Below are 55,050 nucleotides of genomic sequence, written 5' to 3'. Positions count from 1 at the left end.
AACCCACGTGCTTGCGCCCGCCCAGGTAGGCGCCGGTGAGCGTGTCGGCGTTGCGCAAATCGGCCGTGGTGCCGTCAAACACAATCTGCCCGCCCAGGCGGCCGGGGCCAGGGCCCATGTCGATCATGCGGTCGGCCGCGAGCATCACGGCCGGGTCGTGCTCCACCACCACCAGCGTGTTGCCGGCGTCGCGCAGGCGCAGCATGGCCTCGGTGATGCGGTGCATATCGCGCGGGTGCAGGCCGATGCTGGGCTCGTCGAGCACGAACAAGGTGTTGACCAGGCTGGTGCCCAAAGCGGTGGTGAGGTTGATGCGCTGCACCTCGCCGCCGGAGAGCGTGCGGCTTTGCCGGTCGAGCGTGAGGTAGCCAATGCCCACATCGCACAGGTATCTGAGGCGCGTGGTGATTTCCTCGTGCAGCAGTTTCAGCGCCTGCGCATCACCGCCCTTGGCGTCGTCTCCCACGGGCAGTTGCATGCGCGCAAAGAACTGGCGCAGGCGGTCGATGGGCAGCAGCATCAGGTCGTGTAGGCACAGGCCAGGTAGCGCTTCGAGTTGCTCGCGTGACCATTGCACGCCTTCGGGCATAAACCGCTTGCCGGGCTCCAGCACCGCGTCCGCATCCTCGTTGCGGCCAATGCGCCACAGCAGGCTTTCGGTCTTGAGTCGCGCACCCGCGCAGGTGGGGCACGGCGTGTAGCTGCGGTACTTGGACAAGAGCACGCGGATGTGCATCTTGTAGGCCTTGCTCTCCAGGTATTCAAAGAACCGCTTGATGCCGTACCACTGCTTGCTCCACTGCCCGTCCTTGTAGCCCGGCGCGCCGCCGATGACCCACTTCTTCTGGTCCTCCGTCAGCTTGTACCAGGGCGTGTCGCGCGGGATGCCGGCGGTTTCGGCGTGGCGCATGAGGTCGTCCTGCGCCTCTTTCCACGCGGGGGTCTGGATGGTCTTGATGGCGCCCGCGCGCAGCGTGAGCTTGTCGTTGGGGATGACCAGGCCGTAGTCCACCCCGATCACGCGGCCAAAGCCCCGGCAGCTGTCGCACGCACCCATGGCAGAGTTGAACGAGAAGGCGGATGGAATGGGATCGCTGTAGCGCAGGTCGCTGTCGGGGCAGTGCAGGCCGGTGGAGAAGCGCCACAGCTCTGGCTCGCCCTCGTCAACAAGACGATAGACATTCAAGCGCCCCGTGCCGCGCTTGAGCGCGACCTCGATGGCTTCGATCACACGCACTTTCTCGGCATTGCCCAGACGGAACCGGTCGGCCACCACATCCAGCACCTTGCGCGGACCCGTGGGCGTGCCCACTTCGCGCTCGGCCTGCACCTTGGTGAAGCCGCTGGCGGACAGCCATTGCTCGACCTGCTCGGCCGATGTATTGGCGGGGAGTTCGACCGGGAAGGTCAGCACGATGCGTGGATCACTGGCGGCAGCGCAGCGCGCGGCCAGCTCGGCGTAGATGGTCTCGGGCGAGTCATGGCGCACTGGCTGCGCCGTCTGCTTGTCGAACAACTGGCCTGCGCGCGCGAACAGCAGCTTCAGGTGGTCGTTCAGCTCCGTCATCGTGCCCACGGTGGAGCGGCTAGAGCGCACGGGGTTGGTCTGGTCGATGGCAATGGCCGGCGGCACGCCCTCGACCTTGTCCACGGCAGGCTTGTCCATGCGGTCGAGGAACTGGCGGGCGTAGGCGCTGAAGGTCTCCACGTAGCGGCGCTGGCCCTCGGCATAGAGCGTGTCAAACACCAGGCTGGATTTGCCCGAGCCGCTGGGCCCCGTGACCACCGTGAGTTCGCCGGTGCGGATGTCCAGATCCAGGTTCTTGAGGTTGTGCTGGCGTGCGCCGCGGATACGGATCAGTCCCTGGGTCATGGAGGCAGTCTTTTTCGAGGGTGAGGCGGAACATTCTAGGCACCGCAGTGGCGCCCGTCCGGCCTTGCCGCAATACCCTTTGATTGCGGGTCTGCTGACAAGTCCTGTCACCACATCGGGTTATGCCGGTTCGCAAACAGAGCATATTTGTCTAGAGTAGCCCGACAATCCAAGGAGACGACCATGTACAAATGGACAAAATGGGGAGCCGCAGTCGCCCTGGCCGCCGCGCTGTGCGGCGCTGGCCATGCCCAGATCCTGATCGGGCAAACCGCCGGCTTCTCCGGGCAGGTGGCGGCAGGCGTGAAAGAAACCACCGATGGCGCCCTGCTCTATATCGATGCGGTCAACGCCAAGGGCGGCGTCAACGGCCAGAAGATCGAACTGACCTCGCTGGACGACAAGTTCGACCCCAAGCTGGCCGCAGAAAACGCGCGCAAGCTGATCGAGGAAAACAATGTGTCGGCGCTGTTCCTCACACGCGGCACGCCCCACACCGAGGCCATCGTTCCCCTGCTGGAAAAGCACGGCGTGGCACTGGTCGGCCCTTCCACGGGCGCCATGGTGCTGCACCAGCCCGTGCGCAAATACATCTTCAACGTGCGCGCCACCTACCAGCGCGAGGCAGAAAAGGCCATGACCCACCTGGCCTCCATGGGCATTACCCGCATTGCCGTGGTGTATGCCGACGACAGCTTTGGCGCCGATGGCGTGGCGGGGGCGCAAAAGGGCCTGGCGGCGGCCAAGCTCACACCCGTGGTGCTGGAGAAGTTTGACCGTGCCAAGCCTGATTTCGCCCCAGTTGCGGCCAAAGTGGCCAAGGCAGACACCCAGGCCGTGCTGATGATCGCCTCCGGCTCTGCCGTGGTCGATGGCAGCAATGCGCTGCGCGCCGCAGGCTCTGCCGCACAGATCGTGACGCTGTCCAACAATGCCTCGGGCGGCTTCATCAAGAGCCTGGGCAACAACGCGCGCGGCGTGATCGTGACCCAGGTGTACCCCAATGAGCGCGCGGTGACCTACGCCATGGTCAAGGAGGCCCAGGAACTGGCCAAGGCCAAGGGCCTGACGGAAATCAGCCCCGCCATGCTGGAGGGTTTTGCCGCCGCCAAGGTCCTGGTGGAAGGGCTCAAGCGCGCCGGCCCCAAACCCAGCCGCGACAAGATCCACGCGGCCCTGGAAGGCATCAAGAAATTCGACCTGGGCGGGCTGGAGGTGAGCTACGGCCCAGACGACCACACGGGCCTGGACTTTGCCGACCTCTCCATCATCGGTACGGACGGCAGGTTCCGCCGCTAAGAGCCTTCCACCCGATGGCCATAGGTTGCGCAGGCCCGGCTCCGTCCGGGCCTACGTATTTCTACAGTTTATTTGTCACCGTTTGTATCTATATTGACGCCTCCAACAAACAGGCATCTTGGGACAAACATGAGATTGACACACTGGCTTCGCGGGGGCGCTACCCTGGCCGCCATCTTCGCAATAGTGGGCGCAGCCCACGGACAGATTCTCATTGGACAGACGGTGGGCATCACGGGCTCGGCAGCGGCCACGGTGGCCGAATCCATGCAGGGCGCGGCGCTCTACATTGATCACGTTAACGCCCGGGGCGGTATCGCGGGGCAGAAGGTGGAGGTCATATCCCTGGACGACAAATTCGACCCCAAGCTGACCCTCGAAAACACCCGCACTCTCATTGAGGAAAAAGGCGTGATCGGGCTGTTCATGACACGGGGCACGCCCCACACCCAGGGCATCATGCCGCTGCTGGAGCAGCACGGCGTGCCGCTGGTCGGCCCCTCCACCGGCGCCATGGTGCTCCACCAGCCGGTGCACAAGTTCATCTTCAACGTGCGCGCGCCCTACCAGCGCGAGGTAGAAAAGGCCATCACCCACCTTAACACCCTGGGCATCAAGCGCATTGGCGTGGTGCATGTGGACGACACCTTTGGCGCAGATGGCCTGGCAGGTGCACAGCTGGGCTTCAAGGCCAACCAGCTGGAAGCCCTCTTTGTCGAGAAGTTTGATCGTGCAAAGCCCGACTACAGCGCGATTGCACCGCGTGTGGCGCAAAAGCAGCCCCAGGCCGTGGTCTTCATCGGCACGGGCGCGGGGGTGGTGGACGGCATCAAGGCGCTGCGCGCTGCAGGGGTCACGGGGCAGATCGTGACACTGTCCAACAATGCCTCGGGCGGCTTTGTCAAACTGCTGGGCGACCAGGCCCGGGGGGTTGTGGTCACGCAGGTCTTTCCCTCCGAGCGGTCGGTGAACTAGCCGGTGGTCAAGGAAGCCATGGAGCTGGCCCGCGCCAAGAACATTTCTGATCTCACTCCCGCGATGGTGGAGGGCTTCGTCAGCGCCAAGGTGCTGCTGGAAGGTATCAAACGCGCGGGCCCCAAGCCGGACCGCGCCAAACTGCACGCAGGCCTGGAGAGCATCAAGAAGTGGGACCTGGGTGGCGTGGAGCTGAGCTACAGCCCCACGGACCACAGCGGTCTGGTGTTCGCCGACCTTTCCATCATCGGGAGTGACGGGCGCTTCAAGCGATGACACCCTAAGAAACTGAGGCGCCGTGCGGGCTCTTGCCCTGCGCCGCGCCAGAAGCGGTAGGGGCGTGGAGTGTGCGGCCCACCGTGACAGCCCCGCACAAAACAAAAGCCTGCGGCCTTTCGGCTGCAGGCTTTTTTTGATGACTTGGGATGGGGCCCGGCGGCTTATTGCGCGCTGGCCGCAGATGCAGGTGCCGACGCAGGCGCCGCTGCGGGTGCACTGGCAGCGGGTTCGGGCGCATGCACGGCATCTGCACCGTGTTTTTCACCACCCATGTCGGCCTTGTCGCCCGCCGTGATGATCACGTACATCGACAACGCAGCAAACAAGACGAAGCCAACAACAATCTTCCACATATCAATATCTCCTGGGATGGGTTTGTTCAATCAAGGGGCCTGGCTAGGGATGCTGTGCACGATTCGTCGCGCCGTGTGCATCTGCGGTCTCGGGCGGTCTGCCGCGTTGCAAAACCTCGCAATAGCTACGGCTATTGCTGCGTTTTGCGCCTTGCAGCCCATCCCGATCCGCAGCGCACACTTACCGCTCGAATCATGCACAGCATCCCCAGGGTTATGGGTTGTACTGGTGCGCGGACAAGCCCCTTGATGGAACACAGGGCCCGACCCTTGCGGGGCGGGCCCTGTTCACCGGTCAGAACCGATCAGTCGTTGGCGTAGATGTCCACGTCCTTGGTTTCCTTGATGAACAAGCCACCGATCACCACCGTGGCACCGGCAATGATGATGGGGTACCACAGGCCGTTGTACATGTTGCCGGTCTGGGCCACGATGGCGAACGCCGTGGTGGGCAGCAGACCGCCGAACCAGCCGTTACCGATGTGGTACGGCAGGGACATCGACGTGTAGCGGATGCGGGTGGGGAACATTTCGACCAGCATGGCGGCAATAGGGCCGTACACCATGGTCACCAGCAGCACCAGGTAGGTCAGGATCACGGTGACCATGACCTTGTCGATGCGGGCAGGATCTGCCTTGGTGGGGTAGCCCGCAGCCTTCAGTGCATCGGCCACAGCCTTCTTGAACTCGCCATCTTTCTTCTTGGCTTCGTCAGCGGGCAGGCCCTTGCTGGTGTACGAGGCGATGACCGTGTCACCGATCTTGATCGTGGCGGGCGTACCAGCCGCAGCGACGGCGTTGTCATAGCTCACCGAAGCGCCAGCCAGCACCTGCTTGGCGATGTCGCACGAGCTGGTGAACTTGGAAGTGCCGGTGGGGTTGAACTGGAACGAGCATTCCTTGGGGTCTGCCGTCACGATCACCTGGTTCTTGGCCTGGGCTTCAGCCAGGGCAGGGTTGGCCGCCTTGGTCAGTGCGCCGAACACAGGGAAGTACGTCAGCGCGGCCAGCAGACAGCCTGCCAGGATGATGGGCTTGCGGCCAATCTTGTCCGACAGCGAACCGAACACGATGAAGAACGGCGTGCCGATCAGCAGCGAGACGGCCACAAAGATGTTGGCGGTGGCGCCATCAACCTTCAGGGCTTGTGTCAGGAAGAACAGCGCATAGAACTGGCCCGAGTACCACACCACGGCCTGACCGGCGGTCAAGCCTACCAGTGCCAGGATCACGATCTTCAGGTTCTTCCACTGGCCGAAAGACTCGGTCAATGGAGCCTTGGAGGTCTTGCCCTCGGCCTTCATCTTCTGGAAGGCAGGCGATTCATTCATCGACAGACGGATCCAGACCGAGATGGCCAGCAGCAGGATCGACACGATGAACGGAACACGCCAGCCCCAGTCCGCAAAGGCTTCTTCGCCCAGCATGGTACGGGTGCCCAGAATCACCATCAGCGACAGAAACAGACCCAGCGTGGCCGTGGTCTGGATCCAGGCGGTGTAGGCGCCGCGTTTGCCGTGCGGAGCATGCTCGGCCACATAGGTGGCTGCGCCGCCGTACTCACCACCCAGCGCCAGGCCTTGCAGCAGGCGCAGGATGATCAGGATGACGGGGGCCGCCACACCGATGGAGGCATAGGTCGGCAAGATACCCACGATGAAGGTGGACAGACCCATGATCAGGATGGTGACCAGGAACGTGTACTTGCGACCGATCATGTCGCCCAGGCGGCCGAAGAAAATCGCGCCGAACGGACGGACGATGAAGCCCGCTGCGAAGGCCAGCAGCGCGAAGATGAACGCCGATCCGGCATCCAGCCCGCTGAAAAACTGCTTGGCGATGATGGCTGCGAGCGAGCCGTACAGGTAAAAGTCGTACCACTCGAAAACGGTGCCGAGCGACGATGCGAAGATGACCTTGCGCTCTTCGGGCGACATCGGCCGCGGTGCGGGATGGATGGTTGCCATGGTGTCTATGTCTCCTGGTGATTTTTAAGACCGCACAGTGGCGGGCAAGGTCATTCTTCGGGAAGGCACTGACTCTGCTCTGACGCCAAACCAACAGAGGCTTGCGTTAAACTGAACCGATACTTACAAAGTGCCTGCCGTCCTTATGAGCGGGCTTTCAAGCGCACTGGAGCGACTGGACCTTGGGCAGGGAAAACCCCGATTAGGGCCTGTGCGCCCATGCAGTCCACCGGACTCCGTGCACACCAAGCGCCTAAGCGTGCGCTGCCAGCCCGCTTGTGGAGACAACCGTCAACTTTTGCAGGGGCCCCATGCACGCGCACACCGTCCTAAAAAAGACAGATCAAGGGATCGAGGCGATCAAGCACCGCGACCGGGCACTCCCTCCCCGTGAACGTACCACCCTGATCCTGGTGGACGGCAGCAAACGGCTGCAGGACCTGGCCCAGGCCTGTGGCAGCCTCGATGAGGCCTTGCGCATTGGCCAGGCGCTGGTCGACCTGGGGCTGGCATCGGTGGTTTCCGGGGCTGTGGCGCCTCCCTCGCCCACGCACGCCACAACGGGCAACACCCCGGCCACCGCGGCCGCACCGGTTCAGGATCTGCGCACCAGCGCCCGGCGCGCCACCAAGGTCCTTGAAGACCTGCTGGGCCCGGCATGCGAGCCTCTGGCGCTGCAGCTCGAAAAATGCAAATCGGCGGCCGAATTGGAGGCCAAGATCCAGGAGTTGCGCCCCGTGGTGGCCTCCATGCGCTCAGAGAAAAAGGCCGAGGAATTCGTGGCCGCAGCGCTGGGCCGCTGAACCCCAACAACACGCAAAGACCGGCCGATAAAAAAACCCCGCCACGGCCTGGCGGGGTTTTTTATGAACGCTCAGGGCGCCCTCAGGCGCCCGTCCCGTCAGTGTGCAGCACTCGCTGCCGAGGTCTTGCCATCCAGGCTGGGGTAGCGCACATGCTCCACCAGTTCCTGGATTTCCTTGCCCGGGGCCTTGGTGAGCAGCGAGACGATGATGATCACCGCAAAGCCCAGCGGCACACCGAACAGACCTGCCGAGATGGGCGCGATATCCCACCAAGTGTTGGCTTTGACGATTTCCGGCGTGATCGCCGTTCCGTGCGTGAGCTTGTACAGCCAGGGCTGGGTGGTCACCATGTAATAGAAGGTGATGCCCAGACCGGCCAACATCCCCAGCGACGCCCCCCACTTGTTGGCACGTTTCCAGAAGATGCCCAGCGTCAGCGCCGGGAAGAACGCCGCCGCCGCAAACGAGAAGGCCGCCGACACCAGGAACAGGATGTCCGCTGGTTTCTGCGCCGCCACGTAGGCTGCTGCCAGGGCCACCAGCAGGAGCAGCAGCTTCGACACCATCACGCGGCGTGCCGTGGAGGCATTGGGGTCCAGCACCTTGTAGTACAGGTCATGCGACAGCGCGTTGGCGATGGTCAGCAGCAGGCCGTCTGCGGTAGACAGCGCCGCTGCCAGCCCCCCCGCCGCCACCATGCCCGACACCACGTACGGCAGGCCAGCAATTTCAGGCGTGGCCAGCACGATGATGTCGCCACCGATGGAGATCTCCGCCAGCTGCAGGATGCCGTCGTTGTTGATGTCCACCACCGACAGCAGCGATTTGTCGACCGCCGACCAGCGCGCGATCCACTCCGGAAGGCTGGCGAACGGTGTGTTCACCAGCACGGTGTAGACCTCGTACTTGGCCAGCACTGCCAGCGCAGGCGCCGTGAAGTACAGCAGGAAGATAAAGAACAGCGACCAGCTCACCGATTCCCGCGCCTCGCGCACCGAGGGCACGGTGTAGTAGCGCATGAGGATGTGCGGCAGCGCGGCCGTGCCGATCATCAGGCAGAACACCAGCGCGAGGAAGTTCTTGCGTGCAACGTTCTGCGCGGCCTCATCCTTGCCGGGGAACGGCTCGGCATGGCGGATGGGCGGCGCCGACTTGGCTGCATTCGAGGTGCGCGCCGCCGTGTACGCAGTGCGGGCGTCTGCTTCGTTCTTGGGCACTGCGGCAAGCGCGGCGGCAGCGGCGGCGATGTCGGGAGCGGGCGCATTGGCAGCCTTCAGGTCATCCAGCTTCTTCTGCGCTGCCGCCCGGTCGGCCGCCAGCGAAGCATTCACGTCCTTGAGCTTTTCCACGGCCGCATCCGAGCGTGCCTTGTAGATGCCACGCACCTCCATTTCTTTGGGGTCCTTGATCAGCTCGGCCTCTTTGGCGGTCACCTTTTCCAGGGTGTAGCCATACACCGCCTGCGGCACAGGCACGCCCGTGTGTTTGACCGACAGCCACACCACGGGCAGCATGTACGCAATGATCAGGATGATGTACTGCGCCACCTGCGTCCAGGTCACGGCACGCATGCCACCGAGGAACGAGCAGACCAGGATGCCGGCAAGCCCGGCAAAAATACCGATCTCGAAAGCCAGGCCCGTAAGGCGCGAAGTGATCAGGCCCACACCATAGATCTGTGCCACCACATAGGTGAACGAGCACAGGATGGCGGCCCCCACCCCGATCAGCCGGGGAAGGTTGCCCTCAAACCGCGCCCCCAGAAAGTCGGGAATGGTGAACTGGCCGAACTTGCGCAGGTAAGGGGCGAGGAACAGCGCCACAAGGCAGTAACCGCCCGTCCACCCCAGGATGAACGCCAACCCCCCATAACCTGACAGGTACAAGGTGCCCGCCATGCCGATGAAGGAGGCCGCCGACATCCAGTCCGCCCCTGTGGCCATGCCGTTGTAGATGGCCGGCACGCGGCGCCCGGCCACGTAATACTCCGCCGCGTCGTTGGTGCGGCTCATGATGCCGATACCGGCATACAGCAACACGGTGGCCGCCAGAAAAAGGTAGCCGATCCAGTTTTTGGGCAGGCCCATCTGTTCGAGTACCGCCAGCACCAACACAAAGCCGATGAAGCCACCGGTGTACCAGGTGTAGACCTTGTTCAGGCCCTTTTTGAAGTCGCCTTGCGACTGTCCGTCTCCGCCGAAGAGTCCCATCATTCTTCTCCTTCGGCAACGCCGTATTCGATGTCGAGCTTGTTCATGTGGCGGGCGTAGTACCAGATGATCAGGCAGTACACCACCAGGGCGCCTTGGGCAGCCACCCAGAACGAGAACGGCCAGCCGAAGAAGCTGAACGTGAGGTCGCGGGCGAAAAACACCACGACAAAAGTGACAAAGAACCATATGCCCAATAAAAGGGCCGTTATTTGCAGATTTTTGCGCCAGTATTCCTGGTGCTTGGCCGTCAGTTTCATTGCTTGCTCCTCCATGTCGTTAAAAGAACACTCACTCGGACTTCAGCGCTAAAAATCTGTACGCAAACCGGTCTCCCGCTCCAGTTGCGCGGCCACCTTGGGCTCGAATCCTTTCAAATGCCGTATTACGGCGCGTGCCTCCTCGGGCTGGTGCAGATCGACGTGCACACGCGCCATCTGATACCAGCCAAAGGGGCTCATTGGCTGCAGGCCGGTGTTGCGATCCAGGGCCTGCAAGGCCTCCTGAAGCCGCCCCTGCCGCACCAGCACCAGACCCAGGCCATACCAAGCCCGGTCCATTTTTTCGTCGATCTGCAGGGCCGCCCGGAACCCCTCTTCGGCCAGTGCCAGCTGGTCCAGCTGCTCGGCCACATAGGCATGATTGAAGTGGGCATTGCACACCTGGGGCTGCAAGGCCAATGCCTGGGCGTAGTACTGCAGAGCCTGTGTCTTGTGGTCGCTGAGCAGCGCGTCGTAGGCGAGGCTGTTGATCGCCAAAACGTCCTGGGGCCAGCGCTCCAGAATCCGCTCAAACACGGCCTTGGCCGCAGCCTTACGGCCCACAAACAGCAAGGCTTTGGCACGCCAGACCAGCGCCTGACGCTCCAGCCGCTGCGACCAGCGGACGGGGGGAAGGGGAAGGCTCTGGGTCACTGGCATGCCTGTGCTCCCAGCTCCAGACAGAGGTCGATCTTGAGCTTGACGACCAGCACCCAGGCCATGACCAGCCAGCTTGCTGCGGCCAGTGGGATGTGCTGGTCCAGCACCAAGCGCGGGCTTACCTTGCGCGTCAGCCACAGGCAGGGCTTGGCGGCCACGTCCAGCATCTGCCAGAACACATTGGTGTGCCGCTTGGCCCCGGCCAGCAACCCCAACAAAAACCGTCCCACGATGAACATCAGGGACAACTCGATCAGGCTTTTCAGAATGACAACGGTCAGGAGCATGGTGAACTCGATGCCTCGCTGTAAGGAAAAGGAAAGGTGGACGCACTCTGCGCAGGGTGTCTGACCGCTGGCTGACACAGGGCTTATCGCTAACTTACAAATCCCGCAAAAACCCTGCATCTTTTTTTTGCGATGCGATAAATCGGTGGAATCTGAGACGCTCTTGCGGGAAAACACCAAGGGCTCCAAAACCCTTGATCGAGGTCAAGGCGAGGCACATGGAAGGACTTCCCGCGTCGCCGGGCCGGGCATAGACTGCCGCCATGGAAAAGCCGCCCAGTCCGCCACCAGCTGCCAGCGCACAGGCGCCGCTACAGCCATCGCACCACCTGCTGGCCAACTTCCGCCAGGACCTCCGGCAGCACGCCCCTTTTGCCCAGATGCAGGATGCCGAGGTGGATGATTTCCTGTCGCATTGCGAGCAGCAGTATTTCGCCCCCGGCGAGCTGGTGATTGGCCCGGAGAGCGGAACGGTGCAGTCGCTGTATTACGTGCGCCAGGGCGCCGTCACGGGCACCCGGGGGCTGGCCGAGGCGGTGGGCGCTTTCGAGTACGAGGCGGGCGACCTGTTCCCCGTCAGCGCCGCCTGGGCAGGCCGTGCTGTTACGGCCACGTACCGCGCCAACACCGACACCTTTGTGCTGGTGCTGGCCGTAGCCCACATGCACCGGCTGGCCAGCCGCAGCACGGCGTTTGCGCAGTACCTGGGCCAGCGCACGGTGCAGTTCCTCGCGCTTTCGCGCCAGGCACTGCAAGCCGCCTATGCCACCCACGCCGCGGCCGAGCAGTCGCTCGAAACCCCCTTGGGCACACTCATCGGCAAGAAGCTGGTGACCTGCGATGCCAGCACACCGCTGCACACCGCGCTGCAGACCATGCACCAGCAGCGCCTGGGCTCGATGCTGGTGGTGGATGGGGCCCAGCACCCTGTGGGCATCCTCACGCGGTATGACGTGCTGGGCCGCGTGGCGCTGGCCCAGCTGCCGCTGCACACGCCCATTGCGGAGGTCATGGTGCGGCCGGTGCGCACGCTCACCAGTGAACACTCGGCGCAAGACGCAGCCCTGCTGATGTCGCGCCACGGCATCCGCCACGTGCCGATCACCCGCGATGAAGTGGCGATTGGCATGGTGTCAGAACGCGACCTGTTCGCCATGCAGCGGCAAAGCCTCAAAAGCGTGAGCACCGCGCTGCGCTCGGCCACCGACGTAGAGGCATTGCAGGCCTCGGCCCAGGACATCCGCCGCCTGGCACGCAGCCTGCTCGCGCAGGGCGTGCATGCGCGGCAGCTCACATCGATGATCAGCCACCTCAACGATGTGCTGACCGAACGACTGGTGCAGCTCAAGGCCGAAGAATTTGGCATCGATCTGAAATGGCTGTGCTGGCTGTGCCTGGGCTCCGAGGGGCGGGCGGAGCAGACCATTGCCACCGACCAGGACAACGCGATCATTCTGAACAACGACGTGTCCGACGAGTCGCGCGAAGCGATTCGGCACTTTGCGCATGCCGTCAACCTGGCGCTGGACGCCTGCGGCTACCCGCTGTGCCGGGGCGGCATCATGGCGGGCGAAAGCGCCTGCTGCCTCAAGCTCGACGAGTGGCGCGAGCGCTTCGGGCACTGGGTGGCGCAGGGCTCGCCCCAGGACCTGCTCAACGCCTCCATCTACTTTGACTTCCGGCCCCTGTGTGGCGATGTGGCGCTGGCCCAGGCGCTGCGCGCCGACGTGACGCTGGCCGCGCGCAACAGCCCGCGCTTTCTCAAGATGCTGGCCCACAACGCCCTGGGCCGCAGCGTGCCGCTGAACTGGCGCGGCGCCATAGACACCGACGAGCATGGCGCGCTGGACCTGAAGCTGCAGGGCACGGCGCTGTTTGTGGACGCTGCGCGCATCTACAGCCTGGCATTGGGAATGCACGAGACCAACACGCGGCTGCGCCTGGAGGCCGCTGGCGCGCAGTGGCGCCTGCCCGAGACGGAAACCGGCGCCTGGGTGGGCGGCTTCGAGTTCCTGCAGATCTTGCGCCTGCGGGTGCAGCTGGAGGCCGGAGAGGCTGAAGCCGCTCCACCCAACCGCATTGTGGTGGCCGGGCTCAACGACATCGACCGGCGCATCCTGCGCGAATCCTTTCGCGTGGCGCGGCAGCTCCAACAAAGGCTGCAGTTGGACTACGACCGGTAGCCGCCATGCGCTGGCTGGAGCCGATCAGGCGCGCCCTTGGGCATGCCCCCGCCTACACCGGCAGCCGCTGGGTGATGCTGGACGTGGAGACCAGTGGCCTGGACATGCGCCATGACCGCCTGCTGGCCATTGCCGCCATTGCGCTGCGGGTGGACTGGCAGCGCCGCACGCTGAGCGTGGCGCTGGGCGACAGCTTTGAGGTGGTGGTGCAGCAGGACGAGACATCGAGCAAGGACAACATTCTGCTGCACGGCATTGGAGCGCAAATGCAGCGCAACGGCATGCCCGCCGCCCAGGCGCTGCAGGCCTTTGAAAACTATGTGCAAGACAGCCCGCTGCTGGCCTTCCACGCGGCCTTTGACCGCAGCATGATCAACCGCCATGCACGCCAGCACCTGGGGCATGGCCTGCCCAACCCCTGGGTGGATGTGGACCACCTGTGCGCCGTCACCCACGAGCAGGTGCGCGCCCGCGCGCTGGACGACTGGATGGCGCACTTCGGCATCCGCTGCGCCGTGCGGCACCAGGCCGCCGCCGACACCCTGGTGGAATGCGACCTGCTGCAGCGCATCTGGCCCCGCGTGGCGGCGCAGTGCAGCAGCTGGGCCGACGTGCAGCGACTGGCCGCCCAGCACCGGTGGCTGGCCCGCCACCGGGATGGCAGCGGGTGAGGATGGCACGGCGTCGGGCCTCAGAGGCTGAGAGTTCTTTAGCCAAGCCCGAAAGGCGCGCGAAAACGCCGCGGATCTAGGCGCAAAGCACAGCCATAGCTCGGGCTATGGCGAGCATTTGCAACGACGAGCCGGGGCGTTTTCGCGTGCAAGGCGGGCATGGATAAAGAACTCTCAGCCTCTTAGCCCTGCTTGAGGCCTGAAGGAAGCAGCTCGGGCGCAGCCCAGCGTGCCTCGCCTTCAGCCCCGGCAAACCAGTCGTCACCTTCCAGGTAGGCGCGCAGCATGGGCAGGCCATCCAGCCCCCAGAAAACCTTGCCGTCCACCACAAACGAAGGCACACCAAACACACCCACCGCCTGCGCGGCCTCGGTGTTGGCGCGCAGCAGCGCCTTGGGGCCCTCGCTGTGCATGTCCTGCCCCGGGCGGATTTGTTCGGCCAGATCGGCCGCCAGCGCGGCCAGGCGCTCGGCGTCCAGCGCGTCGTGCCCGCCCTGCCACACATGGCGCAGCACGGTACCCGCCACATAGCGGTTGATGCAACCGTCGTCGCTGCAGGCCAGCGCCTGGCGCAGCAAGGGCAGCGGGTTGAACGGGTGGCGTGCTGGCATCTGCAGCGGCGTGCCCTGCGCGTGGCCCAGCCAGGTCACGTGGCGGTAGGTCCAGGCGCGCTTGGGCGCAATGCCCGCGGGCCCAGGGTTGGCATGCTGCTGCAGCAACGCGCCCAGCAGCACCGGGCGGTATTCGACGCTGTAGCTCAGGTCCACCAGCGCCTCGGGCAGGCGCTCAAAGGCCAGCCAGGCGGAAGGCGAAATGAAGTCGAGGTAGAACGTGATGTGTTTCATGGCTCAGCCTTCTGCGCTTTCTGGCTGCACCGGCACGGCAATGCCCGCCCGGTCCAGCAACTGGCGCCAGATGCCCCGCCGCAGGTGCGAGTCGGCACGCGACCAGATGCGGATCTCGTCGAGGGAGCGAAAGCAGCCCTCGCAGTGGCTGCGGTCGGGCGACATACGGCAGACCGAGATGCAGGGCGAGGGCACGGCCTCGGTGCTTTCAGCATCAAAATGGCCACCAGCGCTTATCTGCAAAGCGCGAACAGCTAGCAATTCTATAGCATTCATGCCGCAGACTCAGGTGCAACCACCTGCACCACATCCACCACGGGTGCACCCGTCAGCCGCTGAAGATCGCTGGGGTGCAGCGCAAACACACCATGCGGATGCCCCGCCGCCGCCCACACCACCTCAAAGCGCAGCAGGTCCTGGTCGATCAGCGTGACGGGCGGCGTGGCGTGCGCCACGGGCGACACACCGCCGATGGAAAAGCCCGTGCGGCTTTTCACGAAGTCGGCATCGGCGCGGCCGATCTTGCCGCCCACGTGGGCCTCCACCTTTTTCTCATCCACCCGCCGGTCGCCCGAGGTGACCACCAGCACGGCCACATCATCGCTCTTGCGGCGAAAGATGATGCTCTTGGCAATCTGCCCCACGGCAATGCCCAGCGCATCGGCCGCCTGCTGCGCGGTGCGCGCTGCGTCGTCCAGCATCTGCGGCCGGTGGGGGTGGCCCAGGGATTCCAGCGCTGCAGCCACGCGCTGCACACCTTCAGGCAGATTTTTCAGTTCAGCTCCACACATCGTTTCTTACTCCGAAATCACAATCGTCCCAGGTATTTTGACCGCATGGCGCCAGCCCCGGCCGACGCGCCGGCAGCACAGGCCCTGCCGGACCAGCGGGTGCATCCCTTTCGCACTGGGAGCGATGCGGCTGAGATGCGTCAGCGTCTCAGCGGCAGTGGCCTATTACCCCGCACGTTTGGTCAATAGCGCGTTGGCAGCGCGGGAGTTGGGCTTGCGGCCCAGAAAGTCGCTAATGTAGGCACCCGCGTCGATGAGCTTGTCGAGGTCGATGCCCGTCTCGATGCCCATGCCCTGCAGCATGTACACCAGGTCTTCGGTGGCCACGTTGCCGGTGGCGCCCTTGGCATAGGGACAGCCGCCCAGCCCGGCCACGGACGACTGGAAGTTCCACACGCCCAGCTCCAGCGCGGCCAGCGTGTTGGACAGCGCCTGCCCGTAGGTGTCATGAAAGTGGCCCGACACCTCGTCGATGCCAAAGTGCTGCAACGTGGCCTCCAGCGCCTTCTGCACCTTGCGCGGCGTGCCCACGCCGATGGTGTCGGCCACGTCCACACGCTGCACGCCAATGCCCTGGAGCAGGCCCGCCAGGTACGCCACACGCTCAGGGGCAATGTCGCCTTCGTACGGGCAGCCCACGGTGCAGCTCATGGCGCCGCGCACACGGATGCCAGCGGCCCGTGCGGCCTCCACCACGGGGGCAAAACGCTCGATGCTCTCGGCAATGCTGCAGTTGATGTTGCGCTGGCTGAAGGCCTCGCTGGCCGAGCCGAAGACGACGATCTCGTCGGGTTTGTCCAGCACGGCAGCCTCAAAGCCCTTGAGGTTGGGCGTGAGCACCGAATACGCGACGCCGCTCTGGCGGGTGATACCGGCCATCACCTCATGGTTGTCGGCCATCTGCGGCACCCACTTGGGACTGACGTAGCTGGTGACTTCGATCTCTTTCAGGCCCGCCTGCTGCAGGCGGTGCACCAGCTCGATCTTGACGGCGGCGGGCACCGGGGTTTTTTCGTTCTGCAGGCCGTCACGGGGGCCAACGTCGATGAGGTGGACGCGGGAGGGAATGCTCATGGGGCTACCAAGGGTGGATCAAGGAATGCCGCCATTGTCTCGCCACCGCCTCCACAGGACCACCCCATATCGTGCCAGACCATTCGCCGGACGCGCCATCAGCCAGTACGGGTGCCATCACCCGCCACCTCTTGCCGCAGCAGGGCCACCATGGCCTGCGCCGCCAGCGATAGCGGCCGCCCCCGGAGCGTGATCAGCCCGATGGGCCGGTGCAGCACGGGCGCCTTGAGCGCTCGCGTGACCACCTCGGGCCTGCGCACCACCTGGGCGGCCAGTTCGGGCAGCGCGCTCACGCCCAGCCCCGCAGCCACCATGGCCGCGATGGTGGCCAGGTGTTCCACCTCATAGCGCGGCGCAAAACGGATGCGGTGGGTCAGCAAGGCTTCTTCCGCATACTGCCGCACGCTGGTACCTGCGGGCATGGAGATGTGCGGCAGCTCGGCCACATCCGCCCAGGCAATGGCGCTGCGCCCTCGGGCCAGCGGGTGCGTGCGCCCCATCAGCAGCACAAAGCGGTCGGACACCAGCGGGGTGTAGTCCAGGTCGGCATAGGCGGGGTTGGCAGCCGTGAGGGCAAAGTCCACCCGCCCGGCCCGCACCATGTCAAACGCCGGGCCGGCCAGGCTGTCGATCAGTTCCATCTGCACGCCAGGGTGCTGAGTGGCGAACCGGGCAAACGCGCGGGGCACGGCCCCGGCTGCCAGCGACGGCAGCGCCGCCAGGGCAATGCGCCCCACCTGCAGCTGCGCCACCTCCTGCACGCGGCGCACGGTCTCCTCCATCTGGTGGCGCAGAAACCGCGCCTGCTCGGCAAACACCTCGCCCGCCAGCGTGAGCTGCACCGTGCGCGTGGTGCGCTCGAACAGGCGCACATCCAGCATCTCCTCCAGCCGCGCCACCGTGCCCGACACCGCCGACTGCGACAGGTGCATCTGCAAGGCCGTGCGCCGAAAGCTCAGCGTCTCGGCCAGGGAGAGGAACACATCCACCTCGCGGGCGGACCAATTGATCTTCATAGCCGATCAGTCTATCGAAAAAGACGTCTGGACCGCGCAATGCGAGCCCCCTAGACTGAATTCAACGCAAGCACACCGCTTGAGCAGGTTAAGAGCAACGAGGAGACACGATGGAGAACAGTTCGCCGCGCAACGCGCGCACCGTGGTGGTAGGCGGAGGCACCATGGGGGCCGACGTGGCTGTGGTCCTGGCCCGGGGCGGCGCGCAGGTCACGGTGGTGGACCCCCACGCCGCACGACGCGACCACTTGCTGCCCCACATTGCGCAGGAGCTGGCCGCTGCCGGCCAGGCCACCCACGCCGGCCCGGTGCAGGTGTGCGCCAGCCTGCAGGATGTGGACTGGAGCGGCGTGGTGCTGGTGGTGGAATGCATCACCGAGCAACTGGCCGCCAAGCAAAAGCTGTTTGCCGAGCTGGAAACCGTGGCGCCCCCCAACGCCGTGCTGACCAGCAACAGCTCGGGGTTTCCTATCAGTGCCATCGCCCAGGGGCTGGCCACGGCACAGCGCATGCTGGGCCTGCACTTCTTCATGCCCGCCCACCTTGTGCCGCTGGTGGAGGTAGTGCTGGGCGGGCGCAGCGACCCGGCCCTGGGCACCTGGCTGCACGCCTTCATGCGTGGCTGCGGCAGCGTGCCGGTGCTGGTCAAGAAGGACAAGCCGGGCTTTCTGGCCAACCGCATGCAGCATGCGCTCTCGCGCGAGGCGTTTGCGCTCATCGACGAAGGCATTGCCTCGCCCGAAGACGTGGACGCCGCCGTGCGCTTTGGTTTTGGCTTCCGCTTTCTGGCGGCCGGGCCGGTGCTGCAGCGCGACCACGCGGGCATTGAGGTGCACACCGCCGCCGCAGCCACCATGTACCCCACGCTCTCGAACACCGACATACCCGCCCAGGCCCTGCGCGACAAGGTGGCCCAGGGCCAGCTCGGCATGAAGACCGGCAAGGGCTTTTTCGACTGGCCCGAAGACCGCAAGCAGGCCGAACGCGCGCGCTACGACACGCTGCTGCGCCAGGGCCTGGCCCTGCTTGCCAGCGAGCTGCCCACCATCGATCCCCCCACCGACACGTCACCGACGGACACCCCAACGACCACTGGAGCCCGCGCATGAGTGCATCGCCCGCATCACCCACCATTGCCAGCCAGTGGGTTGACCCGCTGATCGTGACCGTGGCGCCCAACGGCGCCTACAAGCAGCCCGCCGACCACTCCGCCGTGCCCATCACACCGGCCACGCTGGCCACCACGGCCAAGGTCTGCCTGGACGCGGGAGCGGCCATGCTGCACATGCACATACGCGACGCGCAAGGCCGCCACAGCCTCGATGTGGAGGGCTACCGCGAGGCGCAGCGCGTGGTGCGCCAGGCTGTGGGCGACGCGATGGTCATCCAGATCACCAGCGAAGCCGCAGGCGTGTACCAGGCCCCCGCGCAGATCGCCATGGTGGAGGCCCTGCAACCCGAGGCCGTGTCCATCGGACTGCGCGAAGTGGACAAGCCCGAGATCGGCGAAGCCGGACTGCAGCGCTTCTTCACCGGCCTGGCCCAGCGCCGCACCATGGTGCAGGTCATCCTGTACGACGTGTCCGACCTGCGCCGCTGGCAGGCGCTGCGCGCCAGTGGCGTGGTGCCGGATGCGCCTTGGTTCCTGCTGTTTGTGCTGGGCCGCTACAGCGCGGGCCAGACCTCCAGCCCGCGCGACCTGCTGCCTTTTCTGAACGCCCATGACGGCAACGAGCCCTGGGCCGTGTGCGCCTTCGGGGCGGCAGAGAACGCCTGCGTGGCCGCCGCCGCCGTGTTTGGCGGCCACGCCCGCGTGGGGTTTGAAAACAACCTGCTGTGCAAGGACGGCAGCGTGGCCCCCGACAACACCGCGCTGGTGCGCCAGGCCGTCGAAGCCGCCGCCGCGCTGGGCCGCCCGCTGGCCACCGCCGCCGACATCCGGCAGCGTTTTGGCGCAGGCTGAGCGGCACCGCTCCATCGCGCCCCCATCCATTGACATCAACCCGCAGCAGACGGGTTTTATCCATCCCCACAGGAGACAGACATGCACCACCGCCACCTTTACTCGTCCACGCCTAGCACCGCCCGGCGCACCGTGCTGCACGCAGCCCTTGCCGTGCCCCTGGCCCTGGGCATCGCAGGTCACGCAGCGGCGCAGACGGCCGCCACCGCCTTCCCCAGCAAGACCATCCGCTTTGTGGTGCCCTACCCGCCCGGCGGCCCCACCGACCTGATGGCCCGCATGCTGCAGCCCGAGCTGCAAAGCCGCCTGGGTGTACCTGTGGTGGTGGACAACAAGGGCGGCGCTGGTGGCAACACCGGCAGCGCGGAGGTGGCCAAGCAGGCGCCAGCGGACGGCCACACGCTGCTGCTGGCCGCCAGCGGCCCGATGGCGGTCAACCCCTCGCTGTACGCCAGCATGCCGTTCAACCCGCTGACCGATCTGGCGCCGGTGATCCAGCTGTCGGCATTCCCGCTGGTGCTGGAAGTGCATCCCTCGCTGGGCGTCAAGACGTTTGCCGAGTTCCTGGCCATGGCCAAGGCCGGCAAGCCGGTGCTGAGCTACGCGTCGGCCGGCAACGGCACCCCGCAGCACCTGGCGGGCGAGCTGTTCAACACCACTTCGGGCGTGAAGATGGGGCACATCCCCTACCGGGGCGCTGGCCCCGCGCTCAACGACCTGATCGGCGGACAGGTGAACGTGATGTTTGACATAGTCGGTAGCTCCCTGCCCCACATTCAGGCGGGTAAGCTCATCCCGCTGGCCGTCACATCCAGCGAACGTGCCAAGGTGCTGCCCAATGTGCCCACCATGGCGGAGGCTGGCATTGCGGGCTACCAGATCACCGGCTGGCATGGCATTGCGGTGCGCGCTGGCACCCCGCAAGCCACCGTCGACAAGCTCAACGCCACGGTGAACGCGATCTTCAAGGAACCCGCCTTCCGCGCCAAATGGGAAGCCATTGGCACGCCTGCGGTGGGGGGCACGGCGGCAGATTTCGGGGCGCTCATCAAGGCCGACGCGCAGCGCCTAGGCAAGCTGGTGCGCGATGCCGGCGTGACGGTGGATTGAAAAGGCACACCCTCTGTGCCCGCGCACAGAGGGCTATGCGACAGACCTGGGGCGCAAGCGCAGCAACAGCCAGCCCACTGCCATACCGATGGCGCTGGAGAGCAGCATCACTGCACCCATCACGATCTTCACGGTGGTGGAACTGCGGATTTCCGCCTGCGCTGGGTCCTTGGCGGAGTAGCGCACCGAGACGGTCTCACCCACCTCGTGGATGGCCTGCTGCTGGCGTGCGACCGAGTCTGTGAACCGGAATCTCCGCCCATCGCCCGCCACAAACTCCACAATGCTTTTCTTGGCAAGCCCCCGGCGGTGGGATGGGCCTGTCATGATTTCTTCATGCGCCACCACCCGGCCCTTGGCGGTGTGCGTGTCGCCCAGCATGTTCATGCCAGAGGCCAACAACCACGCCGCACCCAGCGCGGTCAAGGCGCTGGGCACCAGCAGGATCCAGCCCAAAAGGCCAAAGAAGCGGCGGAAGGTGGAGGTGCTCATGCCTGCCATTCTCCACGCTGGCGAGCGCGTGGACCGGCGGCCTCAGTAGCCTCTCACGGGGCTCACAATGCCTGCCACGGCCTCGCCGCGCTCCAGCGCCACCATCTTGCGCGCGATCTGCGCAATGCTTTCGTCGCGCAGCGTGCGCGCTGACGTATGGGGCGTGATGGTGATGCGCGGGTGCGTCCAGAACGCATGCCCTGCGGGCAGCGGCTCGGTGCGGAACACATCGAGCGTGGCGCCTGCCACGTGGCCGCTGTCGATGGCGGCCACCAGGTCTTCGTCCACTAGGTGCGCGCCGCGCGCCACATTGATCACGTAGGCACCCGGCTGCAGGCGAGCGAGCGTGCCCTTGTTGATGACGTTGGTCGTATCGGGCGTGAGCGGCAGCAGGTTGACCAGGACGCGGCTCGCGGCCAGAAAGTCATTGAATTGATCTGCGCCCGCAAAGCCGCGCACGCCGTCGATGGCCTTGGGGCTGCGGCTCCAGCCATTGATCGGAAATTCAAACTGCGCCAGCGCCTTGGCAACCCGCTCGCCCAGCACGCCCAGGCCCATCACGCCGATGGGGTAGTCGCTGCGCAGGCGCGGCTTGCGGTAGCCCCAGCGGCCCGCCTGGGTGTCGGCCTCATAGCCGTCAAACTCACGGAAGTGGCGGATGACCGCGTGGCACACGTACTCGGCCATCTGCACCGCCATGCCTGCGTCGTCCAGGCGCACCACCAGGGCCTTGGGAGGCAAGCGCAGCTTGAGGAGGGCATCCACCCCCGCGCCAATGTTGAGCAGGGCTTTGAGCGCTGGCTGTTCGTCCATGAACTGCTGGGGTGGTGCCCAGACCACGGCGTAGTCGGCCTTCGGGGCGCCGGATTGCCAAACAGAAATCTCAGCGCCGGGCAGCGCGGCGGCCAGGCCCTGCAGCCAGGGTTCGGCCTTGGTGTCGGTACAGCAAAAGGTGATTTTCATGGGGCCCAAGCGTAGCCGCATTGAGCCCCCTGCGCTGTCACCTGCAGACGACTCGGGACACTGCGTGGGCTCAGGCCTTGTCGACGGCTACCAGCTTGAGCAGTTCTGCCCCCTCGGTCACCTGGTCGCCCGGCGCATACAGCAGCTCCTGCACCACACCATCCGCAGGGGCAGCAATGGTGTGTTCCATCTTCATGGCTTCCATCACTGCCAGCGGTTGGCCCTTGGTTACCGCATCGCCCGCCTTCACGGCAAACGACACCACCTTGCCAGGCATAGGGGCTGTGAGGCGCCCGCCTTCGGCCGCAGCCTCGCCCGCGTGGGCCAGCAGGTCGATGGCAGTGATCTGCGTGGCGCCCAGCGGGGTGAACACATGGTCCACCTCGCCCTGGGCATACACAGCCGCACGCGTGCGCTGACCTGCAAACTGCAATTCGATGCCCTGCCCCACAGCGCTGAACACCAACGGCCCAGCCACGGCGGCATCGCCCTCGCCGACGGCCAGATGCAGGCTGCCACCACGCTCGTAGGTCAGCAGCGCCTTGGCGTGCTCACCACCAAACTCGAACTCAAACCGGCGCTGCACCACGCCATGGGTGTGAAAACCATCGCGGCGGCTGAAGGGGTCCACGCCCTCGCTGGCGCGCTCGCGCAGCAGGGTCTGAGCCACGGCGGCAGCAGCCGCCAGGGGCAAGCCCACGGGCTCCTGGTGGAACAGCACCGCCTGCTCGCGCGGGATCAGCGCGGTGTCCAGCTTGGCGCTGGCAAATGCCTCGGTGCGGGCCACGCGGCGCAAAAACTGCACGTTGGTTGCCAGGCCCACGATGTGGGTCTGGGCCAGCGCCTCATCCAGCCGGGCCAGGGCTTGCGCACGCGTGTCGCCGTGCACGATGAGCTTGGCCACCATGGAGTCGTAGAACGGGCTGATCGCATCGCCCTGGCGCACGCCGGAATCCACGCGCACCGCGCCCCGTTCGAAGGTCACACACTCGGGCAGCGCGTACACGTTGAGCGCCCCGGTGGCGGGCAGGAAGTTGTTGTCGGGGTTCTCAGCGCAAATGCGCGCCTCGATGGCGTGACCTTGGATACGCAGGTCTTCCTGTTTGAGCGGCAAGGGCTCGCCTGAGGCCACGCGCAGTTGCCACTCCACGAGGTCGAGGCCCGTGATGGCCTCAGTCACGGGGTGCTCCACCTGCAGGCGGGTATTCATCTCCATGAAGTAGAACTTCATCTGCTCGGGCGCGTCGTAGCCGCCGGGCTGCTCGACGATGAACTCCACCGTGCCTGCGCCCACGTAGTTCACGGCCCGTGCTGCGGCCACGGCGGCCTCGCCCATGCGGGCGCGCAGCTCCGGCGTCATGCCGGGGGCGGGCGCTTCTTCCAGCACCTTCTGGTGGCGGCGCTGCACCGAGCAGTCGCGCTCAAACAGGTACACGCAGTTGCCGTGCGTGTCGCCAAACACCTGGATCTCGATGTGGCGGGGGCGCTGCACGTATTTTTCGACCAGCACCGCATCGTCGCCGAAGCTGTTGATGGCCTCGCGCTTGCACGAATCGAGCGCGGCGCCAAAATCCTCGGCCTTGTCCACGGCGCGCATGCCCTTGCCACCACCACCCGCGCTGGCCTTGATGAGCACCGGGTAGCCAATGCGGTCCGCCTCGCGTTGCAGCAGTGCCGGGTCCTGGTCAGCGCCGTGGTAGCCGGGCACCAGGGGCACCTGGGCCTGCTCCATCAGGCGCTTGGACTCGGCCTTCAGCCCCATGGCATTGATGGCGCTGGCGGGGGGGCCGATGAAGACAAGGCCTGCGTCGGCACAGGCCTTGGCAAAGTCTTCGTTCTCGCTCAGGAAACCGTAGCCAGGGTGGATAGCCTGCGCGCCCGTGGCCTTGGCGGCGTCGATGATGCGCTCCCAGCGCAGGTAGCTGTCCTTGGGCGCGCTGCCGCCGATGTGCACGGCCTCGTCGCACACGGCGACATGTTTGGCGTTAGCGTCGGCATCGGAATACACGGCAACGGTTTTCACGCCCAGGCGCTTGGCGGTGGCGGCCACACGGCAAGCGATCTCGCCTCGATTTGCGATGAGTATCTTGTTGAACATTTTTAAGCCACCTTGGCAGAACCAGAAAAGAATGAAGACAAACGCCGCACCACGGCGCGCAGAAACTTGAACAGCACCACGAGCAGCAGTACCGACACCACCACCATTACGAGCAACGCAGCACCAAACGCCACCGGGTGCTGCGTGGCCAGCCAAACCACGGCCACGACCAGGCCGTCTTCGAAGAACGACAGCCCCCAGTTGGAAAAAGGCTCGGGTGAGGTGTTCACCGCCGCCCGCGTGGTCATCTTGGTGGCCAGCGCCGTGGCCGAGAGGGATCCTCCCAGCAGCCCCGCGACCACGGCCATGGTGGCGTTGTCGGCGCCAAACACGCCATAGGCCAAGGCGGCGCCCGCTGGCACGCGGATGAAGGCGTGCACAGCATCCCAGGCGCTGTCCACCCAGGGCACCTTGTCGGCAAAGAACTCCACCGTCAGCATGAAGCCGCTGACCATCAGCACCAGCGGGTGCTGCAGCATCGCCAGGCCGGGCGGCAGGGGCATCCAGCCCAGCACGCCCATCATGCCGACCAGGAACACTACGGCATACAACCGAAAGCCGCTGGCCCAGCCCAGTGCGGCGGCCAGCGCCAGCAGGCTGGGCATGTCGAGCTTTGCAGTTGCTGTGGCTGCCGCGTCGCCCACGGCGCGCGCGGTGCCGCCATCCACATGCAGCCCCAGCGTGTGGAGCCACTGCACGATGTTGAACCAGAGGGTGTCCATGGCCTGCTTGTACCGATCAGCCCAACCAGGCGGGTTTGCGTTTGTTCAAGAACGACTGCACGCCTTCCTTGCCCTCGTCGCTGGCACGGATGTCGGCAATGCCCTGCACCGTGGCGGCAATCAGCCCGGCATTGATTTCGCGCTCAGCCACATCCATCACCAGCTTCTTGCAGACGCGCACGGCGTTGGGGCTGGCGCTGGTCAGGGCCTTGAGCAGTTCGTCCACCTTGCCGTCGAGCTGGTCAGCGACCACGACCTCGTGCACAAAGCCAATGCGCAAGGCTTCGGCCGCGCCAAAACGCTCGGCCGTCAGGAAGTAGCGGTGCGCAGCGCGTGCGCCCATGGCACGTATCACATACGGGCTGATGGTGGCGGGGATGAGCCCCAGCTTCACTTCGCTGAGGCAAAAGCCCGCCGTGTCCACGGCCACGGCCATGTCGCACGCGGCCACCAGGCCCATGCCGCCTGCATATACATCGCCCTGCACACGTGCCACCGTGGGCTTGGGGCACTCGTAGATCACCCGCAGCATCTCGGCCAACTTTCCCGCGTCGGCGATGTTCTCGTCGCGCGTGTAGTCGGCCATGCGGCGCATCCAGTTGAGGTTGGCACCGGCGCAGAAGGCCGGGCCTTCCGCGGCCAGCACCACGGCGCGCACATCGGCACGCCCACCCACATCGGTGAAGGCGGCGGTGATCTCGGCAATGACCTCATCGCTGAAGGCGTTGCGGATTTCGGGCTGCGTGAGCGTGATGCGCGCCACGGCGCCGGTTTGGGTGATGGACAGGTTCTGGCTCATGGCGTGGACGGGTTTTGCAGGAAGTAGACAAGGTCCAGCTCGGGGCAAGGCTGGCCCAGCGCAGTCAATGCGGCGGTGATCTGACCCCGGTGGTGCGTGCCGTGGTTGAACACATGCGCCAGCGTGGCCGCAAACGGCAGCGATGCCGCTGTGCCGCGCATGGTGGTGTAGTCGAGCGTGCCGCTCCAGCGGTCCGGCTTGAACGAGGCTATCAGCGGTGCCCAGCGGGCCGCGCCCTCGCGCAGCCGGGCATCCAGCAGCGCACGGTCAGACTCCAGCTCGGCGTCCAGCGCCACCTTGGGCGAGATGCCTTCGGCAAACCGCACAAACCACAGATGGTGTTCGCCCACCAGCAAGTGGTTGAGCGTGCCGTGGATGCTTTTGAAGAACAGGCCCACGTCGCGGCGATAGTCGTCCTCCGGCAGCGCCCGCACGGCATCAAGCAGGCGCGCCGTGGCCCACACGTTGTAGCGCGCAAGCTGGGTGAAATGGGCAACAGCGTCCATGGCAGCTCCCGGTGGGGTCACATGCGGAACAGGCCGAACTTGGTGTCTTCGATGGGCGCATTGCGCGTGGCCGCCAGGCCCAGCGCCAGCACGCGGCGCGTATCGGCGGGGTCGATCACGCCGTCGTCCCACAGGCGGGCGGTGGCGTAGTAGGGGTGGCCTTGGTCTTCGTACTGGCGGCGGATGGGGGCCTTGAAGGCTTCTTCTTCCTCCATGCTCCACTGCCCACCCTTGGCCTCAATGCCGTCGCGCTTGACCGTGGCTAGCACGCCCGCAGCCTGGTCGCCGCCCATGACGCTGATGCGCGCATTGGGCCACATCCACAGGAAGCGGGGGCTATAGGCCCGGCCGCACATGCCGTAATTGCCCGCGCCAAAACTGCCGCCGATGATGATGGTGAACTTGGGCACGCTGGCCGTGGCCACGGCCGTGACCATCTTGGCGCCGTTGCGGGCGATGCCTTCGTTCTCGTACTTGCGGCCCACCATGAAGCCGGTGATGTTCTGCAGGAACACCAGCGGGATCTTGCGCTGGCAGCACAGCTCGATGAAGTGCGCGCCCTTGAGCGCCGATTCGCTGAACAGGATGCCATTGTTGGCGATGATGCCGACCATCATCCCTTCGATGCGCGCAAAGCCCGTGACCAGCGTGGTGCCGTAGCGTGCCTTGAACTCATCGAACTCGCTGCCGTCCACGATGCGGGCAATGATCTCGCGCACATCGAAGGGCTTGCGCGTGTCCACGGGGATCACGCCATACAGCTCTTCCGCTGCAAATTTAGGAGCTACTGGCGCTTGATCAACATGCGCTGGAGCCTTGTTTCTATTCAAATTGTGGATGGCATTGCGTGCCAGCTGCAACGCATGCATGTCGTTCTGCGCCAGGTGGTCGGCCACACCCGACAGGCGCGTGTGCACGTCGCCGCCGCCCAGGTCTTCGGCCGTCACGACCTCGCCCGTCGCGGCCTTGACCAGCGGCGGGCCACCCAAAAAGATGGTGCCCTGGTTCTTGACGATGATGGACTCGTCACTCATGGCCGGCACATAGGCGCCGCCCGCCGTGCACGATCCCATGACCACGGCGATCTGCGAGATGCCCATGGCGCTCATGTTGGCCTGGTTGAAGAAGATGCGGCCAAAGTGGTCGCGGTCAGGAAAGACTTCGTCCTGGTTGGGCAGGTTGGCGCCCCCCGAGTCCACCAAGTAGATGCACGGCAGGTGGTTCTGCTGGGCCACCTCTTGTGCGCGCAGGTGCTTCTTGACGGTGAGCGGGTAGTAGGTGCCGCCCTTCACCGTGGCGTCGTTGCACACGATCATGCAGTCCACACCACTCACGCGGCCAATGCCCGCGATGAGCCCCGCGCTGGGCGCATCGTTGTTGTACATGTTGAGCGCGGCCAGCGGCGCCAGTTCGAGGAACGGCGTTCCCGGGTCCAGCAGCATCTGCACGCGTTCGCGCGGCAGCAGCTTGCCGCGCGCGGTGTGCTTGGCGCGGGCCGCTTCGCCGCCGCCCTGGGCGACCTTGTCGAGCTGGGCGCGCAGGTCATCCACCAGTGTTCGCATGGCGGCGGCGTTGGCCAGAAAGTCCGCCGAGCGGGCGTTGAGTTGGGTGTCGAGAATGGTCATACGGTGTGGCTCTTCAAGCAGTCTTTTGTTCTTCCAGGCCCAGCAGATCCTTCATCTCGTCGCGGATCTTGAACTTCTGGATCTTGCCCGTCACCGTCATCGGAAAGCTGGTGACAAAGCGGATGTAGCGCGGCACCTTGTAGTGCGCGATCTGGCCCTTGCAGAAGGCGCGGATGTCATCCTCGGTGGGCTGGGTGCCCGGCTTGGCGATGATCCAGGCGCAGAGTTCCTCGCCGTACTTCTGGTCGGGCACGCCCACCACCTGCACGTCCTGCACCTGGGGGTGGCGGTACAAGAATTCTTCGATCTCGCGCGGGTAGATGTTCTCGCCGCCGCGGATCACCATGTCCTTGATGCGGCCAACGATGTTCACATAGCCCTCGGCGTCCATGGTGGCCAGGTCGCCGGTGTGCATCCAGCCGCCTTCGTCAATCGCCTCGCGGGTCTTGGCCGGGTCGCCCCAGTAGCCGTGCATGACGGAATAGCCTTTGGTGCAGAACTCGCCCCGCTGGCCGATGGGCACCACCGCCCCGCTGTCGGGATCCACGATCTTGATCTCCAGGTGCGGCTGCACCTGGCCCACGGTGGAGACGCGCTTGTCCAGCGGCGTGTCGGTGCTGCTCTGGCAGCTCACGGGGCTGGTCTCGGTCATGCCATAGGCAATGGTGATCTCGGAGAGGTTCATCTGCTCGACCACACGCTTCATCACCTCGGTGGGGCAGGGCGAGCCCGCCATGATGCCGGTGCGCAGGGTGCTGAGGTTGAACTCGGCAAAACGCGGGTGGTCCAGCTCGGCAATGAACATGGTGGGCACGCCATGCAGGCCAGTGCAGCGCTCGTCCTGTACCGTCTGCAGCACGGTCAGCGGGTCGAACCCGTCGTTGGGGTACACGATGGTGGCACCGTGCGTCAGGCAGGCCAGGTTGCCCAGCACCATGCCGAAGCAGTGGTACAGCGGCACGGGGATGCACAGGCGGTCTTCGGGCGTGAGCTTCATGCACTCGCCAATGAAGAAACCGTTGTTCAGGATGTTGCGGTGCGTGAGCGTGGCGCCCTTGGGGAAGCCGGTGGTTCCGCTGGTGAACTGGATGTTGATGGGGTCGGTGGCTTTCAACGTGGTTGCGATTTGCGCCAGGCGCGGGTCGGCTGCGTTGCCGCGTGCCAGCAGGTCGGTAAAACGCAGCAGGCCGGGCTCATCGGCACCCTGCCCCGCATCGTCGATCCACACCACGGTGTTCAGGTGGGGCAGCTTCACGGAGCCCAGCTGGCCGGGCTGCTGGTGCTGCCACTCGGGCGCCAGCTCGCGCAGCATGCCCAGGTAGTCGCTGGTCTTGAAGCGCGCCATGGTCACCAGCAGCTTGCAGCCCACCTTGTTGAGCGCGTATTCCACCTCGGACGTGCGGTAGGCCGGGTTGATGCTGACCAGCACCAGGCCCACCTGCGCGGTGGCCAGCTGCATCAGCACCCATTCGGCGTTGTTGTGCGACCAGATGCCCACGCGGTCGCCGGGGGCGAGCCCCATGCTGATCAGCGCACTCGCCAGCCGGTGCGCCTCGGTCTGCAGCTGGGCGTAGGTGGTGCGGCGGCCCTGGTGCACGCTGACCAGCGCCTCGCGGTCGGGCTGGCGGGCCACCATATCGGCAAAAAAGGCGCCGATGGTCTGCTCGATCAGGGGAACGTCGGTGGCGCCACGGGCGTGGCTGTCCACCAGCGGTGCGAAGTTCGTTGCGGCTGCACTCGTCACGGGTTTGTCTCCTCGGCTCTGTCATGCGGCCTGCGCCGCAAGAACATGCGGGCGGGCGATCCGTAAGCATAGAAGCCTGAACCCCTGGCGGGTGGACACAATGGTTGCAAATCGTGCCACGGCTGGCACACTCTGTGGCGTGAAGACCCCCGCCCCCACCGACCATCGTCTCCCAACCACTCCATCTGCCCCTGCCGCAACGCCCATCGCCTTTGTGCGTGCCATTGTTCTGGCGTACGAGCGGCGCGGCCTGAGCCCCGAACGTGCCCTGGCCCAGGCACAGATTGCGCCGCAGCTGCTGCCCGACGACAGCGCCCGCATCACCGCCTGGCAGATGGAGCAGATCTCCGACGCCGCCATGCAAGAGCTGGACGACGAAGCCCTGGGCTGGTTCAGCCGCCGCCTGCCCTGGGGCAGCTACGGCATGCTGGCGCGTGCCAGCATCAGCTCGCCCACGCTGCAGGTGGCCCTGGCCCGCTGGTGCCGCCACCACGGCCTGCTGGCAGACGACATTGCGCTGCACCTCACCACCCAAGGCGACACCGCCACCCTGGCCATCACCGAGGCCCGCGACCTGGGCGCGCTGCGCGAGTTCTGCCTGGTATCCGTGCTGCGCAATGCGCACGGCCTGGCGTGCTGGATGGTGGACTCGCGCATTCCGCTCATTGCCGCAGAATTTGCCTTTGATGCGCCCCCGCACGCCGACGCTTATGCCGTGCTGTTCCGAGGCCCCGTCACCTTCCACGCGCCACGCACCGCCATCCACTTCGACGCCCGCTACCTGCACCTGCCCCTGCGCCGCGACGAACAGGCCCTGCGCCAGATGCTGCAGCACGCCCTGCCCCTGACGGTGCTGCACTACCGCCGCGACCGCCTGCTGGTGCAGCGCGTGCGCCAGCTGCTGGCCGCGCCCCTGCCGGGGCAACCGGCCCACGCCCTGCCCCAGCACAGCGCCGAATCCCTGGCCGCACTGCTGCATGTGTCGCCACGCACGCTGCACCGGCAGTTGAAGGAAGAAGGCGCCACGCTGCAGGGCTTGAAAGACGAGGTTCGCCGCACCCGCGCGGTGGAGTTGCTGCACCGCACGCAGCGGCCCATCAAGCAGGTGGCGGAGGCGGCGGGGTTCGTGAACGAGAAGAGTTTTATCCGGGCGTTCCGGGGGTGGACGGGGCAGTCGCCGGCGGAGTTTCGGAGGGTGGTGAGTGTGTAGAGAGTGCAGGACTTTGTATTGAATGCCAGTCAGCAGGTTCAATTTCTTCTAGTCGCGTTTATTCTGCTGCAACCAATTGCTCCGCGATCGGTCAGCGCAACACTAAACACAGGGAGACATGCCATGGTTATGACGACCACTACCCAAGAGCTCAGATCCAAGACAGACGAAGAGCTAGCCGAGTACATGGCGAGCTGGAAAGAGCACAGCGGGAACTACATTTTGTGTGAGATGGAGTTCAAGCGGCGCCAGAGTAGGGGCAATGAGATCAGGGGCTGGGTATCCCTTGGTCTATCCGTCCTTGCAATCGTTGTTTCAGTAATTGCACTTGCTGCGAAGTAGGCGACAAACCATTCGACGAAGCGGACGGCCCTCAAGGGCCGCCGACTAATTCAAACATCAGCATCCGCTTTCATAACACCTACCTGCTGCACCTAGCCGGAACTAGACGGTCAGCGAGTCGTGTAAATCAAATCTCAGCCAGCGACGTTTAGCCCCCCATGCTCCACCTCCACCACTGCGTCAGCGCCCGCTCATTCCGCCCCCTGTGGATGCTCGAAGAGCTGCAACTGCCCTACCAGCTCCACATGCTCCCCTTCCCGCCCCGCGCCAAGGCCCGGTGGTTTCTGGACGAGAACCCGCTGGGCACGGTGCCGCTGCTGGTGCAGGGCGATGTCCGCATGACCGAATCGGCGGCCATGTGCCAGTACCTGGCCGCCACGCACCCCGACGCGGGGCTGGATGTGGCGCCCACGCACCCTGCGTATGGGGCGTACCTGAACTGGCTGCACATGAGCGATGCGACGCTGACCTTTCCGCAGACGCTGGTGCTGCGCTATGGCCGGTTTGAGACCGCAGAGCGCAAGCAGCCGCAGGTGGTGGAGGACTACAGCCGCTGGTTCCTGGCGCGGCTGCGCGCGGTAGAAACCGCGATGACCCACGGCCGCAGCGACTATCTGTGCGCGGGCCGCTTTACGGCGGCGGATGTGGCGGTGGGGTATGCGCTGCTGCTGGCGCAGCACCTGGGGCTGAACGAACAATTTGGCCCGGCCACGCAGGCCTACTGGCAGCGGCTGCAACAGCGACCCGGCTACCAGCGGGCGATGGCCGCACAGACGGAGGCCGCCCAAGACCAGGACGTGCCGACCACCCCGGCCCCCGACACCAAACCGTGATGCGGAGGTGGGGGCTAGTGTGGTGTTGCACGCTAGGGGCTAGCCGGGCTCACGCGGCTACTCGGACTTCGCTGGTGTAGATGCAGGTCCGGGCGGGGGTAAAGGTGTCGTCGGAGCCTGCCGCGCCAGCGACTGCACCAGTGCGCGGAACTCCGGCGAGTGGCGCAGCACGCTGCCACCCGCCTCGATGAGGTCTGTGACTTCTTCCGACGTGATGGAGAACGCCGTGGGCACCTGCAGCATGCGGCGGCGCGCCACGTCGTCGTGGGCATCGCGCAGGTTGACGGAAATGACGTGGACCTCGGCACCGGGCGCAAAGGCATCGCTGCTGCCGGTGGGGCCCGCCGCCAGCGACTGGCGCCACTGCTGGGTGATGTCGCGCAAGAACTCCTGCGTCTCGCGCGTGGCGCGGGCGCCGGTGCCAAACAGCAGCGAGTCCACCACCTGGGCCATGTTGGGCACCTTGTCGCTCATGTCGATGTTCTCGGATGGGTCGCGCTCGGCGTTGACGGTGACGAGCACCAGCTTGCGGATGGTGCCGGGCGGGATGCCCACTTCGCTGAAGGTTTCGCGCAGTCCGCCACCGGCCAGGGCCCGGTCGAGCAGACGCTGCACGCCCAGGTTGTCGGCCAGGCCGCCATCCACCAAGTGGATGTAAGGGCGGCGCTGCGCGTCCAGATAGCTCAACTCATGCGCGCGGTACAGGCGCGCGCGGTAGTCGCCGCCCGCAGCCAGGGAGGCAGCGCGGGACACGGTCTGGTACTGAGGGCACTGGTCGGCGTAGTTCTTGAGGGTGACGGGGCTCAGCAGCAGCGGTACGGCGGACGATGCCGCCACCGCGAACGACAGCGGCACCTTGCGCAGGTCGGAGCAGATCAGCGCGAACTGGTCCCACGTGAATTCAAAGCCGGTGCCCAATGACATGTCGGTGGCGGTGATGAACAGCTGCGGGTGGCGCGGGCGCCGCGCCACATCGCCAAAGGTGCGCCCGCCATAGAGCTCATCCAGCCGCCGCGCGAGCAGGTGCGTGCGGCCGAACCAGGGCGAGGTCAGGTCCACCAGGTTGCCGGGGCGCAGGGCCTGCGTGATCAGACTGTTCTGGAAGTTCTGGCGCAGAAAGTCCTGCTCGAAGCGGGGCAGCCCCTCGATGCCGTGTGCCGCCAGGTAAGCGGCCACGATGCTGCCGCCCGAGACGCCGCTGATCACATCGGTGGCGTCGAGCAGCGTGGTGGGGCGCCCGTTCCAGTCAAACCGCGTGGCCTGCATTTCGGTCAGCACGCCAAAGCCGAAGGCGGCCGCCCTTGCGCCGCCGCCCGAGAGCGTGACGGCCACCAGGATGGTGGGGTCGCGCTCGGATTTGCGCTCGGGGATGGACTGGTCCTCGGGCTTCAGGGGTTCGTTGATCCAGGGCCGCACCGACGAGCAGCCCGCCAGCAGGGCCAGGGCCGCCACCACGGCGCATCGCCGCATCCACAGCTTCATGCGTTGTCCCGGCATTGCGCTTCTCCCATGGTTACAGGGCTGTTGGGAATCTTCTTGCCTGTGTCAGCAGCCCAGCAGCGCAGGCAACTCGGCCATGCTGCGAAACACCTGCGCTGCGCCTGCGGCACGCAGGGGCTCGCCATCGTCCAGCGGCGCATAGGCAAATACCGTGGCGCCTGCGGCCACGCCAGCGGTCACGCCCGTAACGGTGTCTTCCACCACGGCGCAGCGCCCGGGCGCCACCTGCAGGGCCGCAGCCGCCGCCAGATAGACGTCGGGCGCGGGCTTGGTGGCGGGCATCTCGTGGCCGCTGAACACCCGCCCGGCAAAGTACGGCGTGAGCCCCACCTTGGCCAGCTGCATCTCGACCTTGTGCCGGTCGGCACCCGAGGCGCAGGCAATGCGCCCGCCATGGTGCGCGTGCACCCTTTCGATGGTGCTGTGGATGTGTTCGATGGCCGTGAGGCGCTGGTCCAGCTCGGCATTGCGCCGCGCATAGAAGTCGGCCATCCACGCATCGGTCAGCGGGCGGCCGGTGTGGGCCTCGATGCGGGCGGCCTCGCTGCGCACCGTTTTGCCGATAAAGACGCGCATGCATTCGTCGGCGCTCAGGGCCCAGCCCGCTTCGTTGAGCATGTCGCGCAGCACGCCGTTGGTGATGGGTTCGCTGTCGACCAGCACACCATCGCAGTCAAACAAGATTGCTTCAAATTTCATAGCTGCTCGCGCTTATCGGTAAAGCGCTGGAGGTCATTTTTATTAAATTTTCAGGAGTGGATATCGCCATCCACATAGAACCAGCGCCGGTCTTCGCGCACGAAGCGGCTGGTCTCGTGAAGGCGCACGGCGCGGCCGCCCACGCGGTAGCGCGCGACAAATTCCACCTCGGCGCGGTCTTCGCCTGTGCTGCGGTGGCTGCGCACTTCCAGCCCCAGCCACTTCGTGCCGGGGTCGAAATCGAGGTCCGCTGGCCGGGTGCTGGGGTGCCAGGTGGCCTGCAGGTAGTCGCCACGTTCGAGGACAAAGGCGGTGTAGCGTGACCGCATGAGGCTCTCGGCGTCGGGCGCGGCAGCGTCGTCCCAGTGGTCGAGGTAGCGGCCGCAGCATTCCTCATAGGACAAGGCCGCAGCCTTGGCGCTTTTGCCGGGTGCGGCTTGGGTACGGCCGCAGGGGCAGGGGTCGTTATGGTTCATGGACGGATGCAGGAAGGCACGCAGGCGATGCCCGCCCCACCGATGGAAACGGGCGCTGCGCGAGGCGAGTGCACCCGTGGAACTGGCTTTGCCAGGCCACTGGGTGCGTCCCCCTCCCGCGCAGCGAGAGAGGGGGATGGCGCGAAGCGACTCAGGGGGAGCTTCATCTCAGCGCACCAAAGACCTTGCGGGCGATGGCGCTGCCTGCACCGGCCGGGTTCTGACGGATGCGGCGCTCTTCCTCGCCAATCATGAAGTACAGGCCGTCGAGCGTCTTGCCGGTGACGTACTGCGCAAGGTTGGCCTCCTCGGGTTTGAGCAGGCCAAAGCTCGCTGCCTTGCCCGCAAAGGCGTTGTACTTCTGGGTGAGGCCGACTTTTTCGGTGGCCTGGTTCACCACGGGCAGGAAGCGTTCGGAGAGCGGCGTGCGCGTCTTGTCGGCAAAAAAGGCGGTGACCGAGGTGCTGCCGCCGGTCAGGATGTTCTTGGCATCGGTCACCGTCATCTTCTGCACGGCGCCCACCAGCAGGTCTTTGCCCATGGGCACGGCGGCTTCGGCGGCGCGGTTGATGGAGGTGACCAGCTCGTCGATGCGCCGCCCCTGGCCCAGCGACTTCATGACCTTGGCGGCGTCGTCCAGGGAGCCCGGCAGGCCGATGCGCACCTGGGGGTTGCCCAGAAACCCGTCAGGCCGCCCCAGCAGGGCGACCGCCGCCTGGGCGCCCTGGCCCAGCGCGGCTTTGAGGCCGCTGGCGGCATCGGCATTGGTAAGGTCACCCAGCGACAGGGCCCAGGCCCGCTGGCCGGTGGCGCACAGCAGGGCAGCCACGAGGCTGGTTTGGTGAAATTGGCGGCGTTGCATGGTGCGGTACTTTCGGTGGGGGACGGCAGATGATGCCCACTCGGCCACCACTGCAGTGAGTGGCGCACTGTGCCGGAGCCGTGCGGGGAATTGCCGGGATTTTCGCTCAGCGAATGAGGGGCAAGCCGCAGGCCGTAGACTGCCCCCACCCAAGCATCCAACAAGGAACCTTGCAATGTGGCAAATGAGCGTGCCGTGGTGGGAGTTTGTGCTGCGCGGCGTGGTGGTGTACCTGTTCTTGCTGGTGTTCATGCGCCTGTCGGGCAAGCGGCAGACGGGGCAGTACGAGCCGTTTGACCTGATCCTGTTGCTGATCCTGTCGAACGCGGTGCAGAACTCGATGAACGCGGGCGACAACTCGCTGGTGGGCGGGCTGATCTCGGCCAGCACGCTCATGCTGCTGCATGTGGCGCTGGCGCGGTTGGCGTTCCACTTCCCGCGCATCGGGCGCTGGGTGGACGGCAAGGCCCAGGTGCTGATCCAGCAGGGCGAACTGAACCAGGCGCTGATGCGCAAGGAGCTGCTGACCCGCGACGACGTGGAGGCCGCACTGCGCGCAGGCGGCTGCCTGCACGCGCACGAAGTGGAACGCGCCACCATCGAGACCAACGGGCAGATCACCGTAGTGCTGCGCCGTCGTGGCGAGGTTGGCTGACCCGCCCCGCGCCCACGCCAACGGTCTGCCCACTCACCGCCCCTCACAACCCACGCGACTTACGCGACCCGATATGACTGCACTGAACGTTCTGGGCACCTTGCTGATGCCCTGCTCCTACGACCCACTGACCGGCTACTACCGCGATGGCTGCTGCAACACCGACGAGCACGACCACGGCACCCACGTGATCTGCGCACGCATGACACAGGCGTTTCTGGACTTCTCGCTGTCGCGGGGCAATGACCTCATCACCCCCCGGCCCGAGTCGCGCTTTGCAGGGCTGCAGCCCAACAACCGTTGGTGTCTGTGCGTCTTGCGCTGGAAGGAGGCCTACGAGGCGGGTGTGGCGCCTCCCGTGATCCTGGAATGCACACATGCGCGCGCGCTGGAGTTCGTGACGCTGGCGCAATTGCAAAGCACGGCGTTGTCCTAGGCTCAGTTTTGCGTGTAGCAGGTCTTGTTGGGCAGAACGGTGTCCACGTAGCTCTCCACACTGACCGCCGTTGGGAAGGCCGTGGGTATCTGGTCGCCAAAGATGCACAGGCGGCTCCCCTTGCGGGCCCAGACGGCACGCGATGTCAGGCCTGACGGCTGGGTCCACAAGCCCCAGAACGCGGTCAGAGTAGCCGTGCTGCCGTTACGGTCGAACGCCACATTGCCCACACCGGTCAGAGGGCCTGCCACCGTGCCAGCGCCCGTGCAGTTGGCGTCAGCATAGGTGGCCACACCGATCTGTCCCGCCACGCGATTGTCCCCCTGGCGGGTGATGCGCCACAGCGAGCGGCCCCAGGTGCCGGGCCGCACCACTACGCACAGCTCCTGCTTCCAGTCGCCTTCGGGCAAGGCCACTACCGTGCCGCAGCTCACCTCCACCGAGCCCACGTTGGCAGAGACCACGCTGCCGGTGCCATTGCGCACCGTGCAGCTCTGGCCGGAAGGCTGCGTGCGCACGGTGACCGCATAGCCCGTGCCGCCGGCCAGCGCAGTGCCGAACGTGAAGCCGCCGTTGCTGGAGACCGAGAGGTCATCGCCTCCGTTGTTCTGCAGCACCAGCGTGCCACCCGCCAGACCAGTCACTGAGCCGCCAACCGTATAGGTGGCGGCCGCCAGGTTTTCGCAGCGCACCTGCACGTTGCTGACGTTGGCGGTGGCGGTGCCCGTGCCCTGGGTCACCGTGCAACGCTGGCCGCTGGGCTGGGTCTTGACGGTGACGGCATAGGCAATGCCACTGTCCAGGCGCGTCACGAAGACGAAGTTGCCGTTGGCATTGATCGTCAGGTCGTCCTTGCCGGTGTTTTGCAGCGTCACCGTCTTGCCAGCGCCCAGGCCCGTGACCGCACCGCCAATGCTGAACGCGCCTGCGGTAGGCGGCGGCGTGCCATTGTTGTCATCGTCACTACCGCCACAACCCACCAGCAAGGCTGCCGCCAAGCCCAGGGGCGCCCAGCGGAAGAGGGGCCGTACGGAGTGCCCAGTGCGCCCAGCACCCGTTGCGCTTGCTTGTCGTGTCATGAACAGAAACCTCTTGATCGTGAATGAAGGGCGGATTCTGTGCAGCACCTACTGCGGTACGGAACCCTACCCTGGTAGGGTTTGCGCGCCGTCCATCCTGCTCAACACTTGGCAGAATTTGCCCTACCTCCGCGCTGTCAGCGCGCCTGCGCCGCAAGGCGCAGCCACCCTCTCCCACTACATGGCCCGCACTTCCCCTTACGCGCTCATCCTGGACGACCATCCGCTCGTGGCGCACGGCATGGCCGAGTTCCTGCGCGCACGCCTGCCGCAGATGGAGGTGGTTGAGGCCGCAGGGGCGGACGATCTTCTGCGCTGGGTGGAAATGCGGGGCACACCGGCCATCGCGCTCATCGACTTCTGGCTGGCGGAAGGCGCTGCGGTGGGCCTGATCGCCCAGGTGCGCAGCCACTGCCCCGGGATGCCCATCGCCGTGATCAGCGGCGACGATGACCCCGCCGTGATGGAGCAGGCCCGGCAGGCAGGCGCACAGGGCTTCATCCACAAACAAGCAGCGCCTGAGACCTTTGGTCTGGCGGTGGAAGCCTTGCTGAGCGGGCTGGTCTGGTTTGAGCCGGGCCTGCTGGGCAGCCAGCCGCCGCGCAGCCGCGATCTGCCGGTGACTCCGGCCGAGCTGGGGTTGTCCACCCGCCAGGGCCAGATCCTCGCGCTGGTGCTGCAGGGGCTGCCCAACAAGCGCATCGCCTTGCAGCTGGACATTGCCGAGAGCACCGTGAAGGAGCACGTGACGGGCATCCTGGAGCGGCTGCGGGTGCGCACGCGGGTCGAGGCCATCACGCTGTTGCGCGGCCGGCGGCTGGAGCTGTCCTGATGCGCCTTGTCCGGGCCGTGGTGCTGGTCGCGGCCTTGTGCCTGCAGACGGCACTGCCCGCAGGGGCACAGGTACCGAACCCGGACCTGGCAGAGCTGGACCGGCTGCAGACCCTGTCGCAACGCAACAGCGCCGAAGCCGTGCAGGCGCTGCAGGCCGCCGCCACCCGCTTTGCCAACGCGGCCGATGTCGCGACCCGGCGCACCTACCTGGCGGCGCTGACGGACGCAGCCTTCGAGACCGGGCAGGCTGCGGTGGTGACCGAGGGCATAGCGCAACTGAGAGCGCTTGCGGCTGCGCACAGCGATGCCTCGACGCAGGTGCTTGCCACCTGCTTCGAGGCCCGGCAATGGGCCGTGGCGGGCAAGACAGGCTCCGGGCTGGACGCCCTGGCGCGCGAAGCGGGCGCGGCGGAGCAGGTGCCCGACCCCTGGGTGCGCTGGCTCTACCACCTGACGCTGGGTGCCCTGCACAGCAGCAACGGCCAGTTCGAAGCGGCGATGACCCACCTGCTGCGCAGCCTGGAACTCTCGCGCACGCTGCCGCGCCAGGCAGCCACATCCGAGCTGCGGTCGCGCACCCACCTGGAGCTGCTGCACTTCGATATGAAGAACCCCGACCGCGCGCTGCAGACCATTCGCGAGACGCTGCCGCTGGCCGAAAAGCTGGGCGCCCAGCAGGCGCTGGGCTGGCTGCACCTGCACCGTGGCAATGTGGAAAACGTGCAGGGCAACCTCGACACCGCCGTGGCCGCCTACCGGCAGTCCCTGCAGATCGCCCGCGCCGGCGGGCTCACCGGGCTCCAGGCCACGGCGCTGAACAATCTGGGCGACGTCCTGCTGCAGCGCAAGGCCTATGCCGCGGCCGAGCCCGTGATGCGCGAGGCCCTGGCAGCGTACCGCGACGCGCACGAGCTGAACGGGGCCGCAATGGCGCAGGCCAACCTGGGCTTTGCGCTGATGGGCCAGGGCCGCATTGCGGCTGGCGTGCATGAGGTGGAGACGGGCATTCGGTTTGTGCATGAAGCGGGGTCCCTGCCCATGGAAGAGCAGCTGCTGGGCGAGCTCTCGCGCATGTACGAGCAAGCCGGCCTGTACCGCGAAGCCATGGCCACCACGCGCAAGCAGCAGGCGCTGGCCAAGGAGCTGTTCCATACCGAGCGCGACCAGGCCGTGGCCGCGCTGCAGGAGCGCTTTGACAGCGCTGAACGGCAGCGCCAGATCGAGCAGCTGGCGCAGGCCAATCGGGTGCAGGATGCCGAGCTGCGTGTGCGGCGCATGCAACAGATCGGTCTGGCAGCCACGGTGGCGCTGGCCCTGCTGGCGGCGGGCGCCAGCTTTTGGCAGTACCGTCGCACCCGCACGGCCAACGCGGCCCTGGCGGCAGCCCGGCGGCAGGCCGAAAGCGCGCTGACCGAGAAAAACCTGTTCCTCGCCACCGCCAGCCACGACCTGCGCCAGCCCGTGCACGCCATGTCGCTGATGGTCGAGGCGATCAGCCTGCGCAACAGCGACCCGGTTCTTCGCCCCCTGGTTGCCGACCTGCGCAACAGCATGCAGGCCATGAACCAGCTGTTCAACGCGCTGCTGGACCTGGCCCGCCTGGAATCCGGCCAGCCGCTGGGCGCCAAGGGCGTGGTGGACCTGAACGCACTGCTCGCCGACGTGGTGCGCCTGTTCCGTGAGCAGGCCAGCCTCGGCGGGCTGGCCCTGCGGCTATGGGTGCCGCGTGGCGGAGCTACCGTGTGGGCAGAACCGGTGCTGCTGCGCCAGGCGCTGGCCAACCTGGTGCAGAACGCGATCCGCTACACGCCCCAAGGCAAGGTGCTGGTGAGCGTGCGGGCGCGCGGCAGCGACTGGCTGGTGGAAGTGCGGGACACCGGCGTCGGCATCGCCGTGGCGGACCAGTACCGGGTGTTCAGCCCCTACTACCGAGGGGAGCGTGCGGACCAGATGAACGACGCCGGACACGGCCTGGGGCTGGCCGTGGTGGCGCGCTGCGCCCAACAGATGGGCGCCACCCACGGCCTGGTGTCGCAGGCGGGGCTGGGCTCATGCTTCTGGCTGCGGCTGCCGGCCCACACCGCTGCGGCTACTACGACGGCCGTGCCACCCGACCCGGTGGCCTTGCACCGCGACGAGACGGCAATGCGCCTGCTGCAAGGCCGCTGCCTGGTACTGGACGACGACCGCCAGGTGATCAAGGCCTGGCGCGCCATGCTGGAGGCCTGGGGCATGACGGCGGCATACGCCACCACCACGGCCGAGGCGCATGCCCAGCTCGACGAAGGGTTCGAGCCGGATGCCATCTTCTGCGACCAGCGGCTGCACACGGGCGAGAGCGGCTTTGACGTGCTGCGCGCCCTGCTGGCCCGCTGCCCCGCTGCACGCGGCGCCATGGTCAGCGGCGAGCACAACGCGCCCGCCTTGCAGGATGCCGAGGACGAGGGCTACCTGGTGCTGCGCAAGCCGGTGAGCCCCGTGGAGTTGCACGCGGTGCTGGCCCAGTGGCTGGGCCAGCAGAAAAATCAATCAAAACAACCTTCAGCGCTTTACCAATAAGCGCTAGCAGCTATTTTTTTTATAGTCTTCAGACGAATCAGGTAGCCATTGCCGCAACAAGGCGTGCAGCTGTTCCGGCGCCACCGGCTTGCGCAGCACCAGGTAGCCCTCTTCTTCCGCCTGGCGCAGCGCGGGCGAATCCCATTCACCGCTGACCATGGCCAGCGCGGCGTCAGGGCACAGTGCCTGCAGGCGCTGGAGCAAGGCGAACCCACTCTCGCCGGAGCGCAAACGCTGGTCACAGAAGATGGCCTGCGGCGTGAAGCCCTGTTCCAGCCAACCCAGTGCCTCGGCACCATCGGCCGCGCAGCGCACCTGCACGCCCCAGTCCTGCAGCAATTGCTGCCAGCCTGCGGCCACCTGCGGGTCGTCCTCCACCACCAGGCAGCGGCCCTGCAGGCCGCCCTGGCGCGCCACGGTGGCGGGCGTTGGCGCAACGACCACTGCGCTGGACGTGGCAGGCGGCAGCCGCAGCCAGAACCGCGAGCCGCGCCCCAGGCGCGACACCAGGCCCAGGGGCGCATCCATCAGCTCGGCGCAGCGCGCCACCACAGCCAGGCCCAGGCCGTAGCCTGCATCGTCTGCCACGCGCGCCGAGGCACTGCGGGTGAAGGGCGAGAAGATCCGCTCGCGCTCCTCGGCGGCAACGCCGGGGCCGGTGTCCCACACCTCCACCTGCCAATGCCCGGCGCGGCGGCGCACAGCCAGCAGCACGCCGCCACGCTGCGTGTACCGCAGCGCGTTGTGCACCAGGTTCACCACGCACTGGCGCAGCAGCATCGGGTCGGCCTGCACCCGGGCGCTGGCCGGTGGTGGGCGCAGGCGCAGAACCAGGCCCCGGGTGCGCGCAGATTCCCCCAGCAGCGTAGCGACTTCGCGCAGCAGCGGCGCCAGGGCCACTGCCTGGGGCCTTGCCTGCACGGCCCCCGCTTCGATGCGCGACAGGTCCAGCAGCGCATTGCACATCCATTGCAGCGACTGCACGCCCTGGCGCAGGTTCTGCAGCGTGGCATCCAGCGCCGGGTCCCGGTTGCGCAGCGCGATGGATTCGGCCAGCAGCCCCACGGCATGCACGGGCTGGCGCAGGTCGTGGCTGGCGGTGGCGAGGAACTGGTTCTTCACAGCCAGCGCCTGCTCGGCCTCACCCTTGGCGGCACGGAACCGCTCCGTCAGGTCTACATTGCTCAGAAAGAACTGATGGCTGATGCTCGCATTGCGAAAGAACACGCCAAACGCCAGATGCATGGGCAACAGGTACGGCCAGTGATCGGGAAACACATAGGGCACCGACAACAGGCTGACCGCGTAGCTGGTGAAAAAGAACCGCTTGAAAACCACCAGCGCCGCCGACTGGTGCGCGGCATGCGCCGACACCACCAGCGTGGAGCCACAGATGAACACCACGCGCAGTTCAAAGGGCGTGTCGGGCCCAGCGGAGGCCGCAGAACTCATCACCAACGCGCCGTACAACGCAGCCAGCGCTTGCACACGAGGCAACCAAACGGCCAGCAGCGTTGCCGCATCGTGGCTGTCGCGCTGCTTCAGGGCCCGCTGCCACAGGCCCCAGACGCCCCACACAGCCCCCACCAGCAACAACGACGCCCCCCACCACAGCGTGATGCCAGGGGGCCACAAGCCCAGCGAATACAGCCAGGCCAAGCCCGGCAGCCCCAGCAGCGGCATGACAGTGCAGCCGTCGCGCACCCGCATGAAGCTGTTGCCCAACAACTGCAGCTGGGCGGCAGGTGCCAGGGTGTCCCAGGAGAGCACGCGTTCGGAGTTCATCGGGCCGATGTTGGCATCTTCCCGCACCAAACACCCCCTACTTTGGGAGGGTTGCGTGTTGACGCCGGCGCGTGGCAGCGCTTGGGAGTACGTCGGGTAGCGACCAGGGCATGGCTGAGAGCGCATCTGCTGCGGCCCCACTCACAGCGCAACCGTCACCACCGCACGGAGGCAGCAGTCGCGGCGCCGACAATGGCGCCCAGCAGGCTCAGGCCAGCGCGCGCTGGATGATGATCTTCTGCACGTCGCTCGTGCCTTCGTATATCTGGCACACACGCACGTCGCGGTAGATGCGCTCCAACGGGAAGTCGTTCACCACGCCGTAGCCGCCCAGCGTCTGGATGGCGGCGCTGCACACGCGCTCGGCCATTTCGCTGGCAAACAGCTTGGCCATGGCGGCTTCCTTCAGGCACGGGCGGCCTGCGTCGCGCAGCGCGGCGGCGTGCCAGATGAGCTGGCGCGCGGCTTCGATCTGCGTGGCGCAGTCGGCCAGGCGAAAGCCAACGGCCTGGTGGTTGAAGATGGCGGTTCCAAAGCTCTCGCGCTCCTTCGAATACGCCAGCGCCGCATCAAACGCGCTGCGCGCCATGCCAACGCTCTGCGCGGCAATGCCGATGCGCCCGCCTTCGAGCGCGCCCAGGGCGATCTTGTAGCCCTCGCCCTCGGTGCCGATGAGGTTCTCGGCCGGGATGCGGCAGTTGTCGAAGTTGATCTGCGCCGTGTCGCTGCTGTGCTGGCCCAGCTTGTCTTCCAGCCGCGCCACCACATAGCCGGGGTTGCTGGTGGGCACGAGGAAGGCGCTCATGCCCTTCTTGCCCGCGCCCTTGTCGGTCACGGCGATGACGATGGCCACATGGCCGTTCTTGCCGCTGGTGATGAACTGCTTGACGCCATTGATCACATATTCGTCGCCCTGCCTTACGGCGGTGGTGCGCAGTGCAGAGGCGTCGGAACCCACATGCGGCTCGGTCAGGCAGAAGGCGCCCAGCATTTCGCCGCGCGCCAGCGGCGTGAGCCAGTCGCGCTTTTGCTGTGCATTGCCATAGCGCATGAGGATGGCGTTGACGGGGCAGTTGGTCACGCTGATGGCCGTGCTGGTGCCACCATCACCGGCGGCGATTTCTTCCAGCACCAGCGCCAGCGTCACGTAGTCCAGGTTGGCACCGCCGAACTCTTCGGGCACGCAGATGCCGTAGGCACCCAGTGCAGCCAGGCCCTGGTGCGCCTCTTTGGGGAAGTGGTGTTCCTTGTCCCAGCGCGCGGCGTGGGGCCACAGCTGTTCTTGCGCAAAGTCGCGCACCGCGTCGCGGATCATTTCCTGGTCTTGGGTCAGCAGCATGTTGTCTCCTTGGGATCGTTCGGCGCCGGCAGGCTCTGGATGTCCAGGCACCTACCGGCGAGTCAACATGCAATTTTGCCCGCGTCTGCGGGCGCGCCCGCTAAGGGCGGGCGGACTACGTGCTCCTGCGTACCCGGGGGCTAGACCAGCGAGACCTTGCCGCTGGACAGCTCGTACACGCCCCCCACGGCGCGGATGGCGCCGCTGGCCATGCGCCCGGCCAGGAGGGGTTCAGAGGTGGTCAACCGGGCCACATTGAGCCGCACGTTCTGCTCGGTGGCGGCCACCAGCAAGTTGGCGGGCTGGCGGCGCTGCGCCGCCTCGACGGCCGGGCGGATGGCGTTGACCAGCCCCGGCAGATGGCCGGGCAGCTGGGTGCCCTCCTGCACCACCTTGATGGTGGCGGAAACAGCGCCACAGTTGCTGTGCCCGAGCACGAGAATGAGCGGCACCTGCAGAACCTCGATCGCGTATTCCATGCTGGCCAGCGCATCGTCGTTCAGGAAGTTGCCCGCCAGCCGCACCACGAACAGATCGCCGGGCCCTTGGTCAAACGCCAGCTCGGGCGCAATGCGCGAATCCGCGCAGCTCAGGATGGCCGCAAAGGGCCGCTGCCCGGTGGTGCGCGCCACCCGGCCCACCGAAAAGTCGCGCTGCGTGGAACGGCCCGCCACGTAGCGGGCATTGCCCTGCACCAGCCGCGCAAGCGCTGCGTCGGGGCCGATTCGGTTGTCGGGCAAAGGGGTGTCTGCAGCCAGCACGCGGGCGCTGGAGGCCAGGGCAGCCAAGGCTGCGGCACCGCCCAGAAGGCGGCGGCGGGACGGCGCAAGCGCCGCCGGGGTAGCAAGACAATCACACATTTTTTGGACTCCCGGTTGGGTTGCATGGAGCTGGCCCTCTCTTTAGCCAGCCCGCGCAGGAAGCCGTTTTCAGGCAGCCAGCGCCACGCAATTTTGCGGATCCACTCCACCGGGCGCCAGTCCAAATCTTGCATCGATCCGGCAGCCTGATAGCCGCCAGGCTACCAGTGCGTGGCGCGGCGCCCGTCGTGGTGCAGCAGGCGGCCTTTGTCGGCGGCCGTGACGCCCGCCACGGTGGCGCGCAGGCCGCGCACGCTGTCCTGCACGGTCAGCGCAGCGCCTTCGCCGCCCATGTCGGTCTGCACCCAGCCGGGGTCGATGGTGATGAGGGTGGCGTTCGGGTAGTCGTGCTGGGCGGATGCGATGGCCATGTTCAGCGCCGCCTTGCTGGTGCGGTACAGCCAGGAGCCGCTGTTGGGAACGCTGCCAATCTGCGACATGGACGAAGACAAGAAAGCGAACACGCCCTGCGCGTCGGCCACTAGGGGCGCGACCTGCGGCAGTGTCTGCATGGCGCCCAGCACGTTGGTGTGCATCACGGCATCGAAGTCCTGCTGGGTGGGCGGCGTGAGCGCATTGGGGCGGCGGATGACACCGGCCACATACCAGGCGGTCTCGATCTTTTCGCCGTCCAGTTGCCAGGCCAGCCCGCTGACGCTGGCAGGGTTGGCCACGTCCACGGTCAACACCTCGGCGCCCAGGGCCTGTACCCGCTCGCTGCCCGCATCGTCGCGCACGGTAGCGATGACGCGGCGGCCCGCCTCGGTGTACTGGCGCACGAGCTCCAGCCCAATGCCACGCGATGCGCCGATGACCAATATGGATTTCATAGAGGGAATATGAATGAAATTGGGCTCTAGCGCTTATCCATCAAGCGCTGAAAGCTATCAAAACAGAAGTATTCAACATCAATCCCCTCAAGCGTCGCCGAGTTGCTGCTCTTGCGCCAGTTGGGCGCGGTAGCGCTGCAGCATCGCCACTTGCGACTCGGGCTCGGTCGCAAGGCCCATCTGGTCGTGAATCATCTGGCCCATGGTGGGCAGTTGCGCGCGGTCCACCTGCGCATCGGCGGACCACAGCCGCGAGCGCATGAAGGCCTTGGAGCAGTGCAGGTACGCCTCGGCCACACGCACTTCGATCACGATCTTGGGGCGCTGGCGCTCGGCCGTGAAGAAGTCGGTGTACAGCGCTTCGTCGCGCAGGCGTGCGGTGCCATTCACCCGCAGGGTTTCATCCACACCCGGGATCATGAACAGCAGGCCGATGCGCGGGTCACTCAACAGGTTGGTCAGGGTGTCGAGCCTGTTGTTGCCGCCCGCATCGGGCAGCAGCAGGGTGTGGGGATCGGGTGACTTCACAAAGCCCGGCGCACCGCCGCGCGGCGAGGCATCCAGCAGAGCACCATGAGCGCCACCACTGGCCACCACGCAGAACGGCGACAGGGCAATGAAGCGCTGGCAGTGCCCATCCAGCTGCTGTTGTTGCTTGCGCAGGGCCCGCTCGCCGGGGGCTGCGTACAGGGTGCGCAATTGTTCGAGCGTTTCGATCATGGTGTGGCCTGCAAGGGGTTGAAAGAGTTCACGGGCAATGCACGGCAAACTCGAAATAGCCTGACCATGCGGGATCAAACGCGAAGGTCAGCTCCAGCGATTCGGCCTCGTCGCGCAGCAGCAAAGGTGCGAGCGTCTGCATGGCCAGCTGCTTGTCGCCCACGTAATACACGGCCTTGCGGCGCCCCGCGCGGGTCAGTGTGTAGGCCATGATGCCCAGCTGCGGCAGCGCGAGCAGCGTGGCTGCCTGGTCCTGCAGGTCTTGCACGGCGGCCAGCTGATCGCGGTTGCCCACGGCCAGGTCCAGGGTCAGCGCGTAGGCCAGATCGGCGCGCATGGCCACGGGGTTAGCACTGCGGTTGACCATGACAATGGCCTTGTCTTCAGCCTCGTCACCGCTGCCATCCTCATCGTCCTGCCCGCCAAACGACAAGGTCATGCCCGACCAGTCGTGCTCGCCCGCAGGGAAGTCGCTGGTGCGGCCCAGGGTGTCCACCCAATAGCGGTCGAACACCGGCACAAACTGGCTCAGGGGCACCCAGGGTGCCAGCGGGTCAGAGGCTTCCTCCACAAAATCCACCGCGCCCACCTTGACGGCGAAGTCGTATTCGCCCAGAACATGGTCGAGCATGATGAACGCCATGTTGCGCGCGTGGTCCTGGTAGTCGCTGGGGATCTCGCGGCCAAAGCGGATCTCCAGCGCGGCCTGGCCATCGTCCTGTCCGCAGGCGACCAGCACCTCCGATGTGGACAGCTCAAAGCCCTCCATGCCGATGGGAAAGTCGGGCTGCGTGGTGCGCTCCCGGAACGCGCGCAACCGGTAGTTCTGCAGCGTGGGGGCGGCAGCCACCACCTCCATCAGCAACGGAAAGTTGTCGATGCTGCCGTGGGCGGTGACGATGAGATCCACCATCGCATCGCTGTCGCCGCCAGACATCTCCAGCGCCAGGCCGCTCAGGTGACGCTCGATGAGCACGTTGGCCGACTCGACCCGCTCGCGCAGAGGCTGGGCCTGGAGCGATGCCTGGGCATCGACAAATTCACGCCAGAAGGTGGTGATCTCGGGAGATGGTGCGGTCATCGCGGTCCTTGTGAAGAGATGGGAATCATCCCATCCCTCTCCATCGTCAGACCAGTTCGAGCGCCACGGCCGTGGCCTCTCCGCCGCCGATGCACAGCGTGGCCAGGCCCTTGGTCAGGCCGCGCGCCTTGAGCGCGTACATCAGCGTCACCATGATGCGTGCACCGCTGGCGCCGATGGGGTGGCCCAAAGCGCAGGCGCCGCCGTTCACATTGACCTTGTCGTGGGGCAGATCCAGCTCCTTCATCAGCGCCATGGGCACCACCGCGAAGGCTTCATTGATCTCCCACAGCTGCACATCGCCAACCTGCCAGCCGGCCTTGGCCAGCGCCTTCTGCGTGGCCCCCAACGGGGCAGTGGCGAACCACTCGGGCTCTTGCGCATGCGTGGCGTGGCTCACGATGCGGGCCAGGGGCTTGCAACCCAGCTTCTTCGCGGTGGATTCGCGCATCATCACCAGCGCGGCGGCGCCATCGTTGATGCTGGAGCTGGACGCGGCGGTGATGGTGCCGTCCTTCTTGAAGGCGGGCTTGAGTGTGGCGATTTTTTCGAGCTTGACCTTGCCGGGGCCTTCGTCCACCGACACCACGGTCTCGCCCGCGCGGGTCTTGACGGTGACGGGCACGATCTCGGCCGCGAAAGCGCCGGACTCGGTGGCCGCCTTGGCGCGCTGCACGCTGGCGGTGGCAAACGCGTCCTGCTGCTCGCGGGTGAACTGGTACTTGGCGGCGCAGTCTTCGCCAAAGGTGCCCATGCTGCGGCCCGCTTCGTAAGCGTCTTCCAGGCCGTCGAGCATCATGTGATCAAAGATGCGGTCATGGCCCAGTCGGTAGCCGCCCCGGCCTTTTTGCAGCAGGTAGGGAGCGTTGGTCATGCTCTCCATGCCGCCTGCCACCATGACGTCGTGCGTGTCGGCCAGCAGCATGTCATGCGCCATCATCGCGGCCTTCATGCCCGATCCGCACATCTTGCTGAGCGTGACGGCGCCAGCGCCCTTGGGCAGGCCGCCCTTGAACGCCGCCTGGCGCGCGGGTGCCTGGCCCTGCCCAGCCATCAGGCAGTTGCCGAACAGCACTTCGCCCACGGCGTCAGGCGACACACCGGCACGCGCGATGGCGGCCTTGATGGCGGCGCCGCCTAGGTCGTGCGCGGCCAGGCTGGAAAAGTCGCCCTGCAGCGAGCCCATGGGGGTGCGTGCGGCGCCGACGATGACGATGGGGTCTTGGGTGGATGCAGACATGGTGATGGTCTCCTGTGAAATGGTTCGGATGAAATGTTGGGGAGGGGTGAATGCAGGGGGCTACCGGACTGCTGAGCCGTGCGCAAAGCGCCGGTCTGTGTCGTAGGGAAAGACGTCAAACATGTGGCCCGCCCGGATGCGTTCCTGGTGCGACTGCCAGAAGGCAGCGTCGAGCAGATCGGCGTGGTGCTGCATGAACACCTCGCGCACGGCATCGTTGCCGAGCAGGAAGGGGCCGAAGGTTTCAGGGAACACATCGCGCGGGCCGACGCTGTACCAGACCTCGCCGCTCATTTCCTCTTCTTCATTGCGCGGCGTGGGCACGCGGCGGAAGTTGCAGTCGGTGAGGTATTCGATCTCGTCGTAGTCGTAGAAAACGACCTTGCCGTTGCGCGTGACGCCAAAGTTCTTCCAGAGCATGTCGCCCGGGAAGATGTTGGCGGCCACGAGGTCCTTGATGGCGTTGCCATATTCGATGACGCTGTGCTCCATCTGCTGGCGCGCGCGCGGGTCTGACAGGCCAGTGTCGAAGGCTTCCTGCAGGTAGATGTTGAGCGGGATCATGCGCCGCTCGATATACAGGTGCTTGATGATCACCTCCGTCTGGCCGTCGCCATCACGGTCGCTGATTTCGAGCTGGCTGGGGGCGAACTTCTCGATCTCGGCAATGAGGGCATCGTCGAACCGGCTGCGCGGAAAGGCCACCTCGCTGTATTCGAGCGTGTCGGCCATGCGGCCCACGCGGTCGTGCTGCTTGACCAGCAAATACTTGGCCTTGACCTGCTCGCGCGTGGTTTCCTTCTGGTGCGGGAAGTAGTCCTTGATGAGCTTGAACACGAAGGGAAAGCTCGGCAGATCGAACACCAGCATGACCATGCCCTTGATGCCGGGCGCGATGCGGAACTGGTCGCTGGAGTGCTTCAGGTGGTACAGAAAGTCGCGGTAGAACAGCGTCTTGCCCTGCTTGGCCAAGCCCAGGGCGTTGTAGATCTCGGCCCGCGGCTTGCGCGGCATGAGGCTGCGCAGGAACTGCACGTAGGCGCTGGGCACCTCCATGTCCACCATAAAGTAGGCGCGTGCGAAGCTGAACAGCATCTGCATGTCATCTTCGCCAAACAGGGCCGCGTCGATAAACAGCCTGCCGTTGTCGTCGTGCAGGATGGGCAGTGCAAACGGCACTTCGTTGAAGCCGTTGATGATCTTGCCCACGACATAGGCGCCTTTGTTGCGAAAGAACAGGCTGGTGAGCACCTGGATCTGGAAGTTGGCGCGCAGCCTCACTTTGTCGAGCCGGCCGCGCATGGCGCCCACCACGCAGGCGGTGTCTCGGCCCAAGTCCGCAAATTCACGCTGCAGCTGGAAGTTCTCGATGATGACCTGGAAGGTCTCGCCCAGCGTGTCTCGCGACGGGTAATAGGCGCGGTAGGTGGGGCGCGCTGCGGGCTCTTCGTTTTCGATGTATTCGGTACTGACCGCAGGCCGCACAAAGATGAAGTCGTTGTGAAAATGCGTGCGGTGCAGGATCTTGGTGGTGACCGAGTTGAAGAAGGTCTCGGCCAGTTCGGGCTGGTGGTGGTTGACCAAGAGGCCGATGTAGTGCAGCTTGACCTGGTGCCACACGTCCATGGGCTGTGCACCCGCCTCGAACTCTTTCTCTAACCTGCGCACACACTCTTTCACGCGCAGGTCGTAGAACTCGATACGCTCGCGCTGGGCCCGCTGCTGGCCGTGCCAGTCGCCGGTTTCAAAGCGGTGCTTGGCCCGCGCGGACTCGGTGCGGAACAACCGGTAGTGCCGGTTGAAGCCATCCATCATGGCCTTGGCAATGCCGTAGGCCTGGGGAGCGTCAAGCCGTTGTGGGAACATGGCGGGTGCTCAGCCGTTGAGGGGATGCGGTGGTTGGCTATTGCCTTTTGACGGCAGCCACACCGGCGATCGCGGCCTTGTACAGCGAGTCCAGGCCTTCCGTACTACCCACGGACATGTGCAGGTTGTTGATGAGACCATCCTTGAGCCCATAGCACCAGCCGTGCAGCGTAACCTTCTGGCCCCGGCCCCAGGCGTCGAGCATCACCGTGGTCTGGGCAATGTTGACGACCTGCTCGATGGCATTGAGTTCGCACAACACGTCATGGCGCCACTCTGGGGCGGTGGCGGCAATCAGGTCACGGTGGCGGTCGCGCACATCCTGCACATGCCGGATCCAGTTGTCGGCCAAGCCGACGCGCGTACCCTCCAACGCCGCCAGCACGCCACCACAGCCGTAGTGCCCCACCACCATCAGGTGCTCGGTGTGCAACTGATCCACCGCGTACTGGATAGTCGACAGGCAGTTCAGGTCGGTAGGCACCACAACGTTGGCCACATTGCGGTGCACAAACACTTCACCGGGCTCCAGGCCGGTGATCTGGTTGGCAGGCACCCGGCTGTCGGAGCAACCGATCCACATGTACTTGGGCTTTTGCTGCGCCAGCAGGCTTGTGAAGAAGCCGGGCCGCTCGCGCTCCATCTGGGCCGCCCAGGCGCGGTTGTGAACAAACAGGTCTTCGATGGAGGAGGGCATGTTGTCCTTGGGTCTCAATGATTAGATAGAAGCTCAGCAGGTTTCAGCAAACAGCTCACGGCCGATCAGCATGCGACGAATTTCGCTCGTGCCCGCACCAATCTCATACAGCTTGGCATCGCGCCAGAGGCGGCCCAGCGGGTATTCGTTGATGTAGCCGTTGCCACCATAAATCTGCACGCCTTCGCCCGCCATCCAGGTGGCTTTCTCGGCACACCAGAGGATCACGCTGGCGCAATCCTTGCGCACTTGGCGCACATGGTCGGTGCCGAGCATATCGAGGTTCTTGGCCACCGTGTAGGCAAACGATCGCCCCGCCTGCAGCACGGTGTACATGTCGGCCACCTTGCCCTGGATGAGCTGGAACTCGCCAATGCTCTGGCCGAACTGCTTGCGGTCGTGAATGTAAGGGATCACGTTGTCCATCACGGACTGCATGATGCCCAGCGGGCCACCGGTCAGCACCGCACGTTCGTAGTCCAGGCCACTCATGAGCACCTTCGCGCCCTGGTTCAGGCCACCGAGCACGTTCTCTGCGGGCACCTCGACGTCCTGGAACACCAGCTCGCCCGTATGGCTGCCGCGCATGCCCAGCTTGTCGAGCTTCTGCGCGATCGAGAAGCCCTTCATTCCCTTCTCGATCAGGAAGGCGGTCACGCCGCGCGCGCCCAGTTCAGGCTCGGTCTTGGCATACACCACCAGGGTGTCTGCATCAGGGCCGTTGGTGATCCACATCTTGCTGCCATTGAGCAGGTAGTAGCCGCCCTTGTCCTCGGCCTTGAGCTTCATGCTGATCACGTCAGAGCCCGCGCCGGGCTCACTCATGGCCAGCGCGCCCACGTGCTCGCCGCTGATGAGCTTGGGCAGGTACTTGGCCTTTTGTGCCTCGTTGCCGTTGCGGTTGATCTGGTTCACACACAGGTTGCTGTGAGCGCCATAGGACAAGCCCACCGACGCACTGGCGCGCGAGATTTCTTCCATCGCCACCATGTGGGCGAGGTAGCCCATGGCGGCGCCGCCATATTGCTCGGGCACCGTGATGCCGAGTACGCCCAGATCACCCATCTTCCGCCACAGGTCCATGGGGAATTGGTCATTGCGGTCAATTTCGGCCGCGCGGGGAGCGATCTCTGCCTGCGCGAAGTCGCGCACGGCGTCGCGCAGGGCATCGATATCTTCGCCCAGCTGGAAGTTGAGGCCGGGAAGGTTGGCGGGAATGCTCATGGGGTTTGTCTCCTCGTAGAAGGTAGGGAAATGGGCCGGATTCAGCCCTGAATGTTGTCGCGTCCTGTGACCGCCATGAGGGTGCACCCCATGGTGGCGATGAGTTTTTCTTGGCTGCCGTCGATGGCGAAAGCGCGGCCTTCGCACACGGTGATGGTGCGGCCGGGCTTCAGCACCCGCCCTTCCATGCGAAATCGCTCGCCCTTGGCGGGGGCCAGCAAATTGATCTTGAACTCGATGGTGAGCACGGCAGCGTCGGCCGCCATCAGGGTGAAACCGGCATATCCACACGCCGAATCCAGCGCTGTGGCCACCATGCCCGCATGGAGAAATCCGTGCTGCTGGGTCAGCCCGACCGCCCAAGGGAGTTTGATGTCCACGGCACCTGGCGCCACAAGGCCCAGCGAGGCGCCAAGGGTCTGCATGGCGCCCTGGCGCGCAAAACTGTCGCGCACGCGGTCGGCAAAGTCAGCGCAACGCGGCTCAAAAGGGGGCGTGCTCACAACAGTCTCCTGATTTACGTTTACGTAAACGTCAATTATGAATCAATTTTGCTTTTCTACCTTGGCCAGCAGCGAGCGCGCCTCTTCTTCGTGCTCGCGCACCTCTTCCAGGTTGGCCTGCAAATCGGCCATCTGCTCTTCGAGCTGCTTGCGATGGACCACCAACACGTCGAGGAATTTGCGCAGCTGAACGCCCGTATCACGGGGGCTGTCATAAAGGTCAATGATCTCCTTGGCTTCCGTCAGTGACAGGCCCAGGCGCTTGGCCCGCAGCGTCAGGCGGAGCCGGGTGCGGTCGCGTGCGCTGTACACGCGGTTGCGTCCGGCAGATCCAGTGCGCTCAGGCTGCAGCAAGCCCATGTCTTCATAAAAACGGATCGCCCGGGTGGTGAGATCGAACTCTTTGGCAAGGTCGCTGATGGTGTAAGTATTGGCCATGGTGGGTGCTGCACACAGCAGTATCGGTTTCGCGCAGGAGACAGCCCGGTGGCGGCAGCTCCCTACAATGCATCGAATGCATGACGTTTACGTTAACGTCAATGCTAACCCATCACACCTTCGCCATGAACCCACTCGAACACCAGATCCACTACCCGCTGGGCGACGCGCTCCCTTCCGAGGGCGGCTCCATCGAGATCGCGCCGGGAGTCCACTGGATTCGCATGGGTCTTCCCTTTGCACTGGATCACATCAATCTGTGGCTGCTGCGCGACCGACAACTGGGCGCTGGCGGTGTCATGCTGGACGGGTGGACCGTGGTGGACTGCTGCATCGACAGTGCTGCGACCCGTGCGCAGTGGGAGCAGATTTTTGTGAACTGCCTGGGTGGCTTGCCTATCTTGCGCGTCATCGTGACCCACATGCATCCAGACCATATCGGCTTGGCCCATTGGCTGTGCGAGCGATGGGATGTACGCTTGTGGATCAGTGCTACCGACTACAACGTGGCTCGGGTCGCTGTCTATGACCCGCAAGGGTTTGGCGGAGAAGCGGGGGCGGACTTTTACGCGCTGCACGGTGCGCAAGACCCATCCTTTTTAGCCCATGTACGTGGGCGAGCATCGTATTTCCCGACCCTCGTGCCCGCGCTGCCCCCCCGCTTTCGCCGAATCATGGATGGAGACACGCTGGACATCGGGGGCCGGGCGTGGCGTTGCATCAGCGGCTACGGACACGCGCCCGAGCATATGGCGCTGTTTTGTGCTGAGTTGACCACCTTGATCAGCGGTGACATGGTGCTACCGCGCATCTCGACCAATGTCAGCGTCCATGCCAGCGAGCCCGAAGCCAATCCACTGCAGTTGTTCTTGACTTCGCTGTTGCGGTATCTGGATCTGCCGGAAAGCACATTGGTGCTCCCATCGCATGGCAAGCCGTTTATAGGCTTGGCCACACGCATTGCCCAATTGCAAGACCACCACCGGGAACGGCTCTTGGAGATCTTGCAAGCAGCCCATGATCGTGCCTTGAGCGCTGCAGATACTTTGCCGATTCTCTTTCAACGCAAGCTGGACACCCATCAGATGACTTTTGCCATGGGAGAGGCACTGGCGCATCTGCACCATCTGTGGATGGATGGGAAGTTGGAGCGCTTTCTCGACCAAGCCGGGGGGCAGAGATTTCGCGCACCGAACGGTGGATAGACGTATCCAATACCTCAACGACATGCGCTCATTGAGTAGCCAACGAATGCCAAGCCCAACCCGGCACGCGTATAAATGCTGATCAAGGCCTACAAGGCTTGTGAGATGTCGCGCACGCCTGGTCGGCACAAGTAGTCTGAGACGGGCTAGTTGGGCTGTTGAACCGGAACGCATAAAGCAGTCCGCTGCACTTGATGCGTTTTGGT

52 protein-coding genes and 1 pseudogene (1 of these 53 only partly in view) are annotated in these 55,050 nt (G+C 65.5%); 16 read left to right on the top strand and 37 right to left on the bottom strand.

Annotated features, from left to right (window positions below; all coding sequences use genetic code 11):
* On the bottom strand, positions 1 to 1,873 hold the 5' end (the start) of the coding sequence (gene uvrA / locus AC2YJX_RS05090) for an excinuclease ABC subunit UvrA (protein WP_487255464.1). 4,001 nt of this gene lie to the left of the window's left edge; 1,873 of the gene's 5,874 nt are visible here — the first part of the coding sequence; its start codon is at positions 1,871 to 1,873; its stop codon lies beyond the left edge, outside the window.
* A 183-nt stretch (positions 1,874 to 2,056) separates the two neighbouring features.
* Between uvrA and AC2YJX_RS05085 the strand changes: the two genes are divergently transcribed.
* Both AC2YJX_RS05085 and AC2YJX_RS05080 read left to right on the top strand, forming a co-directional pair.
* Complete coding sequence (locus AC2YJX_RS05085) at positions 2,057 to 3,172, top strand: ABC transporter substrate-binding protein (RefSeq protein WP_487255463.1); 1,116 nt, start codon at positions 2,057 to 2,059, stop codon at positions 3,170 to 3,172.
* A 129-nt stretch (positions 3,173 to 3,301) separates the two neighbouring features.
* Positions 3,302 to 4,423, top strand: a pseudogene (locus tag AC2YJX_RS05080) (ABC transporter substrate-binding protein).
* A gap of 164 nt (positions 4,424 to 4,587) precedes the next feature.
* On the opposite strand, the gene AC2YJX_RS05075 reads toward AC2YJX_RS05080, so the two are convergent.
* Both AC2YJX_RS05075 and AC2YJX_RS05070 read right to left on the bottom strand, forming a co-directional pair.
* Positions 4,588 to 4,779, bottom strand: a complete 192-nt coding sequence (locus AC2YJX_RS05075) for a hypothetical protein (protein ID WP_055393051.1) — start codon at positions 4,777 to 4,779, stop codon at positions 4,588 to 4,590.
* 305 nt (positions 4,780 to 5,084) lie between these two features.
* A complete protein-coding gene (locus AC2YJX_RS05070) occupies positions 5,085 to 6,746 on the bottom strand; it encodes an MFS transporter (RefSeq protein WP_228896065.1) in 1,662 nt (553 codons plus the stop codon).
* A 311-nt stretch (positions 6,747 to 7,057) separates the two neighbouring features.
* Between AC2YJX_RS05070 and AC2YJX_RS05065 the strand changes: the two genes are divergently transcribed.
* Entirely contained in the window at positions 7,058 to 7,549 is a 492-nt protein-coding gene (locus tag AC2YJX_RS05065) for a hypothetical protein (protein ID WP_487255462.1), read from the top strand.
* A 98-nt stretch (positions 7,550 to 7,647) separates the two neighbouring features.
* Here the strand turns inward: AC2YJX_RS05065 and AC2YJX_RS05060 are convergent, their stop codons facing one another.
* From AC2YJX_RS05060 to AC2YJX_RS05045, 4 genes are read right to left on the bottom strand one after another with little or no spacing between them, the layout of a single operon-like run.
* The gene (locus tag AC2YJX_RS05060; protein WP_487255461.1) at positions 7,648 to 9,765 is read right to left on the bottom strand and encodes a sodium:solute symporter family protein; all 2,118 of its coding nucleotides are present in this window, start codon (positions 9,763 to 9,765) and stop codon (positions 7,648 to 7,650) included.
* Positions 9,762 to 10,022, bottom strand: a complete 261-nt coding sequence (locus AC2YJX_RS05055) for a DUF4212 domain-containing protein (protein WP_228896060.1) — start codon at positions 10,020 to 10,022, stop codon at positions 9,762 to 9,764. The genes AC2YJX_RS05060 and AC2YJX_RS05055 overlap by 4 nt, the downstream gene beginning before the upstream one ends.
* 48 nt (positions 10,023 to 10,070) lie before the next feature.
* Positions 10,071 to 10,682: a tetratricopeptide repeat protein gene (locus AC2YJX_RS05050; protein WP_487255460.1), complete on the bottom strand. Its 612-nt coding sequence runs from the start codon at positions 10,680 to 10,682 to the stop codon at positions 10,071 to 10,073.
* Positions 10,673 to 10,969 carry a hypothetical protein gene (locus AC2YJX_RS05045; protein WP_487255459.1) on the bottom strand — a complete coding sequence of 99 codons (297 nt, stop codon included), beginning with the start codon at positions 10,967 to 10,969 and terminating at the stop codon, positions 10,673 to 10,675. The genes AC2YJX_RS05050 and AC2YJX_RS05045 overlap by 10 nt, the downstream gene beginning before the upstream one ends.
* 263 nt (positions 10,970 to 11,232) lie before the next feature.
* Here AC2YJX_RS05045 and AC2YJX_RS05040 point away from each other — a divergent pair, with 263 nt between their 5' ends.
* Both AC2YJX_RS05040 and AC2YJX_RS05035 read left to right on the top strand, forming a co-directional pair.
* Positions 11,233 to 13,152 carry a DUF294 nucleotidyltransferase-like domain-containing protein gene (locus AC2YJX_RS05040; protein WP_487255458.1) on the top strand — a complete coding sequence of 640 codons (1,920 nt, stop codon included), beginning with the start codon at positions 11,233 to 11,235 and terminating at the stop codon, positions 13,150 to 13,152.
* Between the two features lie 5 nt (positions 13,153 to 13,157).
* Positions 13,158 to 13,823, top strand: a complete 666-nt coding sequence (locus tag AC2YJX_RS05035) for a 3'-5' exonuclease (protein WP_487255457.1) — start codon at positions 13,158 to 13,160, stop codon at positions 13,821 to 13,823.
* 182 nt (positions 13,824 to 14,005) lie between these two features.
* Here the strand turns inward: AC2YJX_RS05035 and AC2YJX_RS05030 are convergent, their stop codons facing one another.
* From AC2YJX_RS05030 to AC2YJX_RS05010, 5 genes are all read right to left on the bottom strand, one after another.
* Positions 14,006 to 14,668: a 2-hydroxychromene-2-carboxylate isomerase gene (locus AC2YJX_RS05030; protein WP_487255456.1), complete on the bottom strand. Its 663-nt coding sequence runs from the start codon at positions 14,666 to 14,668 to the stop codon at positions 14,006 to 14,008.
* A gap of 3 nt (positions 14,669 to 14,671) precedes the next feature.
* Positions 14,672 to 14,944: a DUF1289 domain-containing protein gene (locus tag AC2YJX_RS05025; protein ID WP_228896048.1), complete on the bottom strand. Its 273-nt coding sequence runs from the start codon at positions 14,942 to 14,944 to the stop codon at positions 14,672 to 14,674.
* Positions 14,941 to 15,459, bottom strand: coding sequence for a YbaK/EbsC family protein (locus AC2YJX_RS05020; protein WP_055393041.1), 519 nt, complete (start codon positions 15,457 to 15,459; stop codon positions 14,941 to 14,943). Before AC2YJX_RS05020 ends, AC2YJX_RS05025 begins: the two co-directional genes overlap by 4 nt.
* A 165-nt stretch (positions 15,460 to 15,624) precedes the next feature.
* A complete protein-coding gene (locus AC2YJX_RS05015) occupies positions 15,625 to 16,533 on the bottom strand; it encodes a hydroxymethylglutaryl-CoA lyase (RefSeq protein WP_487255455.1) in 909 nt (302 codons plus the stop codon).
* Positions 16,534 to 16,631: 98 nt separating this feature from the next.
* Entirely contained in the window at positions 16,632 to 17,549 is a 918-nt protein-coding gene (locus tag AC2YJX_RS05010) for a LysR substrate-binding domain-containing protein (RefSeq protein ID WP_487255454.1), read from the bottom strand.
* Positions 17,550 to 17,659: 110 nt separating this feature from the next.
* On the opposite strand from AC2YJX_RS05010, the gene AC2YJX_RS05005 reads away from it, so the two are divergent.
* The 3 genes from AC2YJX_RS05005 to AC2YJX_RS04995 all read left to right on the top strand — a co-directional run bounded on the left by AC2YJX_RS05005 (position 17,660) and on the right by AC2YJX_RS04995 (position 20,622).
* Positions 17,660 to 18,658, top strand: coding sequence for a 3-hydroxyacyl-CoA dehydrogenase family protein (locus AC2YJX_RS05005; protein WP_487255453.1), 999 nt, complete (start codon positions 17,660 to 17,662; stop codon positions 18,656 to 18,658).
* Positions 18,655 to 19,512, top strand: a complete 858-nt coding sequence (locus AC2YJX_RS05000; RefSeq protein WP_487255452.1) for a beta-keto acid cleavage family enzyme — start codon at positions 18,655 to 18,657, stop codon at positions 19,510 to 19,512. The genes AC2YJX_RS05005 and AC2YJX_RS05000 overlap by 4 nt, the downstream gene beginning before the upstream one ends.
* 81 nt (positions 19,513 to 19,593) lie before the next feature.
* Positions 19,594 to 20,622, top strand: a complete 1,029-nt coding sequence (locus tag AC2YJX_RS04995; protein ID WP_487255451.1) for a Bug family tripartite tricarboxylate transporter substrate binding protein — start codon at positions 19,594 to 19,596, stop codon at positions 20,620 to 20,622.
* A 33-nt stretch (positions 20,623 to 20,655) separates the two neighbouring features.
* Here AC2YJX_RS04995 and AC2YJX_RS04990 read toward each other — a convergent pair whose 3' ends face one another.
* The 8 genes from AC2YJX_RS04990 to AC2YJX_RS04955 all read right to left on the bottom strand — a co-directional run bounded on the left by AC2YJX_RS04990 (position 20,656) and on the right by AC2YJX_RS04955 (position 29,571).
* Positions 20,656 to 21,114, bottom strand: coding sequence for a DUF3592 domain-containing protein (locus tag AC2YJX_RS04990; RefSeq protein WP_487255450.1), 459 nt, complete (start codon positions 21,112 to 21,114; stop codon positions 20,656 to 20,658).
* Between the two features lie 42 nt (positions 21,115 to 21,156).
* Positions 21,157 to 22,077 (bottom strand): 2-hydroxyacid dehydrogenase, encoded by a 921-nt coding sequence (locus AC2YJX_RS04985; protein WP_487255449.1) that lies wholly within the window; start codon positions 22,075 to 22,077, stop codon positions 21,157 to 21,159.
* A gap of 70 nt (positions 22,078 to 22,147) precedes the next feature.
* Positions 22,148 to 24,175, bottom strand: coding sequence for an acetyl/propionyl/methylcrotonyl-CoA carboxylase subunit alpha (locus AC2YJX_RS04980; RefSeq protein WP_487255448.1), 2,028 nt, complete (start codon positions 24,173 to 24,175; stop codon positions 22,148 to 22,150).
* 2 nt (positions 24,176 to 24,177) lie between these two features.
* Positions 24,178 to 24,897, bottom strand: a complete 720-nt coding sequence (locus tag AC2YJX_RS04975; protein ID WP_487255447.1) for a DUF4126 domain-containing protein — start codon at positions 24,895 to 24,897, stop codon at positions 24,178 to 24,180.
* Positions 24,898 to 24,913: 16 nt separating this feature from the next.
* A complete protein-coding gene (locus AC2YJX_RS04970; protein WP_487255446.1) occupies positions 24,914 to 25,696 on the bottom strand; it encodes an enoyl-CoA hydratase/isomerase family protein in 783 nt (260 codons plus the stop codon).
* Positions 25,693 to 26,202: a DinB family protein gene (locus AC2YJX_RS04965; protein WP_487255445.1), complete on the bottom strand. Its 510-nt coding sequence runs from the start codon at positions 26,200 to 26,202 to the stop codon at positions 25,693 to 25,695. The genes AC2YJX_RS04970 and AC2YJX_RS04965 overlap by 4 nt, the downstream gene beginning before the upstream one ends.
* Before the next feature lie 17 nt (positions 26,203 to 26,219).
* Positions 26,220 to 27,827 carry a carboxyl transferase domain-containing protein gene (locus AC2YJX_RS04960; protein WP_487255444.1) on the bottom strand — a complete coding sequence of 536 codons (1,608 nt, stop codon included), beginning with the start codon at positions 27,825 to 27,827 and terminating at the stop codon, positions 26,220 to 26,222.
* Between the two features lie 13 nt (positions 27,828 to 27,840).
* Positions 27,841 to 29,571 carry an AMP-binding protein gene (locus AC2YJX_RS04955; protein WP_487255443.1) on the bottom strand — a complete coding sequence of 577 codons (1,731 nt, stop codon included), beginning with the start codon at positions 29,569 to 29,571 and terminating at the stop codon, positions 27,841 to 27,843.
* Positions 29,572 to 29,671: 100 nt separating this feature from the next.
* On the opposite strand from AC2YJX_RS04955, the gene AC2YJX_RS04950 reads away from it, so the two are divergent.
* The 3 genes from AC2YJX_RS04950 to AC2YJX_RS04940 all read left to right on the top strand — a co-directional run bounded on the left by AC2YJX_RS04950 (position 29,672) and on the right by AC2YJX_RS04940 (position 31,956).
* Positions 29,672 to 30,781 (top strand): AraC family transcriptional regulator, encoded by a 1,110-nt coding sequence (locus AC2YJX_RS04950; protein ID WP_487255442.1) that lies wholly within the window; start codon positions 29,672 to 29,674, stop codon positions 30,779 to 30,781.
* Positions 30,782 to 30,904: 123 nt separating this feature from the next.
* Positions 30,905 to 31,123 carry a hypothetical protein gene (locus AC2YJX_RS04945; protein ID WP_487255441.1) on the top strand — a complete coding sequence of 73 codons (219 nt, stop codon included), beginning with the start codon at positions 30,905 to 30,907 and terminating at the stop codon, positions 31,121 to 31,123.
* A gap of 158 nt (positions 31,124 to 31,281) precedes the next feature.
* Positions 31,282 to 31,956, top strand: coding sequence for a glutathione S-transferase family protein (locus AC2YJX_RS04940; RefSeq protein WP_487255440.1), 675 nt, complete (start codon positions 31,282 to 31,284; stop codon positions 31,954 to 31,956).
* Between the two features lie 57 nt (positions 31,957 to 32,013).
* On the opposite strand, the gene AC2YJX_RS04935 is transcribed toward AC2YJX_RS04940, so the two are convergent.
* From AC2YJX_RS04935 to AC2YJX_RS04920, 4 genes are all read right to left on the bottom strand, one after another.
* Positions 32,014 to 33,453 carry a patatin-like phospholipase family protein gene (locus AC2YJX_RS04935; protein ID WP_487255439.1) on the bottom strand — a complete coding sequence of 480 codons (1,440 nt, stop codon included), beginning with the start codon at positions 33,451 to 33,453 and terminating at the stop codon, positions 32,014 to 32,016.
* 48 nt (positions 33,454 to 33,501) lie between these two features.
* Positions 33,502 to 34,155 (bottom strand): HAD family hydrolase, encoded by a 654-nt coding sequence (locus tag AC2YJX_RS04930; protein ID WP_487255438.1) that lies wholly within the window; start codon positions 34,153 to 34,155, stop codon positions 33,502 to 33,504.
* A gap of 50 nt (positions 34,156 to 34,205) precedes the next feature.
* Positions 34,206 to 34,631: a YchJ family protein gene (locus tag AC2YJX_RS04925; RefSeq protein WP_487255437.1), complete on the bottom strand. Its 426-nt coding sequence runs from the start codon at positions 34,629 to 34,631 to the stop codon at positions 34,206 to 34,208.
* Between the two features lie 163 nt (positions 34,632 to 34,794).
* Positions 34,795 to 35,493 carry a DUF4197 domain-containing protein gene (locus AC2YJX_RS04920; RefSeq protein ID WP_055393096.1) on the bottom strand — a complete coding sequence of 233 codons (699 nt, stop codon included), beginning with the start codon at positions 35,491 to 35,493 and terminating at the stop codon, positions 34,795 to 34,797.
* 175 nt (positions 35,494 to 35,668) lie between these two features.
* Between AC2YJX_RS04920 and AC2YJX_RS04915 the strand changes: the two genes are divergently transcribed.
* Positions 35,669 to 36,148: a DUF421 domain-containing protein gene (locus tag AC2YJX_RS04915; RefSeq protein WP_055393014.1), complete on the top strand. Its 480-nt coding sequence runs from the start codon at positions 35,669 to 35,671 to the stop codon at positions 36,146 to 36,148.
* 73 nt (positions 36,149 to 36,221) lie between these two features.
* Positions 36,222 to 36,584, top strand: coding sequence for a DUF2237 family protein (locus AC2YJX_RS04910; protein ID WP_487255436.1), 363 nt, complete (start codon positions 36,222 to 36,224; stop codon positions 36,582 to 36,584).
* 2 nt (positions 36,585 to 36,586) lie between these two features.
* Here AC2YJX_RS04910 and AC2YJX_RS04905 read toward each other — a convergent pair whose 3' ends face one another.
* Positions 36,587 to 37,663, bottom strand: a complete 1,077-nt coding sequence (locus AC2YJX_RS04905) for a hypothetical protein (RefSeq protein ID WP_306554054.1) — start codon at positions 37,661 to 37,663, stop codon at positions 36,587 to 36,589.
* 181 nt (positions 37,664 to 37,844) lie between these two features.
* Here AC2YJX_RS04905 and AC2YJX_RS04900 point away from each other — a divergent pair, with 181 nt between their 5' ends.
* Positions 37,845 to 38,495, top strand: a complete 651-nt coding sequence (locus tag AC2YJX_RS04900; protein WP_487255435.1) for a LuxR C-terminal-related transcriptional regulator — start codon at positions 37,845 to 37,847, stop codon at positions 38,493 to 38,495.
* Entirely contained in the window at positions 38,495 to 41,056 is a 2,562-nt protein-coding gene (locus tag AC2YJX_RS04895) for a tetratricopeptide repeat-containing sensor histidine kinase (RefSeq protein ID WP_487255434.1), read from the top strand. Before AC2YJX_RS04900 ends, AC2YJX_RS04895 begins: the two co-directional genes overlap by 1 nt.
* Positions 41,057 to 41,059: 3 nt before the next feature.
* On the opposite strand, the gene AC2YJX_RS04890 is transcribed toward AC2YJX_RS04895, so the two are convergent.
* The 12 genes from AC2YJX_RS04890 to AC2YJX_RS04835 all read right to left on the bottom strand — a co-directional run bounded on the left by AC2YJX_RS04890 (position 41,060) and on the right by AC2YJX_RS04835 (position 53,639).
* Positions 41,060 to 42,841: an ATP-binding response regulator gene (locus tag AC2YJX_RS04890; RefSeq protein ID WP_487255433.1), complete on the bottom strand. Its 1,782-nt coding sequence runs from the start codon at positions 42,839 to 42,841 to the stop codon at positions 41,060 to 41,062.
* Positions 42,842 to 43,049: 208 nt separating this feature from the next.
* Positions 43,050 to 44,180 (bottom strand): acyl-CoA dehydrogenase family protein, encoded by a 1,131-nt coding sequence (locus AC2YJX_RS04885; protein WP_487255432.1) that lies wholly within the window; start codon positions 44,178 to 44,180, stop codon positions 43,050 to 43,052.
* Between the two features lie 140 nt (positions 44,181 to 44,320).
* Positions 44,321 to 45,040 (bottom strand): carbonic anhydrase, encoded by a 720-nt coding sequence (locus AC2YJX_RS04880; RefSeq protein ID WP_055393000.1) that lies wholly within the window; start codon positions 45,038 to 45,040, stop codon positions 44,321 to 44,323.
* A gap of 161 nt (positions 45,041 to 45,201) precedes the next feature.
* The gene (locus tag AC2YJX_RS04875; protein ID WP_228896009.1) at positions 45,202 to 45,870 is read right to left on the bottom strand and encodes an SDR family oxidoreductase; all 669 of its coding nucleotides are present in this window, start codon (positions 45,868 to 45,870) and stop codon (positions 45,202 to 45,204) included.
* 87 nt (positions 45,871 to 45,957) lie between these two features.
* Positions 45,958 to 46,590: a pyridoxamine 5'-phosphate oxidase family protein gene (locus AC2YJX_RS04870; protein ID WP_487255431.1), complete on the bottom strand. Its 633-nt coding sequence runs from the start codon at positions 46,588 to 46,590 to the stop codon at positions 45,958 to 45,960.
* A 28-nt stretch (positions 46,591 to 46,618) separates the two neighbouring features.
* Positions 46,619 to 47,671, bottom strand: a complete 1,053-nt coding sequence (locus tag AC2YJX_RS04865) for a DUF695 domain-containing protein (protein WP_487255430.1) — start codon at positions 47,669 to 47,671, stop codon at positions 46,619 to 46,621.
* Between the two features lie 46 nt (positions 47,672 to 47,717).
* A complete protein-coding gene (locus AC2YJX_RS04860; RefSeq protein WP_487255429.1) occupies positions 47,718 to 48,911 on the bottom strand; it encodes an acetyl-CoA C-acyltransferase in 1,194 nt (397 codons plus the stop codon).
* A 60-nt stretch (positions 48,912 to 48,971) separates the two neighbouring features.
* Positions 48,972 to 50,777, bottom strand: a complete 1,806-nt coding sequence (gene aceK / locus AC2YJX_RS04855) for a bifunctional isocitrate dehydrogenase kinase/phosphatase (RefSeq protein WP_121421266.1) — start codon at positions 50,775 to 50,777, stop codon at positions 48,972 to 48,974.
* Between the two features lie 37 nt (positions 50,778 to 50,814).
* Entirely contained in the window at positions 50,815 to 51,474 is a 660-nt protein-coding gene (gene can, locus AC2YJX_RS04850; protein ID WP_487255428.1) for a carbonate dehydratase, read from the bottom strand.
* 33 nt (positions 51,475 to 51,507) lie between these two features.
* Positions 51,508 to 52,698, bottom strand: a complete 1,191-nt coding sequence (locus AC2YJX_RS04845) for an isovaleryl-CoA dehydrogenase (RefSeq protein WP_228896000.1) — start codon at positions 52,696 to 52,698, stop codon at positions 51,508 to 51,510.
* Positions 52,699 to 52,739: 41 nt separating this feature from the next.
* Positions 52,740 to 53,201: a PaaI family thioesterase gene (locus tag AC2YJX_RS04840; RefSeq protein WP_228895997.1), complete on the bottom strand. Its 462-nt coding sequence runs from the start codon at positions 53,199 to 53,201 to the stop codon at positions 52,740 to 52,742.
* Positions 53,202 to 53,243: 42 nt separating this feature from the next.
* The gene (locus AC2YJX_RS04835) at positions 53,244 to 53,639 is read right to left on the bottom strand and encodes a MerR family transcriptional regulator (RefSeq protein ID WP_121421270.1); all 396 of its coding nucleotides are present in this window, start codon (positions 53,637 to 53,639) and stop codon (positions 53,244 to 53,246) included.
* A 125-nt stretch (positions 53,640 to 53,764) separates the two neighbouring features.
* Here AC2YJX_RS04835 and AC2YJX_RS04830 point away from each other — a divergent pair, with 125 nt between their 5' ends.
* Positions 53,765 to 54,844 (top strand): MBL fold metallo-hydrolase, encoded by a 1,080-nt coding sequence (locus AC2YJX_RS04830; RefSeq protein ID WP_487255427.1) that lies wholly within the window; start codon positions 53,765 to 53,767, stop codon positions 54,842 to 54,844.
* The last annotated feature ends 206 nt before the right edge of the window (positions 54,845 to 55,050 follow it).

The organism is Acidovorax sp. SRI_002 (assembly GCF_057586455.1).
The sequence above is the reverse complement of the archived record's forward strand: the minus strand, read 5'-3'. Positions and strand labels throughout refer to the sequence as shown.

Excerpts from the sequence above, each read along its gene's own strand:
- AC2YJX_RS05085 (WP_487255463.1), top strand. The coding sequence starts at position 2,057 with ATGTACAAATGGACAAAATGGGGAGCCGCAGTCGCCCTGGCCGCCGCG.
- AC2YJX_RS05075 (WP_055393051.1), bottom strand. The coding sequence starts at position 4,779 with ATGTGGAAGATTGTTGTTGGCTTCGTCTTGTTTGCTGCGTTGTCGATG.
- AC2YJX_RS05070 (WP_228896065.1), bottom strand. The coding sequence starts at position 6,746 with ATGGCAACCATCCATCCCGCACCGCGGCCGATGTCGCCCGAAGAGCGC.
- AC2YJX_RS05065 (WP_487255462.1), top strand. The coding sequence starts at position 7,058 with ATGCACGCGCACACCGTCCTAAAAAAGACAGATCAAGGGATCGAGGCG.
- AC2YJX_RS05060 (WP_487255461.1), bottom strand. The coding sequence starts at position 9,765 with ATGATGGGACTCTTCGGCGGAGACGGACAGTCGCAAGGCGACTTCAAA.
- AC2YJX_RS05055 (WP_228896060.1), bottom strand. The coding sequence starts at position 10,022 with ATGAAACTGACGGCCAAGCACCAGGAATACTGGCGCAAAAATCTGCAA.
- AC2YJX_RS05050 (WP_487255460.1), bottom strand. The coding sequence starts at position 10,682 with ATGCCAGTGACCCAGAGCCTTCCCCTTCCCCCCGTCCGCTGGTCGCAG.
- AC2YJX_RS05045 (WP_487255459.1), bottom strand. The coding sequence starts at position 10,969 with ATGCTCCTGACCGTTGTCATTCTGAAAAGCCTGATCGAGTTGTCCCTG.
- AC2YJX_RS05040 (WP_487255458.1), top strand. The coding sequence starts at position 11,233 with ATGGAAAAGCCGCCCAGTCCGCCACCAGCTGCCAGCGCACAGGCGCCG.
- AC2YJX_RS05035 (WP_487255457.1), top strand. The coding sequence starts at position 13,158 with ATGCGCTGGCTGGAGCCGATCAGGCGCGCCCTTGGGCATGCCCCCGCC.
- AC2YJX_RS05030 (WP_487255456.1), bottom strand. The coding sequence starts at position 14,668 with ATGAAACACATCACGTTCTACCTCGACTTCATTTCGCCTTCCGCCTGG.
- AC2YJX_RS05025 (WP_228896048.1), bottom strand. The coding sequence starts at position 14,944 with ATGAATGCTATAGAATTGCTAGCTGTTCGCGCTTTGCAGATAAGCGCT.
- AC2YJX_RS05020 (WP_055393041.1), bottom strand. The coding sequence starts at position 15,459 with ATGTGTGGAGCTGAACTGAAAAATCTGCCTGAAGGTGTGCAGCGCGTG.
- AC2YJX_RS05015 (WP_487255455.1), bottom strand. The coding sequence starts at position 16,533 with ATGAGCATTCCCTCCCGCGTCCACCTCATCGACGTTGGCCCCCGTGAC.
- AC2YJX_RS05010 (WP_487255454.1), bottom strand. The coding sequence starts at position 17,549 with ATGAAGATCAATTGGTCCGCCCGCGAGGTGGATGTGTTCCTCTCCCTG.
- AC2YJX_RS05005 (WP_487255453.1), top strand. The coding sequence starts at position 17,660 with ATGGAGAACAGTTCGCCGCGCAACGCGCGCACCGTGGTGGTAGGCGGA.
- AC2YJX_RS05000 (WP_487255452.1), top strand. The coding sequence starts at position 18,655 with ATGAGTGCATCGCCCGCATCACCCACCATTGCCAGCCAGTGGGTTGAC.
- AC2YJX_RS04995 (WP_487255451.1), top strand. The coding sequence starts at position 19,594 with ATGCACCACCGCCACCTTTACTCGTCCACGCCTAGCACCGCCCGGCGC.
- AC2YJX_RS04990 (WP_487255450.1), bottom strand. The coding sequence starts at position 21,114 with ATGAGCACCTCCACCTTCCGCCGCTTCTTTGGCCTTTTGGGCTGGATC.
- AC2YJX_RS04985 (WP_487255449.1), bottom strand. The coding sequence starts at position 22,077 with ATGAAAATCACCTTTTGCTGTACCGACACCAAGGCCGAACCCTGGCTG.
- AC2YJX_RS04980 (WP_487255448.1), bottom strand. The coding sequence starts at position 24,175 with ATGTTCAACAAGATACTCATCGCAAATCGAGGCGAGATCGCTTGCCGT.
- AC2YJX_RS04975 (WP_487255447.1), bottom strand. The coding sequence starts at position 24,897 with ATGGACACCCTCTGGTTCAACATCGTGCAGTGGCTCCACACGCTGGGG.
- AC2YJX_RS04970 (WP_487255446.1), bottom strand. The coding sequence starts at position 25,696 with ATGAGCCAGAACCTGTCCATCACCCAAACCGGCGCCGTGGCGCGCATC.
- AC2YJX_RS04965 (WP_487255445.1), bottom strand. The coding sequence starts at position 26,202 with ATGGACGCTGTTGCCCATTTCACCCAGCTTGCGCGCTACAACGTGTGG.
- AC2YJX_RS04960 (WP_487255444.1), bottom strand. The coding sequence starts at position 27,827 with ATGACCATTCTCGACACCCAACTCAACGCCCGCTCGGCGGACTTTCTG.
- AC2YJX_RS04950 (WP_487255442.1), top strand. The coding sequence starts at position 29,672 with ATGGTTGCAAATCGTGCCACGGCTGGCACACTCTGTGGCGTGAAGACC.
- AC2YJX_RS04945 (WP_487255441.1), top strand. The coding sequence starts at position 30,905 with ATGGTTATGACGACCACTACCCAAGAGCTCAGATCCAAGACAGACGAA.
- AC2YJX_RS04940 (WP_487255440.1), top strand. The coding sequence starts at position 31,282 with ATGCTCCACCTCCACCACTGCGTCAGCGCCCGCTCATTCCGCCCCCTG.
- AC2YJX_RS04935 (WP_487255439.1), bottom strand. The coding sequence starts at position 33,453 with ATGCCGGGACAACGCATGAAGCTGTGGATGCGGCGATGCGCCGTGGTG.
- AC2YJX_RS04930 (WP_487255438.1), bottom strand. The coding sequence starts at position 34,155 with ATGAAATTTGAAGCAATCTTGTTTGACTGCGATGGTGTGCTGGTCGAC.
- AC2YJX_RS04925 (WP_487255437.1), bottom strand. The coding sequence starts at position 34,631 with ATGAACCATAACGACCCCTGCCCCTGCGGCCGTACCCAAGCCGCACCC.
- AC2YJX_RS04920 (WP_055393096.1), bottom strand. The coding sequence starts at position 35,493 with ATGCAACGCCGCCAATTTCACCAAACCAGCCTCGTGGCTGCCCTGCTG.
- AC2YJX_RS04915 (WP_055393014.1), top strand. The coding sequence starts at position 35,669 with ATGTGGCAAATGAGCGTGCCGTGGTGGGAGTTTGTGCTGCGCGGCGTG.
- AC2YJX_RS04910 (WP_487255436.1), top strand. The coding sequence starts at position 36,222 with ATGACTGCACTGAACGTTCTGGGCACCTTGCTGATGCCCTGCTCCTAC.
- AC2YJX_RS04905 (WP_306554054.1), bottom strand. The coding sequence starts at position 37,663 with ATGACACGACAAGCAAGCGCAACGGGTGCTGGGCGCACTGGGCACTCC.
- AC2YJX_RS04900 (WP_487255435.1), top strand. The coding sequence starts at position 37,845 with ATGGCCCGCACTTCCCCTTACGCGCTCATCCTGGACGACCATCCGCTC.
- AC2YJX_RS04895 (WP_487255434.1), top strand. The coding sequence starts at position 38,495 with ATGCGCCTTGTCCGGGCCGTGGTGCTGGTCGCGGCCTTGTGCCTGCAG.
- AC2YJX_RS04890 (WP_487255433.1), bottom strand. The coding sequence starts at position 42,841 with ATGAACTCCGAACGCGTGCTCTCCTGGGACACCCTGGCACCTGCCGCC.
- AC2YJX_RS04885 (WP_487255432.1), bottom strand. The coding sequence starts at position 44,180 with ATGCTGCTGACCCAAGACCAGGAAATGATCCGCGACGCGGTGCGCGAC.
- AC2YJX_RS04880 (WP_055393000.1), bottom strand. The coding sequence starts at position 45,040 with ATGTGTGATTGTCTTGCTACCCCGGCGGCGCTTGCGCCGTCCCGCCGC.
- AC2YJX_RS04875 (WP_228896009.1), bottom strand. The coding sequence starts at position 45,870 with ATGAAATCCATATTGGTCATCGGCGCATCGCGTGGCATTGGGCTGGAG.
- AC2YJX_RS04870 (WP_487255431.1), bottom strand. The coding sequence starts at position 46,590 with ATGATCGAAACGCTCGAACAATTGCGCACCCTGTACGCAGCCCCCGGC.
- AC2YJX_RS04865 (WP_487255430.1), bottom strand. The coding sequence starts at position 47,671 with ATGACCGCACCATCTCCCGAGATCACCACCTTCTGGCGTGAATTTGTC.
- AC2YJX_RS04860 (WP_487255429.1), bottom strand. The coding sequence starts at position 48,911 with ATGTCTGCATCCACCCAAGACCCCATCGTCATCGTCGGCGCCGCACGC.
- aceK (WP_121421266.1), bottom strand. The coding sequence starts at position 50,777 with ATGTTCCCACAACGGCTTGACGCTCCCCAGGCCTACGGCATTGCCAAG.
- can (WP_487255428.1), bottom strand. The coding sequence starts at position 51,474 with ATGCCCTCCTCCATCGAAGACCTGTTTGTTCACAACCGCGCCTGGGCG.
- AC2YJX_RS04845 (WP_228896000.1), bottom strand. The coding sequence starts at position 52,698 with ATGAGCATTCCCGCCAACCTTCCCGGCCTCAACTTCCAGCTGGGCGAA.
- AC2YJX_RS04835 (WP_121421270.1), bottom strand. The coding sequence starts at position 53,639 with ATGGCCAATACTTACACCATCAGCGACCTTGCCAAAGAGTTCGATCTC.
- AC2YJX_RS04830 (WP_487255427.1), top strand. The coding sequence starts at position 53,765 with ATGAACCCACTCGAACACCAGATCCACTACCCGCTGGGCGACGCGCTC.